Raw genomic sequence first — 57,671 nt, 5'->3', positions numbered from 1 at the left:
CGATCCGAATGCATACTGCTCCGCAGGTTGAGGTGCGTGTGCTGGAAACCAACCGCCACATGGGTGGCGCGGGCGAACCCGGAACGCCGCCGTCAATGCCGGCGCTTGGCAATGCGTTGTTTGATCTGACCGGAGAACGCGCCCGAAAGCTGCCTCTGAATCAGCAGTTTGATCTGTTGATTTGATTGAAATGCGCCGGTCCCCTTTGTGGATCATCGCGACATTCACGCCCGTTGCTGTACCAGACTGGCATCCGAACTGGTGGCCCATGCCCGTACGGCGGCACCGAATGCCTCGAACAAAGGTCGGGAAACGGGATCGTACATTGCATCCCATTCAGGGTGCCATTGCACCGATAGAGTAAAGCCTGGTGCATCCTTGATATAGATCGCCTCGGGCGTACCATCAGGCGCGTGGCCGTCGATGACAACACGGTCACCGACCGTCTTGATACCCTGCCCGTGCAAAGTGTTAGTCATCACTTCGGGCGCGCCGAATAGTTGGTGGAATACGCCACCTTCGTCCAGTGTCACCACATGTCGCAAGGCGAACTTCTCTTCCAAAGTCCCGTCCGGGGGCATGCGGTGGTTCATTCGACCCGGCAAATCGCGTATTTCAGGGTAGAGCGTGCCGCCCATGGCGACGTTGACCTCTTGAAACCCGCGGCAGATGCCCATGAAGGGCTGACCACGCTCGACACAGGCGCGAACCAAAGGCAAAGTGACCGCATCCCGCGCCCGGTCGAACTCACCATGCGCGTCAGTGGCGTCCTCGCCGTATTCTTCGGGATGTACATTCGGGCGCCCACCGGTCAGCAGGAACCCGTCGCAGACCTCAAGCAATTCCTCAACCGTGACAAAGCGCGGGTCGGATGGGATCAGCAGCGGCAGACAATGCGAAACATTAGCCACGGCCTCAGAGTTCATCGTTCCACCCGCATGGGTAGGGTATTCATCGTTCATAAGGTAAGAGTTGCCGATGATACCGACGACAGGTCGAGACATTCCGCATTCCTTGCAGTTTCTGTAACTAACAGGGAAGCTATCCTCAGCAGAAAGAACGTGCAACAGAACACGCCCTGCATGACGGCGCAAGGACGTGTTCAACTGCGCACAAGACATTCGGGCTATACGGCAAATGTTGGAACAGAATTACAAATGATACCAAGTTTTTGAGAGTTTTTCCCTATTCTCTGGAAAAACCAGCACCACAGGCTGATCGAAATCAGGCTTCTCCGGTCAGGCCTGCCCCCTCGACCCCGGTCATACCCGCAACGACATCATTGTCCGATGTGTCGCCTGTCACACCAATGGCCCCGATCACTGCGCCCTTGCGATCACGCAGCAAAATTCCCCCCGGAACCGGCACAACCTGACCACCATAAACGCCGTTCACCGCATTCATGAAATAAGCCTGAGCTTCGGCACGTTGCATTTGCGCAGTGCCCGCCATGCCCAGCATAACCGACCCATAAGCCTTACCATGCGCTATAGCGAAACGGCCGGGCGCTGCGCCATCTTCGCGTTCAAACGCGATGACGTGCCCACCCGCATCCAAGACCACGACCGAGAGCGGCTTCAGCTCCATCTCGCGGCCTTTTTCAAGAGTTTTGCGAATGATCGTGCGGGCTTTGCGCAGAGAAATGGTCATGGTGTGTCCTAACGTTTTTGCGAAGTTAAAGGCTGGCTTTCAGTTCAAGACGGCGCGCATGCAGAACCGGCTCGGTATACCCCGAAGGTTGAATACGTCCCTTGAATACCAGATCACACGCGGCCTGGAAGGCGATCCCGTCGAACCCCGGCGCCATCGGCGAGTATTCAGGATCATTTTCGTTCTGACGGTCCACCACGGCAGCCATTTTTTGCATCGCAGCCATCAATTGTTCTTTACTGACGACACCATGATGCAGCCAGTTGGCTAGTGCTTGCGAGGAAATCCGGCAGGTTGCCCGATCCTCCATCAGACCCACATCGTTGATATCCGGCACTTTCGAGCAGCCCACGCCCTGATCAATCCAGCGCACGACATATCCCAAAATGCCCTGAGCGCTGTTTTCGATCTCACGCGTGATCTCATCTTCGCTGAGGTTGCGGCCATCCAGCAGCGGTATCGTCAGCAAATCCCACAACGTGCCACGGGCGCCACCAGCGGCCAGTTCGTCCTGACGGGCCAGAACGTCGACCTTGTGGTAATGCGTGGCGTGCAGGGTCGCAGCGGTCGGTGACGGCACCCAGGCGCAGGTCGCGCCGGATTGCGGATGGCCGATCTTGGCCTCAAGCATCTCACCCATACGGTCGGGCATCGCCCACATGCCTTTACCGATCTGGGCCTTGCTCTTCAGGCCGCAAGCCAGACCGATATCGACGTTACGGTCTTCGTAAGACGCAATCCAGGGCGTGTTCTTGATGTCGCCTTTGGGCAGCACCGGACCTGCTTCCATCGAGGTATGAATCTCGTCCCCCGTCCGGTCCAAAAAGCCGGTATTGATGAAAGCCACGCGCGATTTCGCAGCTCGGATACATTCCTTGAGGTTGGCCGAGGTGCGGCGTTCCTCATCCATGATGCCCAGTTTTACGGTGTTGCGCGGCAGACCGAGAATGTCTTCGACCAAGTCAAAAATCTCGACCGAGAATGCCACCTCTTCCGGCCCGTGCATCTTGGGTTTCACCACGTAAACCGACCCGTTGACCGAATTGCCGCCTTCGCGCTGCAGATCGTGCATTGCGATCACAGTGGTGCAGAGCGCATCCATTAGACCTTCACCGGTCTCATTGCCGTCGGCATCCAGTACGGCGGGGTTGGTCATCAGGTGACCCACGTTACGCACCAGCATCAGCGAGCGGCCTTTCAGCGTTGCCTGCTCTCCATCTGCGGTGGTGTAATCGACATCCTCTGCCAGCTTGCGGGTGAAGGTATTTCCGCCTTTGGAAACCTCTTGCGTCAAGTCACCTTTCATCAGGCCCAGCCAGTTGCCATAGGCCACAACCTTGTCTTCGGCATCAACACAAGCAACCGAGTCTTCGCAGTCCATGATCGTTGACAAGGCCGCTTCGACGACCACATCGGCGATGCCTGCCGGGTCGGATGCGCCGATCGTGCTGGACGGATCGATCACGATTTTGACGTGCAGACCGTTGTTCTTCAGCAGTACGAATTCGGGGTTTTCAGCGGCGCCGCCATATCCAACAAAACGCGAGGGGTCCGCGAGCGCGGGCACCTGTGCCCCGTTTTCCACACGCAGTCCCGAGACATCCGCCCACGAACCGCTGGCCAGCGGTGCAGCGTCATCCAGAAAACCTTTGGCCCAGGCGATCACCCGTGCGCCGCGTTCAGTGTCATATCCTTTGCCAGTGGGAAGATCACCCATCGCATCAGTGCCATACAGCCCATCATACAAACTGCCCCAACGGGCGTTCGCAGCGTTCAGGGCAAAACGGGCATTGGTAATCGGAACAACTAACTGCGGCCCGGGGATTGCTGCGATTTCGGGATCGACATTTGCCGTTTCAATCTGGAAATCGGGACCTTCTTCTACCAGATACCCGATTTCTCGCAGGAATGCCTCGTATGCGGCGGCATCATGGGCCTGCCCCTTGCGTTCCAGATGCCAACCATCAAGACGGCTTTGAATTTCCGACCGCTTAGCAAGCAGTTCCCGATTTTTTGGGCCAAGCTCATCAACCAAGCGGGCGAAACCGGACCAGAACACCTCGGGCGTGACACCTGTTCCAGGCAATGCCTGATTTTCGATGAAATCCGCCAGCTCCCAGGCAATCTGCAGCCCTTTCCGGGTTTCTCTGCCGCTCATAAGTCAATTCTCCCGCATTGTGTACGTTGGCATGCAGGCGTCAATTAGTGCGAAAGTTTCCGATAGGCAACAGACCCCTCAAGTTTCCGGTGGAATTTGAAGACCAAATTGACCTGCCTGGCGGCTCGGAATACCCAGCATCGGCTTGCGGCTGAAAAGTGATCCCCATAACGTCACGCCAGAACTCAACCGATACGAGGCCCCCGATGCGTGACGCTGCCCCCACCACGATCTATCTGAAAGATTACACGCCTTTTGGCTATCTTGTGGACAGCGTGCATCTGACCTTTGATCTGGCAGATCATGCCACACGCGTTACGTCTCGTATTGCGTTCCGCCCCAACCCCGAGGCAACGGATCGTACGTTTTTTCTGCATGGCGAAGACCTGACCCTGATCCGGGCGGTTGTTGACGGGGTCGAAGTCACCCCCAATGTCACCGACAAGGGCCTGACTGTTGAAGTCCCCAATGCACCCTTCATTTGGGAGGCCGTCGTCGAGATCGACCCCGGTAACAACACCGCGCTTGAGGGCCTGTATATGTCGAACGGCATGTATTGCACCCAGTGCGAGGCTGAAGGTTTCCGCAAGATCACCTATTACCCCGACCGGCCCGACGTGATGTCCGTGTTCACCGTACGCATCAACGGTGACTTGCCGGTCTTGCTGTCCAACGGCAACCCCTCGGGCAAGGGAGAGGGCTGGGCTGAATGGACCGACCCGTGGCCCAAACCCGCCTATCTGTTCGCGTTGGTCGCAGGCGACCTGATCGCCCATCCCGGTCAATTCACCACCATGTCGGGCCGTGACGTGGAACTGAACCTCTGGGTGCGCCCCGGAGACGAAGGCAAATGCGCCTTTGGGATGGAGGCGCTGAAAAAGTCGATGAAATGGGACGAAGACGTCTACGGCCGCGAATACGATCTGGACGTGTTCAACATCGTGGCCGTTGATGACTTCAACATGGGCGCGATGGAGAACAAGGGGTTGAACATCTTCAACTCTTCCGCCGTTCTGGCCAGCCCCGAAACCTCGACCGATGCCAATTTCGAGCGGATAGAGGCAATCATTGCGCATGAGTATTTCCACAACTGGACCGGCAACCGAATTACCTGCCGCGATTGGTTCCAGCTGTGTCTGAAAGAGGGCCTGACGGTGTTTCGCGATGCGCAGTTTACGTCCGATATGCGCTCGGCCCCGGTGAAACGCATCCATGATGCGATCGACCTGCGCGCACGGCAGTTCCCCGAGGATAACGGTCCGTTGTCACACCCGGTTCGCCCTGAAAGCTTTCAGGAAATCAACAACTTCTACACCGCGACTGTTTACGAAAAAGGCGCCGAAGTCATCGCCATGCTCAAGCGGTTGGTGGGGGAAGAGGCCTATGCGCAGGCGCTGAACCTCTATTTCGACCGTCATGACGGGCAGGCCTGCACCATCGAAGACTGGATCAAGGTGTTCGAGGATACGACCGGTCGCGATCTGACCCAGTTCAAGCGTTGGTACAGCCAATCCGGCACGCCGCGCATCTCAGTTGCCGAAGACTGGCAGGATGGCACCTATACCCTGACCCTGTCACAAAGCACCAAGCCAACACCCGGCCAGCCCAAGAAACTGCCGCAGGTGATCCCCGTCGCCGTGGGCCTGTTGGGCCAGAACGGGGACGAAGTGCGCGCCACCGAAGTGTTGGAGCTGACCGAAGCCGAGCAAAGCTTTACTTTCACTGGACTGGCAGCAAAACCTGTGGCCTCGATCCTGCGCGATTTTTCGGCCCCGGTCATTCTGGAACATGACCACACGGATGCCGAACGCGCATTTTTGCTGGCCCACGACACCGATCCGTTCAACCGTTGGCAGGCAGGGCGGTCGCTGGCGCAAGATACGCTGCTGCGCATGATCCGCGAAGATGCAGCGCCGGGAACGAACTATCTGGATGGTATGTTGGCCGTGCTGCGTGACGGCGATCTGGACTCAGCCTATCGCTCTTTGATGTTGGGTCTGCCAACGCAATCCGAACTGGCTGCGGCCTTGTTTGAAAGTGGTAATACCCCTGATCCGATGGCGATATGGACCGCCGTCGAAACCCTGCGCCAAGCGACCGCACAGCATGTGCAGGACCTGCTGCCAAGGCTGCACAGCGAAACACTGATCGACGCGCCGTTCAGCCCCGATGCTGATCAGGCCGGCAAGCGGGCACTTGGTGGCGCAGTACTGTACTTGACTTCGCGGCTGGATGGCGGTGCCAAAGCGGCCGAGGAATACGCAGCAGCCGACAACATGACCCGCCAACTGACCGCCCTGTCTTGCCTTTTGCGGGCGGGCGCGGGCCAAACCGAACTCGCGGACTTTTACAGGCAGTGGCAGCATGACCGGCTGGTTGTCGATAAGTGGTTCGGCCTGCAGGTGACAACGGCCTCTCCTGAAACTACGCCGGATGTTACGCGCACATTGACCGAGCACCCTGATTTCAATTGGAAGAACCCCAACAGGTTCCGGGCAGTCATGGGGGCGTTGGCGATGAACCACGCCGGGTTCCATCGTGCGGACGGGGCAGGATATGCGTTGTTGGCAGACTGGCTGATCAGGCTGGACCCGGTTAACCCCCAGACCACCGCCAGGATGTGTTCTGCCTTCCAGACCTGGAAACGCTATGACACCGACCGTCAGGACCTGATGAAAGCTCAGTTGACGCGTATCGCCGACACACCGAACCTGTCGCGGGATACAACGGAAATGGTGTCTCGCATCCTCGGCGTATGACCCCGTTTACTTTCCAACGCCACAACAGGACCCCACGCGCCGTCGTGATCCTGATGTGCGTCTACGCGGGGCTGATCGCGTTGGTTATTCTGTTCGATGCGGCGTGGTGGCTGGTTGGGTTGCTGAGCTTGCCCACCCTGCCCGCCCTTTGGGACATTGCGCATGGCACAAGTGCCGGACTAACCCTGGATCACCGCGCAATACGATGGTTTTCAGGCAACCGCGAGGCCGAGGTTGCCTTGGCCGATATCGACCATGTCCGGCTCGACACGCGCTGGGACTTTTCCGTGCGCACGTCACTGGTTCTGGCCTCGGGCAAGCGGATTCGGCTGCCGGATGAAGCCACACCACCCCACAAGACCCTTGAAACTGTCCTGCAAGACGCCGGATTACGGGTTGAACGGCACCATTTCACCGTTTTCTGAAACAATCAGTCGGAAAAGGACCAATTCCCCCGGCCTGTCACGCATCACCCCCCAAAAAGCTTGAATTTGAGGCGATTTTCGGTCAAAGTTTCAAGCTAACTTACCAGTTTTTTACGGTTTCGAGTTTTACCATGTTTCGGTTTTTCAGGGCACGAGAGGCCCTTTCTTCTTTATCCAAGGGTCATTCCACACAAAACGTGCGGGCAACCGACTGCGCGGTGACGGCATCACTGCCGGATAAAGGGCAACTGAACATTCCAGTGGCCGATATCAGGGCCGAAGACCTGACAGCCCGTAACACCATTGAAGAAGGGCGCACACTGGCCAGACAGGACCGCTGGGCCAAGCTGTCCAAAATGATGCATGCCGCCGACAAGGACCGCGCAATCGCATCGGACGCAACACCGATTGCCGATCTGTTGGCCTTTGGCGCGCGTTCCGACGTTGTATTGGCAGTGGAACATGCCCTGTCGGATGGCAGCGCGCTGTGCGAATATGACTTGCTGGGCGGTATCTCAGAGCTTGAAGACGAAATGCGTGAGCATCCGGGTGATCCGATGATTACGCTGGTGGTCGCCTTAGCACACATTGACCTGGCCTGGGCATGGCGCGGAACCGCAACGGATGCCACGTTGCCGCCCCTTCACCGGTCGCGTTGCGCGGCCCATTTCGACCGGGCCGCAGACCTTTTGCCGACATGCCGCGCTGCGTTGCCAGACAGCCCCATTGTCGCAGCCGCAAGCTGTGCCCTGTTGGCAGGTCAACGGAAGACCAACCAGCGTGTAGCCGAAGAATACGAACGCCTGATCTCCCTGGATCCGCACAATCAGCGGCCTATGCGGGCGATGGGCACGCATCTGCTGCCGCGTTGGTTTGGCAGCTATGAAAAGCTTGAAGTTCAGGCACTGCGGAACGCCGCGCGGACTGGCGACATCTGGGGCGCTGGCGGCTATACTTGGGTCCAGTTTGACGCCATCGCATTGGACGAAGAGGCCTGCGCTCGTCTGGATGTCGAGTACTTCCTGGAAGGGTTGGATGACATTTTGCATCGCCGCCCCGATCAGCAGACCGTCAACATGCTGTCGGCCTATTGCGCCATCACGATACAGAACGGTCAGGGCCTGAACGAAAAGGCCGACCTTGTGCGCTCGCAAATTCACGAAGCTGCAAACAGGCTGATCCGCGACCACATGACTGAACTGCACCCGCTGATCTGGGCGCATGCCGCGAATGGGTTCAACAACTCGGTTCGCATCAATTCTGCCGAACGGTTTGCAGCCCGCGGCAAGCGCGATGCGTTGCGTGCCATCCGTGATCTGTTCCGCGAGGAACTGCGCAGCGGCACGGACGTGACCTTTACACCGTCTGGTCTGCGCCTGTCTCAACACTGATTCCCCCTTGCCCCTCGCCCCTGCCGGGCCTAATACGCAGGCTTAGACTTCTGCGGAAATGAGGCGCGCCATGCTCGACCTGACATATGAAATGCCCAAACCCAAAACCATTGCCGGGGCCAAGCACGATTGGGAACTGGTGATCGGGATGGAGGTGCATGCGCAGGTCTCGTCCAATGCCAAACTGTTCTCGGGAGCGTCGACCCAATTTGGGGCCGAACCGAACGCGAACGTGGCCTTTGTGGACGCGGCGATGCCGGGCATGCTGCCAGTGATCAACGAATACTGCGTCGAACAGGCCGTCCGCACCGGGCTGGGCCTGAAGGCGGATATCAACTTGAAATCGGCGTTTGACCGCAAGAACTATTTCTATCCTGACCTGCCGCAGGGATACCAGATTTCCCAACTTTATCACCCGATTGTGGGTGAAGGTGAAGTGCTGGTTGAAATGGGTGATGGAACCGCGCGCAACGTGCGGATCGAACGCATCCATATGGAGCAGGATGCGGGCAAATCGATCCACGACATGGACCCGCATATGTCCTTTGTCGATTTGAACCGGACCGGTGTCTGCCTGATGGAGATCGTCAGCCGCCCCGACATTCGCGGACCCGAAGAAGCGGCGGCCTATATCGTCAAGCTGCGTCAGATCCTGCGCTATCTGGGCACCTGTGATGGCAACATGCAAAACGGCAACCTGCGGGCTGATGTGAACGTCTCAATCTGTTTGCCGGGCGCGTATGAGAAATACCAGGAAACGCAGGATTTCTCGCATCTGGGCACCCGCTGCGAAATCAAGAACATGAACTCAATGCGCTTTATCCAGCAAGCGATCGAGGTCGAAGCCCGCCGCCAGATTGCCATTGTCGAAGCTGGCGGCAAGGTCGATCAGGAAACCCGCTTGTACGACCCGGACAAGGGTGAGACCCGCTCGATGCGGTCCAAGGAAGAGGCGCATGACTATCGCTACTTCCCCGACCCCGACCTGCTACCGCTTGAGATCGAGCAGGCATGGGTGGACGACATCGCCGCCAAACTGCCGGAACTGCCCGACGACAAGAAAGCACGCTTCATAAGCGAATTCGGCCTGACCGATTATGACGCGTCCGTGCTGACTGCCGAGGTGGAATCGGCCGCCTATTTCGAAGAAGTTGCCAAGGGCCGCAACGGTAAGCTGGCCGCAAACTGGGTCATCAACGAACTGTTCGGTCGTCTGAAGAAAGAAGACCACGACATAACGGAATCGCCCGTGTCTCCGGCACAATTGGGTGGGATCATCGACCTGATCGCATCGGACGCGATCTCGGGCAAGATCGCCAAGGACTTGTTCGAGATCGTCTATACCGAAGGCGGCGATCCGGCGCAGATCGTGGAAGAGCGCGGCATGAAACAGGTGACCGACACCGGCGCGATTGAATCCGCACTGGATGAGATCATCGCAGCCAACCCGGCGCAGGTTGAAAAGGCCAAGGTGAACCCGAAACTGGCGGGCTGGTTCGTCGGCCAGGTGATGAAAGCCACGGGTGGCAAGGCCAACCCCAAGGCGGTGAACGAACTGGTCAGCAAGAAGCTGGGCTCGTAAAGCCTTCGAGATATCGAACAGTCGCGGCGGGGTTTGAACAAAACCCTGCCGTTTTTCTTTCCGCCACGTCCATGCGATGAAGACTTTCCCAAAATCGCCAACATGTTAGATTGCCGGAACACGGCAACCAGGAAAATCCGATGCAGCGCTACGAATACAAAGTTGTCCCAGCCCCGCAAAAAGGCACCAAGGCCAAGGGCGTCAAAACCGCCGAAGGACGGTTTGCAGCATCCGTGGAACAGCTGCTGAACGAGATGGGGCAAGACGGCTGGGAATATCAGCGGGCCGAATTGCTGCCCAGCGAGGAACGCACTGGCCTGACCGGTTCAGCCGTGAACTGGCGCAATGTGTTGGTCTTTCGGCGCGAGACCGAGGCGTCTTTTGTCTCGACCCGCAACCCGACCGAAACGCCGGACAGCGTGCCGCTGGCGCAACCCGTACCTGGACCCGAAACAGTTGTTGCCCCGGCTCCGATTGCCGAAGAGGTGAATGACCCGCCCCTGTCGCTGAAAGGGTCCGAGGCGAAATCTGAACCTCCAGAAAAGCCCTGATCGCGGCGAGCCTCAAGTCAAGCGCAGCACGTTTTTCCCTGTTGTATCGGAGGGCAAGGCACCGTTGCGTATGAGCAATAGACGCAGCAATCGCCCTCCAAAGGCTTCAGCACTTGGTGGCAGGATTTGCATTCATAGAACCACTGACACGCGTCCGTGGGCATGGTTTCCGTTTCGACGTGCCCACAGGATGGGCAGGTCAGGGTGGACTCGAGCGTAAAGGCCGTCTCCGTTCTGGACATTTGATCCCTCCCCTCAAAGCACTTTGGGCCAGCTACCCCCCAATATCCAGCGCCAGAGCATGGATGCGCGGCACGATATCGCCCAGCGCCTTGTGTACAGCGCGGTGGCTGGCGACGCGGGACTGGCCCTCGAACGCGCTGGCGCGGATGCGGACATTGAAATGGCTCTCGCCTCCGTCCTGATACCCGGCATGGCCGCGGTGGCTTTCGCTGTCGTCGATGACCTCCAGCTCACGCGGATTGAACGCGGCTTCAAGGCGCTGATGGATTTCGTCACTCACGCTCATTTTTTCGCTCAGCGGCAAAAAATTTACCGCTCCCCCTCTTCTACTTTCGGCTGCTTAGACTAAACTGCTGCCTCCGAGTCGAAAAGATGCCTTGTCGAGGATCAGAGCATGGTAAAATCAGACCCCTTCGGATTCGATATGTCCGTTTCCAGCGCAAAGAAAAAGAACCCGCGCGGGCGCCGGGGGATGTCGGGCGCATCTGAAACCTCGACGCGAATCTGCGATCACGAGGGTTGTGAGGAGGCCGGTAAGTTTCGTGCGCCCAAGGCGCCGGATGTGCTGGACGACTTCTACTGGTTCTGCCAGCAGCACGTCCGCGAATATAACAACAAGTGGAACTTCTTCGACGGCACCACCGAGGCCGAGTTGAACGCGCAACGTTCCAAGGACAAAGTGTGGGAGCGTGAGACCAAGCCGATGGGCGACCCCGAGGCACGCGCCTGGGCGCGTCTGGGCATCGAAGACCCGCATCAGGTTTTAGGCGAGAACGCCACCAAGAACCCCGGCCGCGCCAATTCCGGCGGCCGCCGCCTGCCCCCAACCGAACGCCGCGCAATCGAGATTCTTGAAGCGCAGGACAGCTGGTCCAAGGCTGAGGTGCGCAAGGCCTACAAAAAGCTGATCAAGGTATTGCACCCGGACATGAACGGCGGCGACCGCTCCCAAGAGGAACAGCTGCAAGAGGTCGTCTGGGCCTGGGATCAGATCAAGGACAGCCGGAATTTTAAGTAAGCTCTACTACGCTGAAAACGTACCCCGCAGCGCCTGCGCTTCGGGGCGTTTCAAGCAACGAAGTTTGGTTTTTGGCACCTGCGCGCTGTCACTGAGTTCGGGAAATAGCGCGCGCAGTTCGTCAACATCTTCGCGGCTGAAAGAATTCAAAGACTGACCGCCGACATACAGGCTTTCACTTTGCAGGCCATGCGAGGACAGGATGGCATGCTGCTCGCAGGCAATGTGAAAGTAGGTGACGGGCTCATCCGTTCCTATCTGACGGATCGTATCATCGTTGACCAGATGAATCGCGGCCGAGAAGACCATCGGTTCCCCAAATAGCAATTCGGCCCGCCAGCCTTCAATCACAATCCGGTGCTGCGGGGATACGTACAGATCGCGGTTGGGCAGACCTTTGCCTAACGCGTTTCGCTGAATTCTCACTGGGCGAAACCTTGGCTGGAAGCGCAAAGTCTGAGCGCTGAGTGTTCGTTTCCCGATCCAAACAATAGGAAGGGTTTGACCATCAGATACGCAAACCCTGTCGCCCACCGCCAAATCCTCGACCGGTCGCGGGCCTGCGGTTGTTTCGATTAAGGTACCGGCAACAAAACAAGGCGGGTTCGACGGATCGAGATCACTCTGAGTGATCTTCCAATTGCCGGTGCTCATTGGTCCGGTTGGGTCGTTTGTGTCCCAAGCGAAAATCTGTGTGCCGACCTGAATAAATTCGCCGGAGTCGCCGTTGCTCACCCTGGTGCCTTGCCCAAGGTAGGTATAAGGCTGAAACGTAAGGCCCCCGTCGAATGAGATCGTTTGACCATCAACAATCGCTGGCTGAGTCGTGTTTTGAACGACTAAGTCGCCCGGGCCAGTTGTGTTTACGGTGTGCAGTAGGACATCAAAAGCCATCGAATTCGCCCTTTGCGCCAGCAATGGTCAAAACGGGGGCGCCATCATGCGACGGGTGGATGGGCACTCTTTCGCGACTGCTAGTCTCGTTCAATTACGCCTCACAAATTAAGACAATCGGACTATTCCCTTAAGCTCAGTCTACAAGATTCTATTTTAACCCAAATTAAATATTTCGATATTTGTATTTGATTGAGAATATTCTTCCTTACAAGCACCCTCCTTGATCGCTTTAGCTATCTGTGCGCATTCATCCCGATAAGGCCAGTTTCGAAGAAACATCCTCTCAGCCTCCGCGCGGCGCCTCTTTCCCTTGCCCTTCCCGGCAATATGTTGCACCACACACGGGTTCAAACCCGGCAAAACGGGCCAAAGGATAAGGACAAGGCGAATGGCTGACGGATCGATTGATATCAACGCAAAACCCACCGAAGAAATCTCGGTTCGCGATGTTTTTGGCATTGATACCGACATGGCGGTCAAGGGCTTTGCAGATCGCAGCGACCGGGTTCCGGCAATCGACCCGACTTATAAGTTTGATCCTGAAACCACGCTGGCGATTCTGGCAGGCTTTTCGCATAACCGCCGTGTCATGATTCAGGGCTATCACGGCACTGGTAAATCGACCCATATCGAACAGGTTGCCGCCCGTCTGAACTGGCCCGCTGTACGTGTGAACCTGGACAGCCACATTAGCCGGATCGACCTGATCGGTAAGGATGCGATCAAACTGCGTGACGGCAAACAGGTCACTGAATTCCACGAGGGCATCTTGCCCTGGGCGCTGCGCAACCCGGTAGCCATCGTGTTCGACGAATACGATGCAGGCCGCGCCGACGTGATGTTCGTGATCCAGCGCGTACTGGAACATGACGGCAAGCTGACCCTGCTGGATCAGAACGAGATCATCACGCCGAACCCGAATTTCCGCCTGTTCGCCACTGCAAACACCGTGGGTCTGGGTGACACCACTGGCCTCTATCACGGGACGCAGCAGATCAACCAGGCGCAGATGGACCGCTGGTCGCTGGTCTCGACCCTGAACTACCTGAGCCACGACGCCGAGACGATGATCGTCCTGTCGAAAGCGCCGCATTACAATACCGAGAAAGGCCGCAAAACCGTCAGCCAGATGGTGACCGTTGCTGATCTGACCCGGACCGCCTTTATGAATGGCGACCTGTCCACCGTGATGAGCCCGCGAACCGTGATCAACTGGGCCCAGAACGCCGAAATATTCCGCGACGTGGGCTATGCCTTCCGCCTGTCCTTCCTGAACAAATGTGACGAACTGGAACGCCAGACCGTTGCCGAGTTCTATCAGCGTTGCTTTGACGAGGAACTGCCGGAAAGCGCGGCCAGCACAAGCCTGGGATAAGTAGGTGCAATTTGCCGCGCAAAAATGCGTGTTCATCCACGTACCGAAAACCGGAGGAAACTTTTTTACGCGTTGTTTCCTTCGGTTCTCAGACGATGCCATCGTCACCAGCGGCCACCAAGACGGTACAGACCGGTTCGAACTAAGCGGTGACGCAACCAAGTCCAAGCATCAGACACTTGCGGAATACAGCCAACTGATTGGCCCGGCCTTTGCCGAGTATACCGCTTATGCCTTTGCCCGCCCTCCGGTCGAGCGGATGATCTCGCTGTACTATTCGCCCCACCGCTGGATGCGCGCGCAAGAAGGGGGTGGTTTCGGCCTTGATCCCCGCAACGAACCAATAAACCTTGAGGAATTTGAGACACTTGTGTCGGCTAACAAATCCATCTCGGACTTGCTGGATATCAAAAATGTTTCAGGTAGGTTAACTGTCAACAAAAGCGCCCGGCATGCGTCAGGGGCGCGCGTGTCGCTGTTGGATTTTGCCGATTTACGGCACGGGCTTGAGACATTTGGCCGGGAAAACGGCTTTGACCTAACCGACATGCCCGGCAAGAAAGTGAACTCCAGTGCTGTAAACGATCCCATGAAGCTCAACACCGGACAGATGCGTGACTTGACGAATATCGTTATGCGCTCGCACCACGGCAAAGATCAGAAACTGTTCCGGAAAAATGGGCTTAAGGGAGTGCTTGAGGGTCTTGTAGGATGGTTCAGGTAGGAACCGCCAAGTCGTTTTGGGGCGCACAAGGCTGGGCAATCTCCCTGGCCTGTAGTTTATAGTTAGTTTGACGCACGCCACCCATCGAGACACCCCATGATTTTACCATAGGTCCCGCTCTGGTTTCATGCGAAAACGGGGTTGGCCCTATGGTCAAGGCCCTGAATTGGCACTAGGTTGCCGGGACAGAACAAGACCGGACTGCCACCGATGAGCAAACCCAACGACAACCCCGCTGATCCGTTCAAGAAGGCTTTGGCCGAAGCCACCAAAGTTATGGCCGACGACCCTGAATTGAACGTGACCTACACAGTCGACCCTTCTGGTATATCGGGCGAGTCGATGCGTCTGCCGCAAGTCAGCCGCCGGATGACGCGCGAAGAGGTTTTGCTGGCACGCGGTACGGCGGATGCTCTGGCGCTGCAGCGGAAATACCATGACGACGCCACCCATGCGCGCTACGCGCCTCCGGGTGATATGGCGCGGGATTTGTACGAGGCGATGGAAGTCGCGCGATGCGAGGCGATGGGTGCGCGGGATATGCCCGGCACTGCCAGCAATATCGACGTCAAGATTGGGCATGAGGCCCTGCGGCGCGGATACGACCAGTGCAAGCAGCCAGCGGATGCACCGTTAGCGGTTGCTGCGGGCTATCTGATCCGGCACCTGGCCACGGGGCGGGACCTGCCCCCGGCGGCCTCTAACATCATGAACCTGTGGCGTGGATTTATCGAAGAACAGGCCGGTGGCACGCTGGAAAACCTAGACGAACTGCTCTCGGACCAGGCGGAATTCGCCAAGTTTGCCCGCCAGATGATCAAGGATCTGGGTTACGGCGACCAGCTGGGCGATGACCCTGATGAGTTGGACGACGAACAGGAAGATCAGGCTGAAGACGACGCCGAGGAACAGCCCGATCCCGACAGCACCGGCCAGGATGACCAAGAGGAGCAGGACGCCGACGCCACGCCCGAGCAAACGCAGGAAGAACAGCAGGACCAATCTCAGGCGCAGGTCTCGATGGATGAGATGGCCGAAGATGAGATGGGCGATGAGGCAGAGATGCCCGAAGGTGAGGCTCCTCTGGAACCCCCTGCCCCTCCGCCGGCATCCGAAGCTGATCCCGATTACAAGGTCTACCTGAACACCTACGACGAAGAGATCGCAGCCGAGGATCTGGCCGAACCGGCCGAGCTGGAACGACTGCGAGCCTATTTGGATCAACAGTTGGAGCCCCTGAAGGGCGCTGTTAGCCGATTGGCCAACAAGTTGCAGCGTCGCCTGCAGGCACAACAGAACCGCAGCTGGGAATTCGACCGCGAAGAAGGCATTCTGGATGCGGGCCGTCTGGCGCGAGTTGTGGCAAACCCAACTACGCCGCTCAGCTTCAAGGTCGAGAAAGACACCGAATTCCGCGACACGGTGGTAACGCTGTTGTTGGACAACTCGGGCTCCATGCGCGGGCGTCCGATTTCTATTGCGGCGATCTGTGCGGATGTTCTGGCGCGCACGCTGGAACGCTGCAACGTGAAGGTTGAGATTTTGGGCTTTACCACCCGCGCGTGGAAAGGCGGATTGGCACGCGAGGCGTGGCTGAATGATGGCCGGCCGCAACAGCCGGGGCGTCTGAATGATTTGCGCCACATCATCTACAAGGGCGCGGATGCCCCTTGGCGGCGCGCACGGCCCAATCTGGGCCTGATGATGAAAGAGGGGCTGCTGAAAGAGAATATCGACGGCGAGGCGTTGGAATGGGCGCATCGCCGAATGCTGGCCCGGCGCGAAGCACGCAAAATTCTGATGGTGATTTCGGATGGTGCGCCGGTCGACGATTCAACACTCAGCGTCAACCCCGCGAATTATCTGGAAAAACACCTGCGCGACGTGATCGCCATGGTGGAAAAGCGCAAAATGGTGGAACTGCTGGCTATCGGCATCGGTCACGACGTCACCCGCTATTACGACCGCGCGGTGACGATCACTGACGTCGAACAACTGGCAGGCGCAATGACCGAGCAACTGGCAGCCCTGTTCGATAGTGATCCTCGCGCACGTGCGCGGGTGATGGGGATGAAAAGGGCCAGCTGAGGCTGGCCTTGCCCCGGGCCAAAGAATTTTCCAAAAGAATAAGGGGTGAACCCCCGCTTGGGAGAGGTATGTGATGTTTCAGTCCTTTGAGGTGACGGCGCGCCCGGAACAGGGGCCACCCCGGTTGGCGGCTCTGCGGGGTGAAATTGCGAACGAAGGGCTGGACGGATTTCTGATCCCGCGCGCAGACGCGCATCAGGGCGAATACGTGGCCGCTCGAGATGAAAGGTTGGCTTGGCTGACAGGGTTCACGGGATCAGCAGGGTTTTGCGCCGTGTTACCAGATATAGCGGGCGTGTTTGTCGATGGCCGGTATCGAACCCAGGTCAAGGCGCAGGTCGCCGCCGAATTCACTCCGGTTCCGTGGCCCGAGGTCAACCTGAGCACCTGGTTGAAGGAACACCTTCCCGATGGCGGCAAGGTAGGTTTTGATCCGTGGCTGCATGCAGCAGGTCAGATCACAAGCGCAAAGAAAGAGCTGACCGACAGCGGCATCGAACTGGTGCGCTGTGACAATCTGGTGGACCGCGTGTGGTCCGACCAGCCCACCGCCCCGATGAACCCGGTCAAGACCCATCCGATTGAGTTTGCAGGTGAAACCGCGGACAGCAAAATCACCCTTCTGGCCGAAGCCCTGCGCGAGGCAAATTGCACAGCCGCAGTAATCACGTTGCCGGATTCGATCATGTGGCTTTTGAATATTCGCGGCTCGGATATCGGGTACAACCCGGTGGCGCATTGCTTTGCTATTCTACATGCCGGTGGCCGGGTGGATCTGTTCATGGATCAGGAAAAACTGTCCGAGCCGTTGACGGATCAGGTTACCGTCCACGCGCCGGGGGCATTTCTGGACGCCGTTACAGCGCTTGAGGGGAAGATACAGGTCGATTTGGGAACGCTGCCTCAGGCTGTGGCCGATGTGTTGCAGGATCGGATGGTGGATGGCGGAGATCCCTGCGCCTTGCCCAAGGCCTGCAAGAATGCGGCCGAGATCGCGGGCAGCGCCGAAGCGCATCTGCGCGATGCAGCGGCGGTTATTGAAACCCTTTGCTGGTTGGATGCGCAGGCTCCGGGTACCCTGACCGAGACGCAGGTGGTGACCCGCCTTGAAGAGAGCCGGCGCAAGGACAATGCGCTGCAGGATATCTCGTTCGACACGATTGCCGGCACTGGTCCGAACGGCGCGATCATGCATTACCGCGTGACCGAAGAAACCGACAGCCGCCTTGAAGACGGTCATATTCTGGTTCTGGACAGTGGCGGGCAATATCTGGACGGCACCACTGACATCACGCGAACTATCGCCGTCGGTAATGTCGGAGATGAGGAAAAATCCTGCTTTACCCGCGTATTGAAGGGCATGATTAACCTATCCATGCTGCGCTGGCCTGTCGGGCTGGCCGGGCGTGACATCGAATGTATCGCACGGGCCCCGCTTTGGGCCGCGGGTCAGGATTTCAATCACGGTGTCGGACACGGTGTCGGTGCCTACCTCAGCGTTCACGAAGGCCCCCAGCGCCTGTCCAAAGTCAGCCATGTGCCCTTGCAACCCGGCATGATCCTTTCCAACGAACCGGGCTATTACCGCGAGGGCGCCTTTGGTATCCGCATCGAAAACCTCGTAGTTGTTCAAGAAGCCCCAGCCCTGCCCGGTGGTGACGCGGAACGCGCGATGCTGAACTGGCGGACCCTGACATACGTCCCAATTGACAGAAGGCTAATCGTGACTGACATGTTGACGTCGGCAGAGCGTGACTGGCTGAATACCTATCACTACGACGTTGCGAAAAAACTGCGCTCAAGGCTGGGCGACGACGCGCAACTGTGGTTGGATGCCGCAACTGCGCCGATCTGACACTGACCTGTTACATACACAGAGCAGAAGAGAGGCCGAAAATAAGACGAGGGAAGAAAAATGGTTGAGATCACAATCCGCAGAGCTCCGGGCAAATGGAGCGTTCGTTCCGGTGGTGCCGTACTGGGTGAAAGCACTGGCGCGCTGGAACTGATCGAAGGTGATCTGACTCCGGTGATCTATTTCCCCCGTACCGATATCGCGATGGCCTTTCTGGATAGCACCGACAAGATCACCCACTGCCCACACAAGGGGGATGCCTCGCATTTTTCGATCGTCAACAAATCCTCGGTGACCGAAAACGCCGCGTGGAGCTATGAAACCCCCGTTCCCGCCATGGCCGAGATCAAAGGTTATGTGGCCTTTTACCCGGTTGAATCGGTGAAGGTAGAGCAGATCTAGCGAAAGACCTTTCCGACGCTCTACCTACTGTTCAATCGGGTACTCTTCCCAAAAAGCTTATGGTCGGGCCTCATGAATAACTCGACAGGTTGTTTGCGATTTTGGAGTTTTGTCACGTACTTGTTTCTTCATGCTTGCCAACCTCTTGGCCACATTAGATTCGCATGCCAAAATTGCAGCTTCCTGTGCCTCAGTCCGGTCTGAGAACCTCCATGAATACCCAAAAGAGCCGATATCTGAGATCACGAATGCGCCCGATGAAGGTGGAGCGTTTTTCTTTTGGTATTTCCGGAACTCGGTGTTTCCATCCTGGCTAAGTGTGGTGCCCTCAAATGTCGGATCATAGTCTTTTGGCACTATAACAGCGTAAACCGCGCACGTATCCGGGTATTCAGAAAGCAAACGGCAATCTCTTAGGCTTTGCTCTTTCGCGACAGCAAGCGAGTGACGGTTGGCAACCCAACCACTGCTGTTTTGTCCAGAAACAACAAATGCCGCAAAATACTCTTTGGTTTTAAACTCTCTGAACCTGGATTTTTGTCGTTTCGACAGTTTTAGATCCATCAAAACAGAAGTTTTCTTGGAAGATTTGTTAAGCTTTATCTCAGCAGAAACAGCCGGGACTGTGACCGCATTAACCGCACCCAGCAAAGCAGCCAACCTAAAGTAAAATTTCACGCACAGGCCTTTCCGATTCTCACGTAGGAAATTCTAATATTGATGGTTTCGAAGCTTCTTTCCAGAAAGAATGCTTTGTTGCTCGCAAGGTAAGATGAAACGAGATTTTTCTTAAAACGTTGGCACCAATTTAGGTATGCTTCTTTCCCTCACGCACCTGTTGCATGCATGTGAACAGCGGCCGATGCACACTGGACATGGACACCATCGGAGGATGCCATGTCGATCACGCGCCGCAGTTTCACTGGTATGCTGGCCGCAGCCGCATTGCCCAACGCACTTTCAGCACAGCAAGACCCCGTGCTTGAGGCCGTGAGGTCCACCTTGTACGGCAGCAGTTCTGAATTCAAACAGGGCATGGCCTTTCTGGTGCAGCGTGGCAACCCGGATGTAGTCCCGGCCCTGCTGACCGGAATGCGTTACGGAGGGCGACGTACCGACGAAATCGCCGAAGTGATGCAGACCCTGACCGGTCAGAACCTTGGCACTGACTGGTTCGATTGGATGTTGTGGCAGGAAAAGAACCCGCAGGTGGTCCCGCACTCTTCGTTGATTCCGTTCAAGCGTGAGGTTCTTCTGGGGATTGACCCGAATTTTGACGACTTCTTGCGCCCAAAATACCTGCAGCGCGACAAGATGAAGATCCGGCTAGAGGAAATCACCTGGGGCGGCGTTAGCAAGGACGGCATCCCGTCGCTCGACAATCCGGCACTGATCTCGGCCTCAAAAGCCAGCTACATGAAAGACGACGATCTGGTCTTTGGCGTCTCGATCAATGGGGATGAGCGCGCCTATCCGCTGCGGATCATGGGGTGGCACGAGATGTTCAACGAGGTGATCGGTGGCGTCCCCGTAGCGCTGGCTTATTGCACGCTGTGCGGGTCGGGTATCTTGTTCGAAACACAAGTGGCGGGACGGCGGAAACCGTTTGTCTTTGGATCATCTGGTTTCCTGTACCGTTCCAACAAGCTGATGTTTGATCGCGAGACGCATTCGCTGTGGAACCAATACACCGGAAAGCCGGTTGTGGGCCCGCTGGTCGGCAGTGGAATCACGCTCCAGCAGCGCCCGGTAGTGATCACCACATGGGAAAGCTGGAAGTCCTCACACCCTGGCACGCGCGTCCTGTCTCAGAATACCGGCCATCGGCGCAACTATGGCTCCGGCGTGGTCTATCGTGAGTATTTCGCCTCGCCCGAACTGATGTTTCCAGCACTGGTTGACCAATCCGAACATCGGCAGAAAGACTATATCTTCGCTATCCGCCAGTTCGGTGCGGCGCGGGCCTGGCCTTTGGATGCGTTTAGCAAGACGCGCGTGATCAATGACGCGATTGCCAACCGGCCGCTGGTTCTGATCGGCAATCCCGACAAGCGCGCGGTACGGGCGTATGAACGCAGCTCGCACCGGTTCACCGCGTCCAACGGCGGCCTGGTGGATCAGACCGGACAGAAATGGACCATGACCGAAGAGGCGTTGATCGGACCAGACGGAACTCGCTTGCCGCGTGTGGCTGGACATATCTCTTACTGGTTTGCATGGGACAATTATCTGGGCGACGCGGCAACGGTCTACGACGGTTAGGAATGTTCCTCGGCCGCCGTGGCGGCCAGCGCCCGGTTATAGGCCTTGAGCGCGTCGATATGAAAGAGCGCACCAACCGGGGATTCGTTACCCTCGTCGTCAATCACCACAACCGGGATGCAAGGGATGTCGTCGTGGTCGAAATAGGGCATCGCCGCCTCAAGCGTGGCACTGGCCTGTACGCATAGCCCCTGCTCTATCAACTCCTGTGCCTTTTCTTTGGTGATCGAGCGCGGGTCCCCAATCGGGCGCATCACCGCCCCGGTGCGCAACATCGCCAACAAATAGGCCTGTGGTCCTGCGGCCAGATGAACATCGCGGCGCTCCAGCTGAGTCAGGAAGAACGACCGGTCCACAAGACGCGAGGCCAAGGCTGTCGACATCGAAACCGAGACCATCACCGCAATTCCGATCTGCCAATCTCCGGTCAGCTCAAAAACGATCATCGTGGTGGAAATCGGCGCACCCAGCACTGCGGCGGCCACGGCACCCATGCCCGCAAAGGCATAGAGCGTATGGGTCCCGGACACATCCGGCAACAGCCCGGTGGCGATTAACCCAAAGGCCAATCCGGTCAGAGCGCCAACCATCAGCGAAGGAGAAAACACACCACCGCCCATGCGTCCCCCCATGGTGATCGCCAAAGCAACTGTTTTTATCACGGCAAACAAGATCGCGACGGTCAGGGTCAGATCGCCAGTCAGGGCACGGATTGTCGTTTCATATCCGACCCCGATGATATGCGGAAACCAGATCGCTAGCAGTCCCAGCATCGCACCGGACACGGCGGGGCGCAGCCAACGTGGCAGCGACAGGCGATTTTGAACGTGAGTGCCGATGTCCTCGGCAAAGAAGATCGAGCGCATCAACAGCAACGACACCAGCCCGCAGATCAGCCCAAGGATCAAAAAGGCTGGCAGCTCCACATAGAATTGCAGCGAGCCCGGGGTTTCCAGAACGAACTCGGTTACATCTCCGTATTCCAGCCGGTTGATCACCGTACCCGCGACCGAGGCGATAACAATGGGTGCAAAAGCGTGCACAGCAAAGTGGCGTAGCACCACCTCAAGCGCGAATAGCGCCCCAGCGATGGGTGAGTTAAAACTGGCTGAAACCGCCGCCGCCACAGCGCAGCCCAACAGATCGCGGCCGGTGATGCCATCCGCGTGGATACGGTCACTGACCCAGGTCGAGATTACCCCGGCCATATGCACCACCGGGCCTTCCCGCCCGGTTGACCCGCCAGTGCTGAGCGTGATCAGCGAGGCAAAGAACGAGGCGATCCCCGCCTTGCCCTCGACCCGGCCATTGGTCAGCGCCGAACCCTCGATCACGTCTGCGACCGAGCGTACGCGCCCGTCATCGGTGAATCTGTGCAGGATGACACCAACAATAAGACCGCCGATGATCGGCGTAATCAGGATCAGGAACCACGGCAATTTCTCAGCATGGCTGTGCAGCAACAGGATATCGTCTGTGTCGTAGACATAGGCCTGCAGCGACCGGATCGCCTTGCGGAACCCAAGGGCCATAAACCCTGCCGCAATCCCAATTGCCAACGCAATGAACCAGAACTGAATCTGGCTAGGCCCACGTCGCAACATAACCCGCCATGCATCCTTCATCGCGGCCAGAGCCTGATTGAGCTGGTTGCGCAGAACGGTGCGGGTCGTTTGGGTCATTGGCACTCGGGGATCAAGGTATATTCCTTAGTAAGCCACGGAGCCCCCTTATAAAAGTAGGATCGCGACGGTTTGAAAACCGGAAAGCGGCAAATTTAACTCAGGCGTCCAACAATGCGCGGGCGGCGGCGCGCGCCTCGTCCGTGATGGTGTCCCCTGCGACCATCCGGGCGATTTCATCCACACGGTCTGGTTCGGCCAGCGGAATAACGGTGGACAATGTCTGCCCGCCAGTTACCTGTTTTTGAACCCGCCAATGATGCGCCGCGCGGGCGGCAACCTGCGGCGAGTGGGTCACGACCAGAACCTGCCCCCCCTGTGCCAAAGATGCCAGACGGCGACCCACCGCATCAGCAGTCGCCCCACCGACACCCCGGTCGATTTCATCAAAGATCATAGTGCGGGCGCTATCGTCGCCGGTCAGACACACTTTGAGCGCCAGCAAAAACCGGCTGAGTTCCCCGCCCGAAGCGATCTTATTCAGTGGGCCAGACGGAGCGCCGGGATTGGTGGCAACGGTAAAGGCCACCGCATCCACCCCCTCAGGTCCGGGATCGGCGCCCGTGATTTCGGTTTGAAATACCGCACGCTCCATCTTCAACGGTGCAAGCTCGGCCATCACGGCCGCATCCAATTGTCCGGCCGCCTGTTGGCGCGCGGCGCTAAGTGCGGCGGCGGCGTTGTCATAGGTTTCCTGTGCAGCCGCAACCGCAGCACGCCGATCCGCCAAGTCGGCGTCACCTGCATCCAGCCGGGTCAGTCGATCACGCAGCGTGTCGGCAAAAACCCCCAAATCGTCAGGCACCACATCATGCTTACGGGCCAACGCTCGGATGGCGAAAAGACGTTCTTCTGCGGCTTCAAGCTCAGCCGGGTTAAAATCCAAAGCTTGAAGGCAGGCGCTCACCCCGTCCTGCGCTTCACCCAATTCGATCAAGGCGCGCCCCAATGCGGCTATCGGGGCCTCAAGCTGCCCGCCCGCATTGTCGGACACGCCTTCCAACCACCGCACCGCGTCAGACATCGCCACCTCGGCCCCATCTGCGCCCAACAGGTCAAAAGCACGGGCAACGTCATCGCGAATGCGTTCAGCCCCTTGCATCATGCGCCGACGGGCATCCAATTCAGCATCCTCACCGGGCTGAGGGTCCAGCTTGTCCAACTCGGCAACGGCGTGGCGCAGAAACTCCTCCTCGGCGCGCATGGCGGCCAGCGTCGCCTCGGTCTCGGCCAAATCCTTACGCGCGCGGGACATATCCATCCACGCCGCACGCACAGCTGCCAGAAGGTCCTCTACCCCCGCATAGTCATCCAGCATTGCCCTATGCCCGCGCGGGTTCAGCAACCCGCGATCATCATGCTGGCCGTGCAGTTCGATCAACGTCTCGGACAGGGCGCGCAGTACCTCACCGGAACAGCGCCGGTCATTGACCCAAGCGGTCTTGCGTCCCTCGGCTGTATTAACCCGGCGCAGGATCAGTTCCTCACCACCAGGCAAGCCTGCCTCGGCCAGAATCGCATGGGCGGGGTGGCCATCTGGCAACTCAAACTCGGCTACAACCTCCCCCTGCGCGACGCCTTGCCGAACCAATTCAGCCCGCCCTCGCCAGCCCAGCACGAAACCCAGCGAATCCAGCAAGATCGACTTGCCCGCCCCGGTTTCACCGGTCAATGCGTTCAAACCCGGCTGAAACGTCAATTCCAGCCGGTCAATGATCAGCATGTCGCGGATATCAAGGGCGCGCAGCATCGGGTCTTAGCGTCCCACGCCTTTAGCCATGACGATTACAACCACTCACCTTTGATGGTCTGACGGTAGATGGTGCTTAGCCAATTGTTTCCACGGCTCTTCAATTCCAACCCACGCGAGGTCAGCAATGCATAGCCCGCATCGTACCATTCCGACGATTGATAGTTGTAACCCAAGATAGCACCGGCTGACTGCGCCTCATCCACCAAGCCCAGCGACAGATAGGCTTCGATCAGACGATACAGCGCCTCAGCTGTGTGGGTTGTGGTCTGGAAATCTTCGACCACGACACGGAATCGGTTGATTGCAGCGGTATAGTGATCCTGACGCAGATAATAGCGCCCGATCTCCATTTCCTTACCAGCAAGATGGTCGAAGGCCAGATCGAATTTCAGAACCGCCGACGTGGCATATTCGCTATCAGGATAAACCTCGATCACTGTGCGCAGAGATTGCAGCGCCTGAAAAGTCAGCCCTTGGTCGCGGCCAACCTCGTCAATCTGGTCATAGTAGCTCAGCGCCAAAAGATACTGCGCATAGGCTGCATCTTCGTCTGTTGGATAAAAGTCGATATAGCGCTGCGCCGCCGCCCGGCTTTCTTCATAGTTCTTGTCCGTGTGGAACGAGAACGCCTGCATGATCAGCGCGCGCTTGGCCCAATCCGAATAGGGATACAAACGCTCAACTTCCGAGAAGTACCACGCCGCATCATCCGAGCGATTCTGCGACAGCTCAAACTCGCCGCGTGTGTAAATCTGTTCTGGCGTAAAGCCTTCCAGGTTCTGATTGCGGTCTGCGCCTTTTCCGCCGCATGCCGTCAAAACTGCTGTCAGAAGAATCGCGCCTGCGAGCCTGACTGCCGCTTTGGTGCCAACCATTCCGCCTATCCTCGTCGTATTGCTTATCGGGGCACGCCCCTGATTGGCCTTTGGTCTAGCATAGATAATTCCGGGGCAAAACGCCTTAGTACACTCACTAGCGGAATTGTCGGCAGAGTTGATCCAATCAGGCGACTTCGGGGATTTCGTCCCAAACAAGGCCCTGGCCCGGCAGACGCGCGGCCTGTTCGGGGGTACACAGGACCGGACGCACCGCACCAGGTGTTTCAAACAGCTTGCGCAGCAGCGTGTTGGTCATCGCGTGGCCGGATTTGTCGCCAGTGAAGTGACCCAGAATCGGGCCTCCCGCCAGGTAAAGGTCGCCCAGAGCATCCAGCATCTTGTGGCGAACAGCCTCATCCGCATGGCGGAAACCGCCAGGGGTCAGAACTTCGTCACCCTGTACAACGACAGCGTTTTCCAGCGTCCCGCCCAAGGCCAGGCCGTTTTCGCGCATCGCTTCAACGTCTGTGCGGCGGCAGAATGTGCGGCAATCGCTAAGCTCACGCGCGAACGAGCCGTTACGCATGTCCAGCGTTTTGGTCTGATTGCCAATTGCGCCGTCTTCGAAATCAATGTGGAAATCGATGATCAACCCATCCGCAGGCGCGATTGTTGCGCTGGCGCCTTCGCGCGTAGCTGTGACGGGCTTGAGAACTTCGAACGCAAGAACAGGGCTGGCCTGACGACGTACACCCTTGGCCATGATACCGCGCACGAAATCAATCGACGACCCATCCATGATCGGAACTTCGGGTCCGTCAATCTCGATCAGCGCGTTATGCACGCCGCATCCGGCGAGCGCGGCCATGATATGTTCGACGGTCGACACCGAAACATTTGCATCGTTCACCAGACGGGTGCAAAGCGGCGTCCGCTCGACCACGTCATAGATCGCGGGGATCAGCGCATTGCCCAGCTCGATATCCGTCCGTTTGAACCAGATGCCGTGACCGGCGGCTGCCGGTTTCAGGACCATCGTCGCAGGCTTGCCGCTGTGCAGCCCGACGCCTGTAAACGTGATCGGAGATTTGAGCGTATGTTGCAAGGTGAACCTCGGTGAGTGGTGTCCGGCCTTTTCGGTCCGTGTTGGACACTCACCTAAGGAAGCAAGCGTCAACGCTCAACTCACTCTTTGTAACTGAATGAAACATGAATGTAACAGATCGGCAAAAGCCTGCTTACATACAGTTAAAGCCGTGTATTTCAAAAGAAAAGGGCCGCCAAAAGGCGACCCTAAGTCGTTAATTTGTTACCGTGATCAGTTGGCCTGACGACGCAGGAAGGCGGGAATTTCGATCCGATCCTGTTCGGGGTCGGCCTCATCATGCGCAGGTGCCGTAGCGTCAGCTTGGCGCATCGGGGGCTGCTGGCGCACCGGCTGTGCCGGCGTATCAGCGGCGTGGCCGGTCATCCGGTCGATCAGGCGGTTAAAGCCGAACCGGGAACGATCCTGCCCTTCAGCCTGCGGTGCGGGGGCCGGTTGCGGTGCCTGTGGGCGCGGCGCCGCATACCCACGTTCAGAGGCCGGGACATTTTGTACAGCGGCCTGCAAACGCTGCAGCGCTTCGGGCGACGGTGTGCCTGCGGAGTGCTGTGGCTGCGGTGCTACAAAGCTTTCCGGCGCGGGTTCAACCGGTTCAGGTGTCGGCTCGAACTCAGCCACGCGGGGCTGATAGGCCGGGGGTGGCAGACCGTCATCGTCACGCTCCACCTGCGGCTGCGCCGGTTCCTCGGCGGTTTCGAACAGCGAAGGTTCACGGTTCACTTCTGACTGGGGCGCGGGCTCCGCCACTTCGGCCACAGCAGCGGGGGTCTCATCCTGCTGCGCCTCTTCTGCGGAAACGGTGCGGGTCAGCGGCTCGGACATCGAGCGACGCGCAACCGGAACGTCGACGGGCTTTTCACTGGCGTCGATACCAGTGGCCACAACCGACACACGCATACCGCCTTCCATCACGGTATCTAGGGTCGAACCGACGATGATGTTGGCCTCGGGGTCCACTTCCTCGCGGATGCGGTTGGCCGCTTCGTCCAACTCGAACAGGGTCAGGTCGTGCGAGCCGGTGATGTTGATCAGCACGCCCTTGGCACCCTTGAGGCTAATTTCGTCCAGCAGCGGGTTGGCAATCGCCTTCTCAGCCGCCTGAACCGCGCGATCTTCACCGGTGGCCTCGCCAGTGCCCATCATCGCCTTGCCCATCTCGTCCATCACGGCACGAACATCAGCAAAGTCGAGGTTGATCAGACCCGGACGGACCATCAGGTCAGTCACACCTTTAACGCCCTGATACAGAACGTCATCCGCCATCGAGAATGCCTCGGTGAACGTAGTCTTTTCGTTGGCCAGGCGGAACAGGTTCTGGTTCGGAATGATAATCAGCGTGTCGACAACCTTTTGCAGCGCCTCAACGCCGTCTTCGGCCTGACGCATCCGCTTGGCGCCTTCAAACTGGAAGGGTTTTGTGACAACGCCAACAGTGAGAACGCCAAGCTCCCGCGCTGCCTGCGCGATGATCGGCGCCGCACCCGTACCGGTGCCACCGCCCATACCAGCTGTAATAAAGCACATATGTGCGCCAGCCAGATGGTCGACGATCTGCTCGATGCTTTCTTCGGCCGCCGCAGCGCCCACGGTCGGACGGGCCCCTGCCCCCAGACCTTCGGTCACTTTCACGCCCAATTGCACCCGCGCCGAAGACTGGCTTTGCTGCAGCGCCTGCGCATCAGTGTTGGCGACGACAAAATCAACGCCGTCCAGCTGTTTCTCAATCATGTTGTTGACAGCGTTGCCGCCCGCGCCACCAACGCCAAATACTGTAATCCGAGGCTTCAGTTCGTCGTGCCCGGGCATCGAAAGATTCAATGTCATGCTCTGTCCGCCTGTTTTATTGACCCGCCAAAGCGGTGTTTTTCTTACCTATCCGCTTACAATCCTACCGGTCCAAACAGCAAAGGTCACGCCAAAAATCGCCGAATCCCACAAAATATGGAGGAATTAAGGCAGTCGTCAGCGGTATTTTGCATTCATTGCCAGATGTTGCGGATTGAACTCAATCCACCACAAAGCAAGCGACACACGCGCCGCAGTCAACATGCACGCCACTTGAGGGATTCACTGATTTTTAAGATGCGGAAAACTGCTCAGGTCCTGCCGCAGGGCCTCTGACGGGCCTTGTGGATATCTTGCGGGATAAGGCCGCTGGCTGCAACCCATTTCTTTAGCTAATTGGGGTACTTGGGCAATTCAAACCGTCTTCGGTAATGCTGCGCACCTCTTGAATTTCGCGTCGGTTGAAGTTGGCAAGTCGCACCATAAGGCGGCCTTCGTGCTGAAAGGTCCACCAGCACACCGGCACGTCATCCGGGTCATCATCGTACAAAAAGCAGATCTGACCATTGGGTGTAGTGATCTGCCCATAGACACAACCTCGCCCCTCCATCCGCCAGACAGACAGTTTGGGGCTGAGAAATTCCTCGGTCCCCACCAGAAGGCCGCTGGGATAGTCGTGAAACGTAACGGTTTTACCCTGGACAGCAGCCAGAAATGCCTCAGGCGGTATCCGTGTCTGGGCGTGTGCGGCAAGCGGAGTTGCAACGACCAGCGCCGCAACGCCGACCGCTTTACCAATTGTCACGGAACCAGCGCATGGCGCGCTTGAAAGGTCGCGCGGCATAGGTATCGACCGGAATTTCGAAATCCCACCATTCGTCCTGCGGATGCGCAGCGAACAGGCTAAGCCCCACCGCTGACGAAAACCCTGGGCCTGTCGCCGATTGCGGCAGACCGTGAACGCGCAAGGGTCGACCCAAACGTACGCGCTGACCCAGAATGCGGGTCGCGAGGCCATCCAGCCCCATGATCTGACTGCCACCACCTGTCAAAACGATCTGCTGGCTGGGCATATGCTCAAATCCGGCGGCATCCAAACGCACACGCACTTCTTCCAGAATCTCTTCGACGCGAGGGCGCATGATACCGATCAACTCGGCCCGACTAACGGTGCGGCGGTCGTGTTCCCAATCACCGGTATCACCACCAATATCGATCAGGTCGCGGTCGTCAGCGCCAGTCGCGTGGACACCTCCGTTAAAGGTCTTGATCCGTTCGGCCACAGCCGCCGGAACACCCAGTCCCATCGAGATATCGGCGGTCACGTGGTCGCCGCCCATACGCACGCAATCGGCATAGATCATGTGTTTTTTCATGAAAATCGACACGCTGGTTGTACCGCCACCCATATCGATACAGGCGGCCCCCAATTCCTGCTCATCCTCGACTAGGGCCGAAACGCCAGACACGTAGGCCGAGTTCGCGATCCCCGCCAGTTCCAGATCGCAGCGTTTGATGCAGCGCACGATGTTCTGGATCGCGACGGCATCGACGGTCAACATGTGCATGTCGACCGCAAGGCTTTGGCCCATCTGCCCGCGCGGATCGATCAGCCCCGAGCGGTTATCCAAGGCAAAATTCACCGGCTGGGCATGCAACACTTCGCGCCCTGCCCCGTAATCGGGCACGTCGCAAGCGTTCAAAACACGGCCAACCTCGGCCTCGGACACAACCTGACCTTCCAGATCAACCTGAGCGTCCAGACCATAAGAACGCGGGTTCGCGCCCGAAAAACAGGCGATTACGTGATCCACCCGGATATCAGCCATCTTCTGCGCCGCCTGCAACGCGGTACGGATGGCGCGTTCGGTTTCCTGCATGGCAGTGACTTCACCAAACTGCACACCACGCGACCGCGTGGTCGCAGCGCCAATCACCCGAAATCCGGTCTGACCGGCCAGGGACCCGATGCTGTTATCTTCGCTCAAGCGGTTTGCGCCATCGAAGCGCAGCACAAGGCAGGCAATCTTGGAACTGCCAACATCCAGAATGGCGACAACACCGCGTTGCATCGCCTGCCTGCGCATCTGCCGCATGGCCCGTTGGGACTGATAAAGATCGGTCATCATGTTCGTTACTGCCCGTTACCCACTGTCACTTTTGTATTCCACCAGTCTTCGCTGGCAGCTTTGGTCATTCTTATTGTCGGGCGCTGCCCAAGCCGCATGTCCACCACGGCCACGTCACGCTCCAACAGGTCCTGCACTTCGTTCACGGCAAGCACACGTTCCAACGCGCGCACCGGGCGTTCGGTTGGCAACATGATGCGTTGGCCGCGATCCAGAACCAGATCCCAACGTCGCTCGCCAATCCGCACCAGACCGCGAACCCGGCCACCCAAGCTGCGGGCAGTGGTCACCAGTTGCAACGCCTCGGCCACATGGGCATCCGCACCCTTGCCTGCGATCAGCGGCAGGGTGGTGTGTTCCTTACGCGAAGCGATGCGTTCCACATGCGCGCCGGTTTCATCCAACAGTTCGATCCCGCGGCGCGTGCGCCAGACGATGACGGGCTGACGCTCTTCAACATCCACTTGCAAGATACCACCAGGGCGCACCCGGACCGAGGCGGATTTGACCGGGTCCAGCCCGGTGATCGTGTCGCGGATCTGTTCGACATCCAGATCCCAGGAGCTTATCGGGAAGTCCAACGGCACCACTTCGCGGATGTCTTCAGACAGATTGGTACCCGCGCCATCAATCGCCATCAGATTGACCATGAATTCAGGCCGCTGCTGGATCGAGGTCTTGATGTCGGCCACATAGGCCACCACAGCCTCGCGCCGCTCGGCCGAGCCGAAATAGATCCCGGCCGCAGCGCAAAGCGCGAATATGGGCAAGCCAACCCGCAAACCCCGGCGCACACCCGGCGTCAGCATCCAACGCTGCAATCGGTAATTCAGCCGCGACGGAGCCGGATCAAACCGTTGCGATTTGCGACCGAACAGCTTGACCCCACTCAACCGCAGCTTTGGCTCCGCCTCGGACCGCGCGCCCGAGCCAAAATCCGCATCCGGTCCGGCCAGCGGCTTTGATCGGTGGATCACCGGCGCACGAGTGGCCCTTAGCGGTCGCATGAGGCGTCCTCCACCATCCACGCGCAAAGCTGGCCAAAGCTCATGCCGAAATGCTCGGCCTGTTCTGGCACAAGCGACGTTGGCGTCATCCCGGGTTGCGTGTTGGTTTCCAGCAGGAACAACCCATCAGCCCCCATGCCGTCATCCCAACGAAAATCAGTGCGGCTTACCCCCTTGCACCCCAACGCATCATGGGCGCGCAATGCGTAATCCAGACAACGGTCAAAGATGTCTTGCGGGATTTCGGCTGGCAGCACATGCCAGGACCCGCCTGGCTTGTATTTGGCGTCATAGTCGTACCAACCGCCATCGGTCATGATCTCGGTCACGGTCAGCGCGCGGTCCCCCATCACGGTCACTGTCAATTCACGACCTGCGATGTATTTCTCGACCATCACGAATTCAGGCATATCCTCGGACAGTTGCGGCGGGCCGTTTGACCCTTCATGCACGATATAGATACCGACGCTGGAGCCTTCGTTATTGGGCTTGGCGACGTAAGGGGGTTCCATCACGTGAACTTCGATCACCTCGACCTTGGGCACGATCACGCTGGGTACTACGGGCAGACCTACGGCCTGATACACCTCTTTGCTGCGTTGCTTGTCCATCGCCAGCGCCGAAGCCAGCACACCGGAATGCGTGTACGGAATCCGCATCCACTCCAGCAGACCCTGCACGCAACCATCCTCACCCCAGCGGCCATGCAGGGCGTTAAAAACCACATCTGGTTTGATGTCTAAAAGGCGCGCGTAAAGGTCGGGACCTGCGTCCAGCTCTACTACTTCAAAGCCTTCTCCCCGCAGGGCGGCTGCGCATTCGCGCCCAGAGCTGAGAGACACCTCGCGTTCCGCCGAGGGGCCACCCATCAATACCGCCACTTTGGGGTTTGTCCTGCTCGACTTACCCACTTAGCGCCTCAATGTCCCAGGACCTTATGTAGTGGTCCGTACTGCGTTATGCCTTTGATCCGTCGCCTGAATTTGCCTGTTATGGTCTGACGGTTGGGGCTTTATTCTGTCAGCGGATCACCGACCCGCATGATTTCCCACTCTAGCGTGATGCCGCTTGTTTCGTAAACCTTTTTTCGCACCTCTTCGCCCAGACCTTCAAGGTCAGCAGCCGTGGCAGTGCCGGTATTGATCAGGAAGTTCGAGTGTTTGGGGCTCATCTGAGCGCCCCCTCGCAACGCCCCGCGCATACCCGCATCGTCGATGACTTTCCACGCCTTGAGGTCATGCACGTCATCAGCGCGACCCGTGGACGAAAAGCCCGCCGGGTTGCGAAAGGTCGAACCGGCGCTGCGGTCTTTGGTGGGTTGGGTCTCGTCGCGCTTTTGCAGTTGCGCCGCCATGCGAGCGTGCAATTCAGCGGGATCACCTAACGGACCCTCGAATGTAGCGGAAACCAATACCGCCCCGTCGGGCAGATCGGACTGACGGTAGCGAAAGTTCAGATCCTCTGGGCTCAGGTCCAGAACCTCACCCTGTCGCGTGACGATGGTGGCCTTGCGCAGCACATCCGCTGTGTAGCTGCCATAGCATCCCGCATTCATCCGCACAGCCCCCCCGATCGAGCCGGGAATGGTGCGCAGAAACGTCAGGTCCACACCCGCATCCGCCGCCTTGCGCGCCACATGCGCATCCAGCGCTGCCGCGCCAGCGGTGACGGTGTTGCCATCGACCGAAATACCGTTGAACCCGCGCCCAAGCCGGATCACCACCGCGCGCAACCCGCCATCCCGAACAATCAGGTTCGAACCAACACCCATTGGGAAGACGGGAACCTCAGCAGGCAAGTCGCGCAGGAAGTGCTGAAGGTCTTCGATATCTGCAGGCTGGAATAAATAATCCGCAGGCCCACCGACCCGAAGCCAGGTTAAATCATTCAAAGGTCGGTTTTCAGTGAGTTTGCCACGAGGCGCAGGAAGTGTTTGAACCATGGCTCTCTGGTAGTTCGATTCTGTTCGCTTGTCATCTATCTGGACTAAGTTTTGCATACGTTTTGACCGCTGTCGGCTACGCAAACCTGTACTGAATCCCAAAACCAACCCGGTTCCCAAAGGAAAGGCTGTGAACATAACGAAAAGATTATAGAAGTCTTCGGCCCGCCACCACATCGGCTCTAGCAATCCTACGTTGTCCGAAGCCAGAAACCCATAGGCACTGGACAAGACAAGAAACAACAAAAGATAGACGGGCCCACGAAAACGACCCCGTTTAACAAGATTGTGGGATGCCAGCCCGGACAAAAATACCGGAAGCGCCATCGCCAACACGACAGCGGCTACTACTTCAATTATCTCCAATCCGTGTCCTCATCTGAAGGTTTGGTCAAAATGGTTCAGCTGTCCTCAACCAAGCGTTTCTTTGGAGCACAGCATTTTAACCTCTTGGGTTATTACACGGGCGCAATACTGGCATCAGACTTCAACTTCCTGAGCAAAATCCGGTGCAATCCACCAGTCAAAATTCCAAGGGTAAGACCTGGCACGAATTGGACGATCACGCTCGAGGTATAAGCGACTGAAAATAGCACAACGAACCCCTCGGCGCTCTGACTGGCGTACGCGCTAACAGGGGTCCAATACCACACGGCAAACGAAACAAACAAAAATAATAGAAGATAGATCGGTCCTCTGAACTTCCCTTTAATAATAAGAATGTGTGAGGCTATCCAAATCAAAAACAGGGGCAGAAAGAATGCGAGAGTGTAAAAGACGTATTCGATCATGTCAGTGTCCAACAAGCCGTCGCACCCAACGCCCCAGATAAATCACCGGCCAGCGCAGCACCGACATGCCTGCTGCCATTACAATCAACCCGATCCACGGTCCGTTCTGAAGCGTCACGTATCCCAAAATCGGAATCCCCACCGCAATCAGGATATAGGCGCGGGTCCAGTGATTGTCTTTGCTGGGGATCATCGCCAACACATTCGCAGCAATTCCCCAAAGCGCGGCAAGGGCGATGGACAAGTTCATTTCTGAACCTCCGCACCGGTCCAACGGCGCCAGTAAAACCGGATGGGATTGCGGAACAGGGATACAAAGGCAGCGCTAGCCAACAGCCCAAACACCCAGCCATAGTCATGGCCCAGCCAGACAATCAGAGCAGGCGCAGAGATGAATAACACAACTCCAGGCGGGAACTGCAGACGCATCGGCAACATGGCCACAATCGTCGAGGCCACGACCCACAAGGCTGCAAACATTACCGAATATGCCATATGCCCCTCCGAGGACATCCCGTCTGCGATTGCGACGTCACACTTTATAGTTGCAATAGGCGAGAGTCCATTGCCTCAGACCACCTGTTTTTGCTGCAATCGAGCGGGCAATCCGTTGGCCCAGGCACTGATCGTACCAGCCCCCAGGCAGACGACCATATCTCCGGGACGCGCCTGTTCGCGAACCAGACGTTCAAGATCGCCCTCGTCCAGCAATGCGCGGGCGTGTCGATGGCCGTGGCGGATCAGGCCCTGCACAAGATCATCGCGGGATGCACCCTTGATCGGGTCCTCTCCGGCGGCAAATATGTCAGCGATGGCAACGACATCGGCGTCGTTGAAACACGTGCAGAAATCATCAAACAGGTTGGACAGGCGGGAATACCGGTGCGGCTGATGCACGGCGATGACCCGTCCCTCGGTGGCCTGACGGGCAGCTTTCAGCACAGCAGCAATTTCCACAGGGTGATGGCCGTAATCGTCAATGATGGTGACCCCATCAACCTCACCCACCTTGGTAAAGCGGCGGTTCACGCCACCGAAATTGGCCAGCGCATCACGAATTTCCGAGGTCTTCATGCCCAGGTGCCGGGCCACTGCCGCCGCAGACAAGGCATTCGAGACATTGTGATCACCGGGCATCGGCAAGGTACAGCCTTCGATCACCGTGTCTTCGTATTGCAGGTGGATGTCGAAATGCGCGATGCCGCCTTTGTAAGTCAGGTTAACTGCACGTACATCGGCCTGCGCATTGAAGCCATAGGTCCGCACGCGCCGGTCAGTGATGCGGCCAACCAGCGTCTGCACCTCGGCATGATCGGTGCAGCACACGGCCAGACCGTAGAAAGGCAAGTTCGACACGAACTCGTAGAAACCGTCGCGCAATTTGTCGAAGTCGCCCCAGTGTTCCATATGCTCGGGGTCGATATTGGTAACAATGGCAATGGTCGCAGGTAGACGGTTGAACGAGCCGTCGGATTCGTCGGCCTCGACCACCATCCATTCGCCCTGTCCCATCCGCGCGTTGGAGCCATAGGCGTGGATGATCCCACCATTGATCACCGTCGGGTCGAAATCACCGGCCACCATCAACTCGGCCATCATGGTGGTGGTGGTTGTTTTGCCGTGGGTTCCGGCAATCGCGATGTTGGACTTCAGGCGCATCAATTCGGCCAGCATGTCAGCCCGGCGTACAACCGGCAGTCCGCGCGCGCGGGCACCGTCCAATTCCGGGTTGCCCGGTTTGATCGCGGTCGACACCACTACTACGGCGGCGTTTTCCAGGTTCTCGGCGCGTTGGCCGACAAAAATCTCGCCCCCCAAGCTGGCCAGACGGTCAGTGATTTTCGAGGCCTTCAGGTCCGACCCCTGCACCCGGTAGCCAAGGTTCAGCAGCACCTCGGCAATGCCCGACATCCCGATCCCGCCGATCCCTACGAAATGGATCGGCCCTACATCTTGCGGCAGTTTGGTTGCAGGATTCATGCGGTCTCCTTCTGCGCCAGTTGCTCGACAAGGGCCGTCAGACGCTCGGTTGCGTCCGGAGCTCCGGTCGAAAGGGCGGCATGGGCCATTTTTTGCGCGGCTTCAGGGTTAGTCAGAACTGCGGTGATTTGCTCGGTCAGCGAGGAAACGTCAAGGGCGTTTTCAGGAATCATGATCGCCCCACCCGCCTGTACCAGCCCGCGCGCATTGGCGGTCTGGTGGTCGCCAGCGGCAGCCGCAAACGGGATCAGGATCGAGGGTCGCCCGATGACCGAAATATCGGCAACGCTTGACGCCCCCGAGCGCGAGATAACCAACTGTGCATCCGACATGCGGCGGGGAACGTCGTGAAAAAACGGTTTGACCTCGGCACGGATTCCATGGTCGGCGTAGAACGCCGTGACCCGTTCGCCATCTTCGTCACGTGCCTGATGGGCAACGCGGATTTGGCCGCGCAGCAATTCGGGCAAAGCTGCAATCGCGCCGGGCACCACATCGCTGAGGATGCGCGCGCCCTGCGATCCCCCCATCACCAGGATCGACATCGGGTAATCTCCGGGCGGAATGTAACCCGCCGCCGCGCGTTCAAGAACGGCGGCCCGAACCGGATTGCCAGTATGGATGCCCTTTGCCCCCTCGGGCAGATTCGTGGGCCAAATACCGCAAGCTACCTGAGACACGCGGGTCGCAAACAACTGGTTTACCCGTCCCAGAATACCGTTCTGTTCATGGATCATGCGCGGGATTTTCAACATCGTCGCCGCGCCGAGCGCCGGGATCGAGGGGTAACCGCCAAATCCCACAACCACATCCGGCCGGTCGCGCATCATCTGCAATGACATGCTGGTCACGCCACCCGCAATCTTGGGTCCGACCAGCGCCTTTGCGGCCAAACCACCACGCGCGAAAGTGGCCGAGGACGCCTCGACAATTTCGGTCGAGTGCGGGAAGCCACTGGTATACCGTGCGCCGCGCGTATCGGTAGACAGGCGCACGCGCCAACCTTTTTGCAGCATCGCCTCAGCCAGCGCTTGTGCCGGGAACATGTGCCCCCCGGTGCCGCCAGCTGCAATCAGAAGGTAGGGTTTGTTCATTAACCTCGTCCGCGCAGTATATCGCCAAGCTCGCCCTGTGGGCGGGTGCGGGTGAAGGCCAACAACATGCCAACCGCGATGCCGCCCGCAATCAGGGATGAACCACCATAACTGACAAACGGCAGCGTCATGCCTTTGGCGGGCAACAGCCGCACCGCAACGCCCATATTAATCATCGCCTGCACACCGAACATGCAGGCCAGACCGGTGCCTGCCAGACGGATGAACATGTCCCGCTCGCGCATCAACCGCAGCAGCGAGCGTACAACGATGATCGAATAGAGCGCGATGATGATCAGCACCAGGATCAGGCCGTATTCCTCAGCCGCGACAGCGATGATAAAATCGGTATGCGCATCGGGCAGCGACCATTTCACCTGCCCCTCGCCCACGCCAACACCGAACAATCCACCTTCGCGAATGGCGTTGGTGGCATAGCCCAGCTGCGTGGTCGGATCGACCTCTTGGTTCAGGAACCCGTCGATGCGGCGGGCAAAGTGTTCCGAGTTCGAATAGGCCAGCATACCGCCAAGCACGACCGCCCCGGCCATACCCAGCAGAAGCAGCATAGGTGCCCCTGCCACAAAATACATCACGCCCCAGCCAAACAGGATCAGACAGGCTTGACCGAAATCAGGTTGCAACACCAGCATGCCAACGATGGCCATGCACAGCGCAAAGGACCACAACCGCCCCGGAGGACCGTTGATTTCCTGCGACGCGGCCAGCAACCATGCGGCCACGACAATAAAGCCGGGCTTAAGAAACTCGGATGGCTGCATCGAGGCAAAGCCCAGCGAATACCAACGCACCGCCCCCTTGCCGAAATCGGTGCCAAAGACCGGCAGAAACGCCAGCGCCACAAACGACGCAAGAAAGCCCAGCACTGCCAGACGCCGCACCAGTGTCGGGGACATCATCGAGGTCAGCAGCATCGCAACCAGAGCCAGCCCGCCAAAGATCGCCTGCCGTTCGACATAGTGGAACGGGTCAAACCCGTTGCGCCCGGCCAACGGCGGCGACGAGGCCAGCCCCAGCAACAGCCCAATGACAAACAGGATCAGCACACAGGACATGGTCCAGCGATCAATCGTCCGCCACCACTTTGGTAGAATCGGTTCTCCGCGCTGGTCCTGGACCGCGCCATACACCATCTCAGTCATGAGATACCGCCACTTACTGCCTCGTTCACGCCCCGTTTTCGGGATCTGATTGAGAGTCTACAGACATTTTTGCGTTTGGGCTAGCGGAATGAGCGGGTATGCGGAAAACGGCCCGTCAGTGGCGGTGACCTTAGCAATTGGACAAACGGCCCCAATCCCATCGCGGTGTCAAAGGGGCTGAATAATGCCCGCGCAGGACAGCGCAGAATTTACGTCACTCTTTGATTGGATACCGATCCGGCTCTTCAAACACGTCGATCACACGGGTCCCGGCCTTGATCTGCCCACCGTGTTCCACCCCGGCCGGAATCGAATAGCTGTCACCGGGACGGTAGGTTTTGGTAACTCCTCCGATAGTCAGCTCGACCTCACCTTCGATGACCGTTCCCCATTGGGCCCCATGTGAATGCAATGGAAGCTCCATATCCTGAAGAAACGTAAAAAACGCCGCGAGGCCAGCGTCAGATCTTATGACCGCCGTCTGCACGACATCCTCGGGGAAAGGCACGTCCAATTTGGGAAATGCAGTAATAAAGTCCGGAAATCGCATCGATTTATCCTTTTTTGAAAACGCGCGTCAAAAGGGCAGCATGTCAGCGCGTTGGGCAGCTTGCAATCTGTATTTCTACTGACCAAAACGCCTCACGATGCAATGACCCATGAAGTCTTTTGCAGTGCGCCGAAACCGCGCTGGCTCTTGCCTTCCTTCCAATTCCACGCCATGCGCAGCCCATGACATATGACACGATCATCCTCGGTGCCGGTGCAGCCGGTATGATGTGCGCGATCCATTGCGGTGGGCGCGTTCTGGTGATCGATCATGCCAAAGCGGCCGGAGAGAAAATTCGCATCTCAGGTGGCGGGCGTTGCAATTTCACCAACATGTACGCCGGGCCGGGCAATTTTCTGTCGCAAAACCCGCATTTCTGCAAGTCGGCCTTGGCGCGATACACGCAATGGGATTTCGTTGATCTGGTCGGGCGCCACGATATCGCGTGGCATGAAAAAACCCTTGGCCAATTGTTCTGCGACGGGTCCTCGAAACAGATCATTCAGATGCTGTTGACCGAGATGGAGCGCGCCGGGGCCAATCTGTGGGTGCGTACCGAGTTGAAAGATTTGCGCAAGATCGAGGCCGGTTTCGCGCTGGAGGTCGAGCGCGAAGGGCAGCGCCTCAGCCTGACTTGCACCAATCTGGTTCTGGCAACGGGCGGTAAGTCGATCCCCAAGATGGGTGCAACCGGCTTGGCCTATGATATCGCCCGCCAGTTCGGTCTGCGGATCACCGACACACGCGCAGCATTGGTGCCGTTCACCTTCTCGGACGGGAAATTCAAGGACCTTTCCGGCGTGTCCCTGCCGGCACGCCTGTCAAACGAGCGCATCAGCTTTGACGAGGCGCTGCTGTTCACCCATCGCGGCCTCAGCGGGCCATCGGTGCTGCAATTGTCTTCTTATTGGCGCGAGGGTGAGGCGATCCGGGTCAACCTGATACCCGATCTTCCCCTTTTCGACCTGCTGCGCGATCAGCGGCAAAGCGGGGGCCGCAAGGCCCTGACCACTGAACTTGCCCGCCACTTGCCAACGCGGCTGGTGGAGTACCTAAGCCTGCATATTCCGATGCAGGGCAACCTGGCCGACCAATCCGACGCGGCACTGACCGATTTGATTACGGCCCTGTCCAATTGGCCATTGACCCCTTCGGGCACCGAAGGTTATCGCACCGCCGAGGTCACCCTGGGCGGGATCGATACTGATGATCTGTCGTCAAAAACGATGGAGGCCAGGGATGTCCCCGGCCTCTATGCGATTGGCGAAGCGGTGGATGTCACTGGTTGGCTGGGCGGCTACAATTTCCAATGGGCGTGGTCCTCGGGCCACGCTGCTGGAGTTGCAATCGCAACCCGTTAGCCGACGACGTTATAGCCACGTCCGCGCATACAGTTGCGCACGATGACTTCTTTATTCTGGTTCTTGTTGATCACGTCCGCACCGGCACCGACCAGAGCGCCAGCGACCGCTGCACGACCCAGATTGTCGCTGCTGTCCTGAACGATCCCGGTAACCGCAGCCGCACCTGCCGCGCCGATTGCGGCGTTCCCGGCGGTGGAGCCATCAACGCTGGCTTGCGATGCAGCCAGCTGTTGGCATTGCTGCAGATCCACGTTGTAGTTCGGGCCAATCGGGCCATCGACAATCGGCTGATAATTGGCACCAACATTCGTGCAGGCACCAGCTACCAAAACGGCGGGTAGGATCAGAGAAAACTTACGGTATGGCATAGTCATTACCTCGTGTTGAATTTGCCCGGAGCCAAACGTAATTGTCACGGCGCGTCAAGCTGATAGCACTGTAGCTTGGCCCAACTGGCGGTCTATTGCAAATGACTATCCCGCCAACCGCTGCCGAACCTGTTCAGCGAAGTCCTCTCCCCGCTGTTCAAAATTGTCATACTGATCGAAACTTGCCGCTGCAGGGGCCAGCAGCACCGTCTCTCCCGGTTGCGCATCTGACATAGCCTGCGCCACGGCTTCCGCCATTGTGGTGCAGACCTGCGCCTCGGCTTCAAGTTGAAGCGCGAAATTGGCAGCTTCGCGCCCGATCACATAAGCCTTGAGCACCTGATCCGCAGCGCCGTTCAACGCTGAAAGACCACCCTCTTTTTCCAGCCCCCCACAAATCCACCGGATCTTTTTAAACGCGCTCAACGCCTTCAGCGCGCTGTCTACATTAGTGGCCTTGGAATCGTTCACATAGGTCACGCCGTCCACTTCGGCGATAATCTGGCTGCGATGCGGCAAGCCGGGATAGCTGTGCAGCGCATCCTCAATTACGCGCGGCGCCAGCCCCAACGCGCGGCAGGCAGCATAGGCGGCACAAGCGTTCTGATGGTTATGAACGCCGGGCAGGCCCTTGATCTGACGCAGGTCGATTGACCCAGCCTGCCGCCCCTTGCGGTACTCCGACAAGAACCCCTTGCGTGCAAAGACCTGCCACCCCGGCCCGGTCAGTTTGCGCGCCACCGAGACACGGATGACCCGGTCGTCAGTCGGCCCTTCGGACAGCTGGCCCGCCAGAAACGCGCCTTCGTTTTCATCCACACCGATCACTGCGCGATCCGGTCCGCCCTCGGCAAATAACCGGCGTTTGGCTGCGAAATAGCCCCCCATCCCGCCATGCCGATCCAGATGATCAGGCGAGAGGTTGGTGAACACCGCCACATCCGGCGTCAATGCGCGGGCCAGATCGGTCTGATAGCTGGACAACTCCAACACAACCACCGACCCGTCTCCACCCGGATCAATATCCAGCACCCCGCGCCCAATATTCCCTGCCAGCTGTGCCTCGCGCCCGGCTTCGGTCAGAACGTGATGAATCAATGCTGCAGTGGTTGACTTCCCGTTTGACCCGGTCACCGCAATAACGCGAGGCGGGGTGTCATAGTTGTTCCATTCCGACCCGGCAAAGGATCGGAAGAACAGCCCAATATCGTTGTCCACCGGCACTCCGGCGTCCAGCGCAGCAGCCACAATCGGGTTCGGTTCGGGATAGAGATGCGGAATTCCCGGCGACACGATCAGCGACGCGATGTCGTCAAACGCCCCGTGGCGGTGCAAATCGGCGCAAGTGAAACCTTCTGCCTCGGCTGTTTCGCGAGCGGCGGGATTGTCATCCCAACAGACAGGCTCAGCCTTACCTGCCCGCAATGCACGGGCCGTGGCCAGACCCGATCGGCCAAGCCCCAGAACCGCAACCTTTTGCCCTGAAAACCCTTTGACCGGGATCATGCCGCCCACCTTCTTCTGACGTCCAATTGGCCGTCACACTGCACAGAAGAAAACTCTATTGGCAAGGGCAACAAAAGGCTCGCGCGTCAGCGCGAGCCGGGCTCAACAGGTGGCAGGTGGACCGCAGGTCCGCCGAACCTGGCGGGAGCGTTACCGGACTTTCAAAGTCGCCAGACCAATCATCGCCAGGATCAGCGAGATGATCCAGAACCGGATCACAATGGTCGGCTCGGCCCACCCCTTTTTCTCATAGTGGTGATGGATTGGTGCCATCAGAAACACGCGGCGACCGGTGCGTTTGAAGTACAAAACCTGAATAATCACACTTAGCGCTTCCACAACGAAAAGCCCACCGACAACGGCCAGTACCAGCTCGTGCTTAGTGGCCACCGCAATCGCGCCAAGCGCGCCGCCCAAAGCCAGCGATCCGGTATCGCCCATGAATACGGCCGCAGGCGGAGCGTTATACCACAGAAACCCAAGCCCCGCGCCAAACAGTGCCGAGGTAAAGATGAAAATCTCCCCCGTACCCGGCACATAATGCACGTCCAGATATTCGGTAAAGTCGACCCGCCCGACCGCATAAGCAATTACACCCAAGGTCGAGGCTGCAATCATCGCAGGCATGATTGCCAAGCCATCCAAGCCATCAGTCAGGTTCACAGCGTTGGCCGCCCCCACAATCACAACAATTGCAAAGGGGATGTAAAAAACTCCCAAATTGACCAGCGTATCCTTGAAGACCGGCACGGCCAGCTGGTTCTGCAGCGCCTCGGGATGATGCAGGGTGGCCCAAAGCGAAGCCAGAACCGCGATGATCACCCCCAGCGCCATTCTCATCTTTCCAGACACACCCTTAGTGTTCTGCTTGGACACCTTGGCATAGTCATCTGCAAAACCGATTGCCGCATAAGCCAGCGTCACAAACAACACCATCCAGACATAAGGATTGTCCCACCGCGCCCAGACCAGCGTTGAGGTCACCAGCGCACCAACGATCAGCAACCCGCCCATGGTTGGCGTGCCAGCCTTGGAAAAATGCCCCTCAGGACCGTCGTCTCGGATTGGCTGACCTTTACCCTGTTTCCTGCGCAATACGTTGATCAGCGGCTTGCCGAAGATAAAGCCAAAGATCAACGCGGTCAGAAAGGCTCCGCCCGCACGGAAGGTGATATAGCGGAAGAGGTTAAAGAAATCCCCCCCATCCGACAGGGCGGTCAACCAATAGAGCATGTCAAAACCTTTCTCATGCGGAGGTCATGGGTCAAGCGCGCTCCCTTGCCCCATTTTCCGCAAACCGTCAACAATCTGAGCCAGCGCCATGCTCAGCGACCCTTTGGCCAGAACCGTATCGCCTGCCCGGATCAAATCCGGCAGATGCGCGGCCATTTCGGTGCTTGTTTCACTCCACAACCCGCGCTTGCCCTCGGGCAGCGCTGCATGCAGAGCCTTCATCAACGGACCGATACAGTGAACCTGATCGACCTGCGCCATTGCCGCGACATCCGCCATTCCGGAATGCATGGCGATTTCCTGCGAGCCCAACTCTTTCATATCACCCAAAAAAGCGACCCGGCGTGTGCCCTCGGCCGCAGCCAGCACATCCAACGCTGCCTCCATCGAAGTAGGATTGGCATTATAACTGTCATCCAACAGCTCAATCTGCCCGCCCGCCGCCAGCGGCAGCACCTCGCGCACGCCCCGCCCTTTGACCGGAGACCATTGGCGCAGACCTGCGATGGCTTCATCAAGATCAACACCCATTTCAACACAGGCCGCCAATGCACCCAACGCATTCATGGCAAAATGCGTTCCAGCCGATTGCACGTCATAGGTGATGGTGGCATCCCCAACCGCAGCTTCCGCACGCACCGAGTCGCCTCCTTGCGAGACATCATTCAATGCGTAATCTGCAGCCTTACGGCCAAAACCAACGATACCGGCCCCGTAGTCCTGCGCGATCTGACGCAAAATTTCTGCGTGTTCGATATCTGCATTTACGATGGCCACTCCGCCGGGCTCGAGCCCTTCGAAGATCGCGGCTTTTTCCTGAGCGATACCCGCAACCGAATCGAACGCCTCAAGATGGACCGCCGCAACTGTCGTCACCAACGCCACATGCGGGCGTGCCTGACGCGCCAACGGGGCAATCTCTCCGGGGTGGTTCATGCCGATCTCGATCACGGCGAATTCAATGTCGCGCGGCATTCGAGCCAGCGTCAGAGGAACGCCCCAATGGTTGTTATAGCTGGCCACGCTGGCGTGGGTTTTTCCCTGCTTTTCCAATATGGTCGCCAGCATTTCCTTGGTCGAGGTCTTTCCGACGCTGCCGGTAACACCCACTACGCGCGCGTCAGTTCGGGCGCGGCCTGCTTGCCCCAATGCCTCTAACCCGGTCTGAACATCATCGACTATCAACAGCGGGGCGTCTTTCGGAACACCTTCGGGAATGCGCGACACCAATGCAGCACCCGCACCTTTTTCCAACGCCTGCGCCACAAAATCATGCCCGTCACGCTCGGCTTTGAGAGCAACGAACAAGTCGCCCGGCTGAATGGTCCTGGTGTCGATCGATACGCCATTTACCATCCAATCGGTCGTGGCGCGCCCTCCGGTGGCCTCGGCCGCCTCGGCTGCTGTCCAAAGCGTCATGCCACCCTCCCGTCCAGCGCGGCCACACTGATACTGGCCTGTTCCACATCATCAAACGGCAACACCTGATCACCGACGATTTGCCCAGTCTCATGGCCTTTTCCGGCGATCAACAGCGCGTCACCGGGTTGCAGAGCGTCAATGCCGCGCAGGATAGCTTCGGCCCTATCGCCCACTTCGGTGGCCTCCGGCGCACCCAGCAGAACAGCGGCGCGGATCGTGGCCGGGTCCTCGCTGCGTGGGTTGTCGTCGGTGACAAAGACAAGATCCGCATGATCGGCGGCTGCCTTACCCATCAGCGGGCGCTTGGTGGCATCCCGATCCCCACCCGCGCCGACAATGGCGATCAAGCGACCCATGACATGCGGCCGCATCGCCTTGAGCGCCGTTGCCACCGCGTCCGGCGTATGGGCGTAATCGACAAATACCGCCGCGCCGTTGTCACGGGTCGCAGCCAGCTGCATTCGGCCCCGAACGGTTGTCAGGTGCGGCAAGGTTTCGAACACACGCTCGGGCTCTTCCCCGGCAGCGATAACCAACCCGCAGGCCAGCAGGATATTCTCGGCCTGAAACCCTCCGATCAGGTTCAGACGGGTTTGGAGTACCTTCCCTTGCCACGAGAACCGCAAATCCTGCCCCGTCGCGTCAAAGCGCTGACCGATCAGACACAGATCGGCATCGCCCAGCCCGACAGTCAATACACTTTGACCCCGCGCTTCGGCAATTTTGCGAACCTCGACACCTTTTGGGTCGCTCATGTTGATTACCACGGTGCCGTCCTGTGGCAACACACGATCGAACAATCCCGCCTTGGCGGCGAAATAGGCCTCGAAGGTTTCGTGATAGTCCAGGTGATCCTGCGTGAAATTCGAAAAGCCCGCAGCGGCCAGATGCACGCCATCCAGACGGCGTTGTTCGAGCCCGTGCGAAGACGCCTCCATCGCGGCATGGGTCACGCCGTTTTCCGCAGCTTCGGCCAAACAGCGGTGCAAGGTAATCGGCTCGGGCGTGGTATGCGCCAGCGGTGCGGTCCACGCACCCTCAACCCCTGTTGTTCCAAGATTGACGGCGGCCAGTCCAAGCTCCATCCAAATCTGGCGTACAAATGTGGCCACGGACGTTTTTCCGTTTGTCCCAGTGACAGCCACGATGTGCTGCGGCTGGGCCCCAAACCAAAGCGCGGCACATCCGGCCAGCGCTTGACGGGGGTCTTCAACCACGATCAAAGCAGCGTCCGATGCGGCCAGTTCCTCCGCCGCTATTTCAGCGCCTTCGGCATCTGTCAGGATCGCAGCGGCCCCCATACGCAGGGCGAATTGTATGAACTCTCCACCATGTACGCGGGTGCCGGGAAGCGCAGCGAACAGATAGCCATCCTTCACCTCACGGCTGTCAACGGCCAGTCCGGTAATGTCGGGATTCGCCCCGCCCCGCGCAGTCAGGGCCAGTTGGCTAAGTGTTTTCGTCCTTGTGCCCATGACCCACCTCTGCTGGACAGCCTAATTTGAGGTCAGGGTTATAGCAGCGCGCGCCTCAGGCTCAAGCCGGGGACGCAACCCAAGTAGCGGGGCAATCCGTCCGATCAGCTCGGCAGCCACGGGAACTGCCGTCCAACCCGCCGTCCGCCGCTTTTCGCCGTAGGCCACGATGGACGGTTCATCCAGAGTGACGATCAACACATATTTCGGATCATAGGCCGGGAAGATCGTCGCGAACGTCGCGATTACCTTTTCATCATAATACCCACCGCGCGGCTTGGGCTTATCCGCCGTGCCGGTCTTACCCGCCACGTCATAGCCTGCAACATCGCCAAAGCTGGCAGTGCCATCTGTCACCACACGGCGCAGCATGTTCTGCGCCTGTTTCGCGGCGCTTTCGGACATGACTCGCGGCCCGTATTGAGCACCATTTTTGCGCAGAATGGTCGGGCTGACATAATGCCCGCCATTGGCTATCGCTGCATATCCGGCTGCGAGATGCATCGGGCTGGTCGATAGGCCATGACCGTAAGAAATGGTCACCGTACTCAGCTCGCCCCATTTCTTGGGCTTGAGCGGTTCACCGCCTGCGGCCTCGACAATTTCAAAGGGGGTGGGTTCGAACATGCCCAGCGCCTCAAGGAAATCCTGCTGACGACGCGACCCGATCTGCAAGGCCAATCGGCCCGTGCCACGGTTCGAGCTGTGGACGATCACATCCGCAACGCTGATCTTACCATAGTTCTTGCCGTTGAACTCACCAATCGGGAAACGCCCGATCCGCATCGGACCAGAGGTGTCGATGATTGTCTCAGAATTCACTAACCCCAACTGAACAGCCTGCGCGGCAGTAAAGATTTTGAATACCGAGCCCAGCTCATAAACGCCCTGCACATAGCGATTGAACAATGGGCTGTCCGACGGATCAAATCCCGAGGTTGGCGGGCGCGGACGGTCGTTCGGATCGAAGGACGGCAGCGACGCGGCCGAGATGACCTCGCCCGTGTGTACGTTCATCAGCACCGCCGAGGCCCCTTTGGCGTTCATGATCTTCATGCCGCCATACAAAACCTGCTCAACCGCTGCTTGAATGGTCAGGTCCAGCGAAAGTTGCAGCGGTTTGTTGCCGTTGGCCGGGTCACGCAGATAATCGTCGAATTGCTTCTCGACCCCCGCCACGCCGATAACTTCGGCGGCGCTGACGCCTTCGCGGCCAAAGCCCGAACCACCCAGAATATGCGCGGCCAGACGCCCATTCGGATACAACCGCATCTCGCGCGGGCCAAATAAGATGCCGGGATCGCCGATATCATGCACCGCCTGCTTCTGTTCCGGTGAGATACGTTTCTTGATCCACAGGAACTTACGATTACCGGTGAAATCTTTGACCAGACGCTCTTTTTCCAGATCAGGGAAGATCGCCACCAGCTGATCTGCAGCGGCGACTGGGTCGATCATTGCAGGCGGCTGGGCATAGACAGAATAGGTGTCCAGATTTGTCGCCAGAATGCGCCCCTCGCGATCCACGATATTGGCGCGCTGCATCGCAATCGCAGCACCGGGGGCGCTTGCCAGCGGCTCTTGTGCCTCGGACGTCGCAAGCATGCCCATTCGGACCCCGACCACCGAGAAAGCGCAGAAGAAGAACAGGCCCAGCACCAGCAAACGCCCTTCGGCGCGGGCGCGGGCGCGATCTTTCATGTCTTCGTGACGCTGACGGATGTTTTCCCGCTCGATCGCCTTTGGGTTTTCGCCGCGGGCGCGAGCGTCAAGAACACGGGCCAGGGGGCGCAGAGGGGTACGGGTCATGGGATCTGCACCTCGCCCAGCGCCTGAGTACTGGTGATGGCCTGCAACTCGACCGGGTCGACGATAGGCAGGTCCGGGTCCTCGGCGTAAGAAATCTGATCAGCGCGTCCGAATTGTTCGGCGCGCAGCGGCAACAGGCCCAGACGTTCAAAGTTTAGGTCGGCCAATTCGCGCAGCCGGTCGGGACGGTTCAGGTAAGCCCATTCGGCGTTCAAAACGGCCAGCCGCACCTGCGCCATGCCAATCTCGCGCTGTAGATTCTGTGTTTCCTTCACCACTTGCTGGGTGCGGTAGTTCTCTTGATACGCCCAAAGCGCCAGTCCGAACACGGCCAGAGCAGTCAACACATACAAAACACTCTTCATTTTGCCCTTCCCCCCAGTTGCGGCATCCCAATGGCGCGGGCATCAATTTCCCCAGCCGGAGCCTCAGTCCGTACCGCCACACGCAGCTTGGCCGAGCGCGCACGCGGATTTTCCTGCAATTCCTGTTCATCCGGACCCACAGCTTTGCGGGTCTTAAGCGTGAACTGCGGCAGTTCTTGTTCCATTTCAGGTGCATAGCGATTGGCACGCCCGGTCTTGCCTGCGCGGGACTGAAAGAACCTTTTGACCATCCGATCCTCGATGGAATGGAAAGTCACAACAGCCAGTTGCCCGCCTGGCTTCAACGCGCGTTCGGCAGCCATAAGCCCCTGAAACAGCTCTTCATATTCCGCGTTCACTGCAATCCGCAGCCCCTGAAAGCTGCGCGTTGCCGGGTGCGACTGCCCCGGTTTGGGGCGCGGCAAGCAAGATTCGATGATCTGAACCAGACGCAGGGTCGTCGTAATCGGCTCATCCGCCCGCGCTTTCACAATCGCCTTAGCGATCCGTCGGCTGGCGCGTTCTTCACCATAGTGGAACAGAATATCGGCCAGTTGGGCCTCGGTCGCCGTGTTCACCAGATCGGCGGCGCTCTCACCCTCCTGGCTCATTCGCATGTCCAGCGGGCCGTCCTTCATGAAGGAAAAGCCACGCTCGGCCTGATCCAACTGCATGGATGAGACGCCGAGGTCCAGCACCACGCCATCCAGATCTTGCGCGTATTCATCCATGCGGGAAAACACCCCGGGCTGCATAACCAACCGGTCGCCATAGCCACCCGCCCAGTCTGCCGCCATCGCAAAGGCCAACGGATCACGGTCCACGCCAATGACTTTGTCAGCCCCGGCCTCCAGTAGGCCACGTGTATAACCACCCGCCCCAAACGTCCCATCCAGCCAAGCACCGGACACCGGCGCCACAGCGGCCAGCAATGGGCGCAGCAGAACAGGGATATGAGGTTTGTCGGAAGGGGTGTCAGCGCCGGCCATGCCGTCACGCGTCCCCGACGCCATCTAGGAACTCCAGAGGATCGAAATCCTCGGGCTGTTCGTCCAGCCAATCTTCGGCGGCTGCCAGCTCTTCAGACTCATATGTCTCAGGCTTCCAGATCTGGAACGTATCACCCGCGGCAATAAAGAACGCCTCGTTTTCAAGGCCGATCTTGGTGCGCAACTTGGCTGGCAGCACAAGGCGACCCGTCTCATCCACGGTGGTTGGGAAGGACTGACCGTGGAACATGCGCTGCAACATCTTCCGCTGCATCGAACCACGCGGAAGCGCGTCAATCTTGTGATCGACCTCGTCAATCGCCTGCATGGTATAGCATTCAAGGAATTTGCGGCGGTGATCTCCATAGACGATCACCAGTTCGGGGGTATCACCGGGCTGCCAGTTCGGGTCCGAAGCCTCAAGCACACGGCGAAACGAGGCCGGGATCGACACCCTGCCCTTCGTATCCACCTTGTGGTGGCTTTCACCTCTAAACCTGCGCGCCAAGACGACTGTCCCTTTCGCTTGCGCCCCACCCAAAATTCACGTTCCCCCCGGATGAAAAACGGCGGGTTGATCTGCTGCCACTGATCAACCCGCCGCATTGACCCGCTTTGCGGGATGTCCAGCTGCGCGCGCCACCTGGGGGGATGTCTGCTCGCCCGCGCGCCGGATCTCTTGATTGATGAAAGCGAGATGCCTGTATGAAACCTGTTTTTATTGGTTCGGGGTCGTTTGGCGCCCCATGTGCCTCGTCCTCATCGGATAAACAAGGGATGCCATGGGAATTCATGGAAATCAATAGGAAACTTCAATGTACTTAAGCAAGAATCGCAATATAGACGCATGGCAATCAATTGAAAACCACCCGCATTACACCATAATTAGAATTGATATCGAGGCCAAATACCATATATAGCTAAAAACTTGCACTGAACATCATGTCCCATGAATTCCCAAAAATTCTCCAAATTCTTGAAAATTCAATCACCCAGAGGTCAATCTCACAGCTTCCACCGTACGAATCACCTTCCATTTGCGGCTCCCCATGCAAATCGCGAAGGCATTCCCAGGCGTCGCCCATGATTTCCCATGCACACCGGAACACTCTTTTAGTGAGGCAAGAGGCGCACCTTAATTTAAAGATGCTCAACTTAGAAACATCGCGCTTAAAGAAGCGGCAATTTTTACTAACCAGTAAAATTCGGAAGATTGCCACCGTGGGCAAGGCACTCATAAAACTCCTGTTTTTAAGGCCCAAATGACAACAGCACACCAACACGTTGATATCTATGCATTTGCTGCATAGCAGCATTGACAAGTTCACCTATTGTGCATGTGCAGCATTTCCTTATCTTCATCCTCAAGCAAACGCCGAGACACAGCGGCAAAGACAAAACATATCGGGTAACACAGATGGCTGTAGCAACACATCAGACCGCGCTCAAAGGCGCACCGGCAACCGGCCTGGCATCACTGATTGAGGCTTCAAAAACCAGGTTCGTTCGGTACCGGGTCTACCGCCGGACCGTGAATGAACTGTCCGAACTGTCGAACCGAGAGCTGGCCGATCTGGGCCTGCACCGTTCGATGATCCGCCGCGTGGCAATGCAGGCGGCCGAAGAATACGTCGCGCACTAAGCGCGCACTGACATAACCGAGATCAGGTCCTTCCTCCTCCCTTTAGGATCTGTATTTCAGCGGCGATATCTCTCCTCCTCCCTGATATCGCCGCACCTTATACCGGCCCTGAAAGCCGGAAACTGACACACCGGGTACTTCTCCTCCCTTTCCCGGTGTTGAAAGCGCGCGGCGACGTCTTCCTCCTCCCTGACGTCGCCGCGACTTACACATACCGGGATCAAACCCGGATTCGGATACATCGGGGCTCTTCTCCTCCCTGCCTTGATGTTGAAAGCGCGCGGCGACACCTCTCCTCCTCCCTGGTGTCGCCGCGACTTACACATACCGGGATCAAACCCGGGTTCGGATACATCGGGGCTCTTCTCCTCCCTGCCCTGATGTTGAAATGAACGGCGGTTCCCCTCCTCCTCCCTGGGAACCGCCGTTTTTCTTTTTTCACAAATGAAACAAGGCGCCGCAGCAATGGCCGGGCGCCCCAAAAAACCGAGCATATGCCGTCAGGCACATTCCTATTGATTAAAAGGGTATGTCGTCCTTGGCCGACAGGAACCGCGAGACCACCTTTTTGGTGCCCGCCTTTTCGAAATCCACCTCGACCTTGTCGCCTTCGATGCCGATCACCGCGCCATAGCCGAATTTTTGGTGAAACACGCGCTCGCCTAGGGTGAAGCTTGCGACCGCGGTTGCATCGATCACCGTGTTGCGGGTTTCGCGTGGCTGAGACATCCCATACTGCCCCTGCCGCGCTTGCATCCGCTTCCAACCGGGCGAGTTATAAACATTTGCCTCAGCCGCGCGGGTTTCAATTCCCGCCGCAGGCTGACCGCCGCCATAAAGCCCCGGAGGCGTCAGCACCTCAACATGATCCTCGGGCAGTTCGTCGATAAACCGCGACGGCATCGAATTTTGCCACTGGCCGAACACGCGTCGATTGGCGGCGAAGGATATCGTACAAACTTCTTCCGCGCGGGTGATGCCCACATAGGCCAGCCGTCGTTCTTCCTCGAGACCCTTAAGGCCGGATTCGTCCATCGACCTTTGCGACGGGAACAACCCGTCTTCCCACCCGGGCAGGAACACGGCGGGAAACTCCAGCCCCTTGGCCGCGTGTAGGGTCATGATCGAAACCTTGGCCCCGTCACCCTCCTGCTCGTTATCCATAACCAGGCTGACATGTTCCAGAAACCCTTGCAGGTTCTCGAAGTTGCCCAACTGGTTCACCAACTCCTTGAGGTTTTCCAGTCGTCCTGGCGCCTCGGGCGTTTTTTCGTTTTGCCAATGTGCGGTATAGCCGGATTCATCCAGAACGATCTGCGCCAGTTCGATATGTGAAACTTCTGGCTCGCCGAACCGCATGGGCGCAGTGCCGTCATCAATCACCGAATCGTCGTCGACCTCAATCCGCGGCCCGCGGGTCATCGCATTCCAGCGCGCCAAACCATCGATCAACTCGCGCAGCGCCTTACCGCCCTTGCCCTTGATCAACCCATTGTCGACTGCAATCCGCGCGCCTTCGACCAGTGACACACCATGCTCGCGCGCTGTCATCTGAATCGTCTGCTGTGCCTTGTCCCCAAGGCCGCGTTTCGGAGTATTCACAATCCGCTCGAACGCCAGATCGTCACCGGGGCTGACCACCAGCCGGAAATAGGCCATGGCATCGCGGATCTCCATCCGCTCATAGAATCTGGGGCCGCCAATCACCTTGTAAGGCAGGCCAATGGTCAGGAACCGGTCCTCAAACGCCCGCATCTGGTGCGAGGCCCGCACCAGAATCGCGATCTCGTCCAGGTTCATCGGCCGCACACCCCGCGTCCCGCCCTGCATCGCGTCAATTTCCTCGCCGATCCAGCGCGCCTCTTCCTCGCCATCCCAATGGCCGATCAGACGCACCTTTTCGCCCTCTTGCGTGTTAGTCCAAAGCTCTTTGCCCAACCGGCTTTCATTGCCCCGAATGACATTCGACGCCGCCGCCAGAATATGCGGGGTCGAGCGGTAGTTCTGTTCCAGCCGGACGACAAAAGCGCCGGGAAAGTCTTTTTCGAACCGCAGGATGTTGCCCACCTCGGCGCCGCGCCAGCCATAGATCGACTGGTCATCATCGCCCACGCAACAGATGTTCTTATGCGCCCCGGCCAGCAACCGCAGCCAGAGGTACTGGGCAACGTTGGCATCCTGATACTCGTCGACGAGAATATAACGGAAGCGTCGCTGGTACTTCTCCAGCACGTCCGGGTGGGTCTGGAAGATCGTGACCATGTGCAAGAGCAGGTCCCCAAAATCCACCGCGTTCAGCTCACGCAGGCGGGTCTGGTACTGGGCGTAAAGTTCGATACCCTTGTTGTTGTAGGCTCCCGCGTCGGCGGCGGGCACTTTGTCCGGCGTCAGGGCTCGGTTTTTCCAATCGTCGATAATCCCGGCCAGCATCCGAGGAGGCCACCGCTTCTCATCTATATTGTTTACCTTAAGCAGCTGCTTAAGTAGGCGCAGTTGATCGTCCGTATCCAGAATGGTGAAGTTTGAATTTAGCTCGACCAGTTCGGCATGGATGCGCAGCAGCTTGGCACTTAGTGAATGAAAAGTCCCCATCCAACGGACTGGCTCTTCCAAATCAAACGGCGTTTTCCTTAGTCGCTCAGCCATCTCACGCGCGGCCTTATTAGTGAAGGTAACTGCAAGTATCTGATAAGATTTGGCGTGATGCTGAGAAATAAGATGTGCCACTCTGGCCATCAGTGTCTTGGTTTTTCCAGTCCCAGCACCCGCAAGGATTAAAACCGGACCTTCAGTTTGCCTTACCGCTTGTTCCTGTGCTGGATTAAGTCCTTTAAAATAATTCCCGCCCCCGTCTCGCGGACGGGCCATAGCACGTTGGGAAAGCGATGCGCCCTCGAAGGCGTCCATTTCGTCGAAACTGCTCATCCTCACAAACTACGCCGGATGCGCGGCAAGGGAAAGGCTTTGTTCACGGCTTGTTCGCTTAAAAAGAAACAAATCCTTAGCTACAGCTCTGAGCAATTCGAACTTTTTTGTCTGCTCCTATGCCGGTCTCGTTAACTCTCTCTCAAACTCTGGCCTCAATGCTGATGTCAGATTGCGGGAGGACGGGATATGAAACTCACGGCTCGGGGGCGGCTTGCCCATCGGGTAAAATGGGCAGGGATAACCGTTTTGTTGATAGCGCTGGCGGCAGTCGCAGGTTGGGGAGTCTATTCTCTTCCGGCACCGGTTGTGGACGGAATGCTGAAAACTGACATATTGAAACAGTCCGAACTGTGAAAACGCCGCGTTGTTCTGCATCTAAAAGATCCCGAAACGGCGCTGCAAACCGGCAAGATCGACCCGCATGATGCCGAATTTCTTTCTTCGATGCCCGAAGCGTCGGATGTGTATCGGTTCAAAATGTTCGACACGGCCGGGCGCGTTGTCTGGTCAACACGTCCCGAGGAAATCGGATCCTACGAAACGCGTGCCTTTTTCCGCAGTGATGTTGCACGCGGAATGACGCATTATATTCAGGAAGCGCTCCCACTGTCTGAGATCGACGGACTCGACCTGCATTCCGAAAGCACGCGTACCGCCCTGCAACATCAGGTGGCTGAGGTGTTCGTTCCGATCACAAAAAACGGACGCTTCGTCGGCGCGATTGAGTTTTTCACCGATTTCACCGATCTGCGCACAACATTTATTACCCGACTGAGGGTTTCACTTTCGATCCTTTGCGGCATTGCTCTTTTCGCTTTGGCCAGCGTCTCATTGGTGACATATCGCACCAACCGTATGCAGGTACGAGCGCTGCAACTGCAATCAGCCAAAGAACGCAACCTGGTGGATGAACAACTTAGGTTGGCGCGTGAGGTACGCCTGTTGGGCGAATTGAATGAATGGCTACAGTCGAGCCGATCTCTGGATGAACTGTTCGACATGGTTTCACGATTTATGACCCACATCCTGCCCGAGGCAGAGGGCAGCGTGTATGTCTACTCCAACTCGCGCGATGTTCTGGATGGCTGCGCAAGCTGGAACGGCGGCACTCACAAGGCGCATATCCACCCTGAAGGATGCTGGGGTCTGCGTCGCGGTCGCACATACCAATACGGCGCGTCTGAGATTGATTTTGTCTGCGAACATGCCGAACCCCATGATGGCCGCCCCTATTTCTGTTTTCCCATTCTGGCGCATGGCGAAACAGTTGGCCTGCTCCATCTGCGGGCGCATGAAGGCAGCCAAAAAGTGTTTCATTCCAATAGAAAACTGGCCCAACTGTGTGCAGAACAAATCAGCATGGCGATTGCAAACGTGCGGATGCGGGACCAATTGCATGACCAATCGGTCCGTGATCCGCTGACCTGCTTGTTCAATCGTCGGCATATGACCGACACGTTGCGCAAATCCATTAGCCGCAGCCAACAGACAGGCGCACCGCTGAGCCTGATAGCTGTGGATGTGGATCACTTCAAGAAATTCAACGACACCTATGGTCATGATGCGGGCGACATGGTGCTGCGCTCGGTGGGCTCGGCCTTGGAACAGGGCTGTGACCGGGACGAGGTTGCCTGCCGCATCGGAGGTGAGGAATTCATGCTGATCCTGCCCGACAACACCCCCGAAGACGCCATGACCCGGGCCGAACAATTGCGGCAGGCGGTCGAGGCTGTCTCGGTCCGCTATGGTGAGAAATCACTGCCGCGCATCACGATTTCCGTTGGCGTTGCCCATTATCCTGCGCACGGTTCTATGCCGCAGGATTTGATGCGTGCATCAGATGACGCCCTGTATGTGGCCAAAGACAAGGGTCGAAATCAGGTGCAGGTCGCCAATGGCGCTGATCCGGCACAGGGTAATAAAAGCAAGCCCGAGCAACCGACCAAATCGACAACTCAGGCATCAGCGGCCTGAAAACCTTGCAGAATCACTGTGTAGGTCGGATCAATTCGTATGGACCTGTACAGCTCATTCCCCAGCATTGGCGATCTGAAACGCCACGCACGGCGCAAGGTTCCGCATTTCGTCTGGGAATATCTGGATAGCGGTACAGGGTCCGAGGTCACGCTGCACAAAAACAGGGCCGCACTGGATGATGTGGAGTTTTTACCCTCAATCCTGCACGGTCCTATCGAATGTGACACCAGAACACAGTTTTTGGGCCAAGACTTTCCCTTGCCCTTCGGTATTGCGCCGATTGGAATGTCGGGGCTGATCTGGCCGGATGCTGAGAAACTGCTGGCCCTCGCCGGTGCCAAGGCAGGGTTGCCGTATACATTGTCGACCGTCGCCAGCCAAAGCCCCGAGGATCTGGCTCCTCATCTTGGTCAAAACGCCTGGTTTCAACTTTACCCTCCAAAGGACCCGGACATTCGCGCGGACATGTTAGGTCGCATCAAAGCCGCCGGGTTTTCAACGCTTGTGCTGACAGTTGACGTCCCGGTTGCATCGCGGCGCGAACGGCAGGTGCGATCTGGCCTGACCCATCCACCCAGACTGACGCCACGTTTGCTGGCGCAGATCGCCCAACGCCCGACTTGGGCCTTGGGCATGGCGCGACATGGTATGCCGCGAATGAGGACGCTCGACAAATACATCGATGGCAATAGCGCGCTGTCCCCCACGGCGCATATCGGATACCTGCTGCGCACATCGCCAGATATGGACTATGTCAAATGGTTGCGCGATGCATGGGATGGGCCGTTCGTTGTGAAAGGCGTGATGCGCGCCGAAGACGCGGCTCGCCTGAAACAAGCCGGTGTTGATGCGCTCTGGGTCTCGAATCACGGTGGGCGGCAGTTCGATGGCGCCCCGGCTAGCATTCGCGCGCTTCCCGCCATACGAGCGGCCACAGACTTGCCGCTAATCTTTGACAGTGGCGTTGAAGGCGGGCTTGATGTTCTGCGAGCTTTGGCGCTTGGGGCGGATTTCGTCATGCTGGGGCGGGGTTTTCTTTATGGGTTGGCTGCCCTTGGGTCACGCGGCCCGGCCCATGTCATCGACATTCTGCGACAGGACATGCTGGCGAATATGGGCCAGATGGGTTTGGCAAAGTTGGATCAACTTACGCTACGTCAATACAGCAATTGATGCTGCAGCGCAGAATTGCTAGTAAGTTTGCGCCACCAAGCGGCGTTTGCGAGCGTTAACATGCCGGTTCTACCCAGAACGACTGATATACGAGCGCGTATTGTCCGCCTATGAATACGGCCAAACCACCAAGACCGGGACCTGATATGACCAACTTCAACAAGATCCTGATCGCCAATCGCGGCGAGATAGCCATTCGCGTGATGCGCGCAGCAAACGAGATGGGCAAACGCACCGTCGC

The 57,671-nt window shown here is 58.1% G+C and carries 52 protein-coding genes (2 of these 52 only partly in view); 19 read left to right on the top strand and 33 right to left on the bottom strand.

Going from position 1 to position 57,671, the window contains the following annotated elements; all coding sequences use genetic code 11:
- Positions 1-185, top strand: partial view of a xanthine dehydrogenase family protein molybdopterin-binding subunit gene (locus ACR0B0_RS01665; protein ID WP_480646137.1) — the 3' portion only. 2,056 nt of this gene lie to the left of the window's left edge; 185 of the gene's 2,241 nt are visible here — the last part of the coding sequence; the start codon falls outside the window, past its left edge; the stop codon is at positions 183-185.
- 39 nt (positions 186-224) lie between these two features.
- Here ACR0B0_RS01665 and ACR0B0_RS01660 read toward each other — a convergent pair whose 3' ends face one another.
- From ACR0B0_RS01660 to ACR0B0_RS01650, 3 genes are all read right to left on the bottom strand, one after another.
- Positions 225-1,004, bottom strand: a complete 780-nt coding sequence (locus tag ACR0B0_RS01660; protein WP_170409172.1) for a gamma-glutamyl-gamma-aminobutyrate hydrolase family protein — start codon at positions 1,002-1,004, stop codon at positions 225-227.
- A 220-nt stretch (positions 1,005-1,224) separates the two neighbouring features.
- Positions 1,225-1,650 (bottom strand): GlcG/HbpS family heme-binding protein, encoded by a 426-nt coding sequence (locus ACR0B0_RS01655; protein ID WP_170348089.1) that lies wholly within the window; start codon positions 1,648-1,650, stop codon positions 1,225-1,227.
- A gap of 25 nt (positions 1,651-1,675) precedes the next feature.
- Positions 1,676-3,808, bottom strand: coding sequence for a malate synthase G (locus ACR0B0_RS01650; protein ID WP_480646134.1), 2,133 nt, complete (start codon positions 3,806-3,808; stop codon positions 1,676-1,678).
- Positions 3,809-4,014: 206 nt separating this feature from the next.
- Here ACR0B0_RS01650 and pepN point away from each other — a divergent pair, with 206 nt between their 5' ends.
- The 5 genes from pepN to ACR0B0_RS01625 all read left to right on the top strand — a co-directional run bounded on the left by pepN (position 4,015) and on the right by ACR0B0_RS01625 (position 10,516).
- Positions 4,015-6,567 (top strand): aminopeptidase N, encoded by a 2,553-nt coding sequence (pepN, locus tag ACR0B0_RS01645; protein ID WP_480646132.1) that lies wholly within the window; start codon positions 4,015-4,017, stop codon positions 6,565-6,567.
- Complete coding sequence (locus tag ACR0B0_RS01640; protein WP_170374568.1) at positions 6,564-6,992, top strand: hypothetical protein; 429 nt, start codon at positions 6,564-6,566, stop codon at positions 6,990-6,992. The genes pepN and ACR0B0_RS01640 overlap by 4 nt, the downstream gene beginning before the upstream one ends.
- A gap of 218 nt (positions 6,993-7,210) precedes the next feature.
- On the top strand, positions 7,211-8,383 hold the full coding sequence (locus ACR0B0_RS01635) for a hypothetical protein (RefSeq protein WP_367647900.1): 1,173 nt from the start codon (positions 7,211-7,213) through the stop codon (positions 8,381-8,383).
- Between the two features lie 70 nt (positions 8,384-8,453).
- A complete protein-coding gene (gene gatB / locus ACR0B0_RS01630) occupies positions 8,454-9,965 on the top strand; it encodes an Asp-tRNA(Asn)/Glu-tRNA(Gln) amidotransferase subunit GatB (protein WP_170360228.1) in 1,512 nt (503 codons plus the stop codon).
- A gap of 140 nt (positions 9,966-10,105) precedes the next feature.
- Positions 10,106-10,516, top strand: coding sequence for a DUF4177 domain-containing protein (locus ACR0B0_RS01625; RefSeq protein WP_480646130.1), 411 nt, complete (start codon positions 10,106-10,108; stop codon positions 10,514-10,516).
- A 17-nt stretch (positions 10,517-10,533) separates the two neighbouring features.
- Here the strand turns inward: ACR0B0_RS01625 and ACR0B0_RS01620 are convergent, their stop codons facing one another.
- Together ACR0B0_RS01620 and ACR0B0_RS01615 are read right to left on the bottom strand one after the other, a co-directional pair.
- Complete coding sequence (locus tag ACR0B0_RS01620; protein ID WP_226688691.1) at positions 10,534-10,758, bottom strand: GDCCVxC domain-containing (seleno)protein; 225 nt, start codon at positions 10,756-10,758, stop codon at positions 10,534-10,536.
- A gap of 32 nt (positions 10,759-10,790) precedes the next feature.
- Positions 10,791-11,045, bottom strand: coding sequence for a BolA family protein (locus ACR0B0_RS01615; protein WP_170360232.1), 255 nt, complete (start codon positions 11,043-11,045; stop codon positions 10,791-10,793).
- 108 nt (positions 11,046-11,153) lie between these two features.
- On the opposite strand from ACR0B0_RS01615, the gene ACR0B0_RS01610 reads away from it, so the two are divergent.
- Positions 11,154-11,777 (top strand): J domain-containing protein, encoded by a 624-nt coding sequence (locus ACR0B0_RS01610; protein WP_170348074.1) that lies wholly within the window; start codon positions 11,154-11,156, stop codon positions 11,775-11,777.
- 6 nt (positions 11,778-11,783) lie between these two features.
- Here the strand turns inward: ACR0B0_RS01610 and ACR0B0_RS01605 are convergent, their stop codons facing one another.
- Positions 11,784-12,512, bottom strand: coding sequence for a Hint domain-containing protein (locus ACR0B0_RS01605; protein ID WP_480646128.1), 729 nt, complete (start codon positions 12,510-12,512; stop codon positions 11,784-11,786).
- A 550-nt stretch (positions 12,513-13,062) separates the two neighbouring features.
- Between ACR0B0_RS01605 and cobS the strand changes: the two genes are divergently transcribed.
- From cobS to ACR0B0_RS01580, 5 genes are all read left to right on the top strand, one after another.
- Positions 13,063-14,049: a cobaltochelatase subunit CobS gene (gene cobS, locus ACR0B0_RS01600; protein ID WP_170348070.1), complete on the top strand. Its 987-nt coding sequence runs from the start codon at positions 13,063-13,065 to the stop codon at positions 14,047-14,049.
- A gap of 4 nt (positions 14,050-14,053) precedes the next feature.
- Positions 14,054-14,773 carry a sulfotransferase family 2 domain-containing protein gene (locus ACR0B0_RS01595; protein ID WP_170360238.1) on the top strand — a complete coding sequence of 240 codons (720 nt, stop codon included), beginning with the start codon at positions 14,054-14,056 and terminating at the stop codon, positions 14,771-14,773.
- Between the two features lie 210 nt (positions 14,774-14,983).
- Positions 14,984-16,861: a cobaltochelatase subunit CobT gene (gene cobT / locus ACR0B0_RS01590; RefSeq protein ID WP_170348067.1), complete on the top strand. Its 1,878-nt coding sequence runs from the start codon at positions 14,984-14,986 to the stop codon at positions 16,859-16,861.
- Positions 16,862-16,934: 73 nt separating this feature from the next.
- Positions 16,935-18,716 (top strand): aminopeptidase P family protein, encoded by a 1,782-nt coding sequence (locus ACR0B0_RS01585; protein WP_170548066.1) that lies wholly within the window; start codon positions 16,935-16,937, stop codon positions 18,714-18,716.
- A 60-nt stretch (positions 18,717-18,776) separates the two neighbouring features.
- Complete coding sequence (locus tag ACR0B0_RS01580) at positions 18,777-19,118, top strand: DUF427 domain-containing protein (RefSeq protein ID WP_170348062.1); 342 nt, start codon at positions 18,777-18,779, stop codon at positions 19,116-19,118.
- A gap of 57 nt (positions 19,119-19,175) precedes the next feature.
- Here ACR0B0_RS01580 and ACR0B0_RS01575 read toward each other — a convergent pair whose 3' ends face one another.
- The gene (locus tag ACR0B0_RS01575; protein ID WP_170348060.1) at positions 19,176-19,796 is read right to left on the bottom strand and encodes a hypothetical protein; all 621 of its coding nucleotides are present in this window, start codon (positions 19,794-19,796) and stop codon (positions 19,176-19,178) included.
- A gap of 219 nt (positions 19,797-20,015) precedes the next feature.
- Between ACR0B0_RS01575 and ACR0B0_RS01570 the strand changes: the two genes are divergently transcribed.
- Entirely contained in the window at positions 20,016-21,380 is a 1,365-nt protein-coding gene (locus ACR0B0_RS01570; RefSeq protein ID WP_170348058.1) for a DUF3179 domain-containing protein, read from the top strand.
- Here the strand turns inward: ACR0B0_RS01570 and ACR0B0_RS01565 are convergent.
- From ACR0B0_RS01565 to ACR0B0_RS01490, 16 genes are all read right to left on the bottom strand, one after another.
- Complete coding sequence (locus ACR0B0_RS01565; RefSeq protein ID WP_170360248.1) at positions 21,377-23,062, bottom strand: chloride channel protein; 1,686 nt, start codon at positions 23,060-23,062, stop codon at positions 21,377-21,379. The two genes, ACR0B0_RS01570 and ACR0B0_RS01565, sit on opposite strands and share 4 nt — an antisense overlap.
- Before the next feature lie 100 nt (positions 23,063-23,162).
- Positions 23,163-24,812, bottom strand: a complete 1,650-nt coding sequence (recN, locus tag ACR0B0_RS01560) for a DNA repair protein RecN (protein ID WP_480646126.1) — start codon at positions 24,810-24,812, stop codon at positions 23,163-23,165.
- A gap of 35 nt (positions 24,813-24,847) precedes the next feature.
- On the bottom strand, positions 24,848-25,690 hold the full coding sequence (locus ACR0B0_RS01555) for an outer membrane protein assembly factor BamD (protein ID WP_170348054.1): 843 nt from the start codon (positions 25,688-25,690) through the stop codon (positions 24,848-24,850).
- A gap of 127 nt (positions 25,691-25,817) precedes the next feature.
- Complete coding sequence (gene lpxC, locus ACR0B0_RS01550; protein WP_170409144.1) at positions 25,818-26,738, bottom strand: UDP-3-O-acyl-N-acetylglucosamine deacetylase; 921 nt, start codon at positions 26,736-26,738, stop codon at positions 25,818-25,820.
- Between the two features lie 213 nt (positions 26,739-26,951).
- Positions 26,952-28,562 carry a cell division protein FtsZ gene (gene ftsZ, locus ACR0B0_RS01545; RefSeq protein ID WP_170548061.1) on the bottom strand — a complete coding sequence of 537 codons (1,611 nt, stop codon included), beginning with the start codon at positions 28,560-28,562 and terminating at the stop codon, positions 26,952-26,954.
- 349 nt (positions 28,563-28,911) lie between these two features.
- Complete coding sequence (locus tag ACR0B0_RS01540; protein WP_367647898.1) at positions 28,912-29,328, bottom strand: hypothetical protein; 417 nt, start codon at positions 29,326-29,328, stop codon at positions 28,912-28,914.
- Positions 29,315-30,649, bottom strand: a complete 1,335-nt coding sequence (ftsA, locus tag ACR0B0_RS01535) for a cell division protein FtsA (protein ID WP_170360645.1) — start codon at positions 30,647-30,649, stop codon at positions 29,315-29,317. The genes ACR0B0_RS01540 and ftsA overlap by 14 nt, the downstream gene beginning before the upstream one ends.
- 8 nt (positions 30,650-30,657) lie before the next feature.
- A complete protein-coding gene (locus ACR0B0_RS01530) occupies positions 30,658-31,659 on the bottom strand; it encodes a cell division protein FtsQ/DivIB (protein ID WP_480646123.1) in 1,002 nt (333 codons plus the stop codon).
- Positions 31,647-32,570 carry a D-alanine--D-alanine ligase gene (locus ACR0B0_RS01525; protein ID WP_480646121.1) on the bottom strand — a complete coding sequence of 308 codons (924 nt, stop codon included), beginning with the start codon at positions 32,568-32,570 and terminating at the stop codon, positions 31,647-31,649. Before ACR0B0_RS01525 ends, ACR0B0_RS01530 begins: the two co-directional genes overlap by 13 nt.
- A 101-nt stretch (positions 32,571-32,671) precedes the next feature.
- The gene (murB, locus tag ACR0B0_RS01520) at positions 32,672-33,601 is read right to left on the bottom strand and encodes a UDP-N-acetylmuramate dehydrogenase (protein WP_170348046.1); all 930 of its coding nucleotides are present in this window, start codon (positions 33,599-33,601) and stop codon (positions 32,672-32,674) included.
- Between the two features lie 792 nt (positions 33,602-34,393).
- Entirely contained in the window at positions 34,394-34,642 is a 249-nt protein-coding gene (locus ACR0B0_RS01515; protein ID WP_170348045.1) for a DUF2484 family protein, read from the bottom strand.
- A complete protein-coding gene (locus tag ACR0B0_RS01510) occupies positions 34,639-34,887 on the bottom strand; it encodes a DUF2484 family protein (RefSeq protein ID WP_170348044.1) in 249 nt (82 codons plus the stop codon). The genes ACR0B0_RS01515 and ACR0B0_RS01510 overlap by 4 nt, the downstream gene beginning before the upstream one ends.
- 75 nt (positions 34,888-34,962) lie before the next feature.
- Positions 34,963-36,372: a UDP-N-acetylmuramate--L-alanine ligase gene (gene murC, locus ACR0B0_RS01505; RefSeq protein WP_170348043.1), complete on the bottom strand. Its 1,410-nt coding sequence runs from the start codon at positions 36,370-36,372 to the stop codon at positions 34,963-34,965.
- The gene (locus ACR0B0_RS01500; RefSeq protein ID WP_480646119.1) at positions 36,369-37,466 is read right to left on the bottom strand and encodes a UDP-N-acetylglucosamine--N-acetylmuramyl-(pentapeptide) pyrophosphoryl-undecaprenol N-acetylglucosamine transferase; all 1,098 of its coding nucleotides are present in this window, start codon (positions 37,464-37,466) and stop codon (positions 36,369-36,371) included. The genes murC and ACR0B0_RS01500 overlap by 4 nt, the downstream gene beginning before the upstream one ends.
- Entirely contained in the window at positions 37,466-38,629 is a 1,164-nt protein-coding gene (gene ftsW, locus ACR0B0_RS01495; RefSeq protein WP_170348041.1) for a putative lipid II flippase FtsW, read from the bottom strand. Before ftsW ends, ACR0B0_RS01500 begins: the two co-directional genes overlap by 1 nt.
- Before the next feature lie 214 nt (positions 38,630-38,843).
- Positions 38,844-39,179: a cupin domain-containing protein gene (locus ACR0B0_RS01490; RefSeq protein ID WP_170374536.1), complete on the bottom strand. Its 336-nt coding sequence runs from the start codon at positions 39,177-39,179 to the stop codon at positions 38,844-38,846.
- Between the two features lie 182 nt (positions 39,180-39,361).
- Here ACR0B0_RS01490 and ACR0B0_RS01485 point away from each other — a divergent pair, with 182 nt between their 5' ends.
- A complete protein-coding gene (locus ACR0B0_RS01485) occupies positions 39,362-40,540 on the top strand; it encodes a BaiN/RdsA family NAD(P)/FAD-dependent oxidoreductase (RefSeq protein ID WP_170577362.1) in 1,179 nt (392 codons plus the stop codon).
- Here the strand turns inward: ACR0B0_RS01485 and ACR0B0_RS01480 are convergent.
- The 9 genes from ACR0B0_RS01480 to mraZ form a co-directional block, all read right to left on the bottom strand.
- A complete protein-coding gene (locus tag ACR0B0_RS01480; RefSeq protein WP_254428516.1) occupies positions 40,537-40,911 on the bottom strand; it encodes a glycine zipper family protein in 375 nt (124 codons plus the stop codon). The two genes, ACR0B0_RS01485 and ACR0B0_RS01480, sit on opposite strands and share 4 nt — an antisense overlap.
- A gap of 105 nt (positions 40,912-41,016) precedes the next feature.
- Positions 41,017-42,417, bottom strand: a complete 1,401-nt coding sequence (murD, locus tag ACR0B0_RS01475; RefSeq protein WP_170348034.1) for a UDP-N-acetylmuramoyl-L-alanine--D-glutamate ligase — start codon at positions 42,415-42,417, stop codon at positions 41,017-41,019.
- A gap of 150 nt (positions 42,418-42,567) precedes the next feature.
- On the bottom strand, positions 42,568-43,650 hold the full coding sequence (gene mraY, locus ACR0B0_RS01470; protein WP_170348033.1) for a phospho-N-acetylmuramoyl-pentapeptide-transferase: 1,083 nt from the start codon (positions 43,648-43,650) through the stop codon (positions 42,568-42,570).
- A gap of 24 nt (positions 43,651-43,674) precedes the next feature.
- Positions 43,675-45,069, bottom strand: coding sequence for a UDP-N-acetylmuramoyl-tripeptide--D-alanyl-D-alanine ligase (locus ACR0B0_RS01465; RefSeq protein WP_480646117.1), 1,395 nt, complete (start codon positions 45,067-45,069; stop codon positions 43,675-43,677).
- Positions 45,066-46,547 carry a UDP-N-acetylmuramoyl-L-alanyl-D-glutamate--2,6-diaminopimelate ligase gene (locus ACR0B0_RS01460; RefSeq protein WP_170348031.1) on the bottom strand — a complete coding sequence of 494 codons (1,482 nt, stop codon included), beginning with the start codon at positions 46,545-46,547 and terminating at the stop codon, positions 45,066-45,068. The genes ACR0B0_RS01465 and ACR0B0_RS01460 overlap by 4 nt, the downstream gene beginning before the upstream one ends.
- A 21-nt stretch (positions 46,548-46,568) precedes the next feature.
- Complete coding sequence (locus tag ACR0B0_RS01455; RefSeq protein WP_170577360.1) at positions 46,569-48,356, bottom strand: peptidoglycan D,D-transpeptidase FtsI family protein; 1,788 nt, start codon at positions 48,354-48,356, stop codon at positions 46,569-46,571.
- Positions 48,353-48,721 carry a cell division protein FtsL gene (ftsL, locus tag ACR0B0_RS01450; RefSeq protein ID WP_170577358.1) on the bottom strand — a complete coding sequence of 123 codons (369 nt, stop codon included), beginning with the start codon at positions 48,719-48,721 and terminating at the stop codon, positions 48,353-48,355. The genes ACR0B0_RS01455 and ftsL overlap by 4 nt, the downstream gene beginning before the upstream one ends.
- Positions 48,718-49,710, bottom strand: a complete 993-nt coding sequence (gene rsmH / locus ACR0B0_RS01445; RefSeq protein WP_170349349.1) for a 16S rRNA (cytosine(1402)-N(4))-methyltransferase RsmH — start codon at positions 49,708-49,710, stop codon at positions 48,718-48,720. Before rsmH ends, ftsL begins: the two co-directional genes overlap by 4 nt.
- A gap of 4 nt (positions 49,711-49,714) precedes the next feature.
- Complete coding sequence (gene mraZ, locus ACR0B0_RS01440) at positions 49,715-50,218, bottom strand: division/cell wall cluster transcriptional repressor MraZ (protein ID WP_170348028.1); 504 nt, start codon at positions 50,216-50,218, stop codon at positions 49,715-49,717.
- A gap of 909 nt (positions 50,219-51,127) precedes the next feature.
- Here mraZ and ACR0B0_RS01435 point away from each other — a divergent pair.
- Positions 51,128-51,352, top strand: coding sequence for a DUF1127 domain-containing protein (locus tag ACR0B0_RS01435; RefSeq protein WP_170348027.1), 225 nt, complete (start codon positions 51,128-51,130; stop codon positions 51,350-51,352).
- A 519-nt stretch (positions 51,353-51,871) separates the two neighbouring features.
- Here the strand turns inward: ACR0B0_RS01435 and ACR0B0_RS01430 are convergent.
- Positions 51,872-54,277 (bottom strand): ATP-dependent helicase, encoded by a 2,406-nt coding sequence (locus tag ACR0B0_RS01430; RefSeq protein ID WP_480646115.1) that lies wholly within the window; start codon positions 54,275-54,277, stop codon positions 51,872-51,874.
- Between the two features lie 189 nt (positions 54,278-54,466).
- Here ACR0B0_RS01430 and ACR0B0_RS01425 point away from each other — a divergent pair, with 189 nt between their 5' ends.
- From ACR0B0_RS01425 to ACR0B0_RS01410, 4 genes are all read left to right on the top strand, one after another.
- Positions 54,467-54,634, top strand: coding sequence for a hypothetical protein (locus ACR0B0_RS01425; RefSeq protein WP_480646112.1), 168 nt, complete (start codon positions 54,467-54,469; stop codon positions 54,632-54,634).
- Between the two features lie 15 nt (positions 54,635-54,649).
- The gene (locus ACR0B0_RS01420; RefSeq protein ID WP_480646750.1) at positions 54,650-56,254 is read left to right on the top strand and encodes a sensor domain-containing diguanylate cyclase; all 1,605 of its coding nucleotides are present in this window, start codon (positions 54,650-54,652) and stop codon (positions 56,252-56,254) included.
- Between the two features lie 39 nt (positions 56,255-56,293).
- A complete protein-coding gene (locus ACR0B0_RS01415; protein WP_170348024.1) occupies positions 56,294-57,430 on the top strand; it encodes an alpha-hydroxy acid oxidase in 1,137 nt (378 codons plus the stop codon).
- Positions 57,431-57,576: 146 nt separating this feature from the next.
- Positions 57,577-57,671, top strand: partial view of a pyruvate carboxylase gene (locus tag ACR0B0_RS01410; protein WP_170348023.1) — the 5' end (the start) only. Its footprint extends 3,343 nt past the window's final position; only the first 95 of its 3,438 coding nucleotides appear in the window; its start codon is at positions 57,577-57,579; its stop codon lies beyond the right edge, outside the window.

This window comes from Ruegeria sp. BA12, from assembly GCF_056539625.1.
Note: the sequence above shows the minus strand (reverse complement) of the source record. Positions and strands in the feature narration are given on the sequence as shown.

Bases quoted from the DNA above. Each gene is read 5' to 3' on its own strand.
- ACR0B0_RS01660 (WP_170409172.1), bottom strand. From the start codon at position 1,004: ATGTCTCGACCTGTCGTCGGTATCATCGGCAACTCTTACCTTATGAAC.
- ACR0B0_RS01655 (WP_170348089.1), bottom strand. From the start codon at position 1,650: ATGACCATTTCTCTGCGCAAAGCCCGCACGATCATTCGCAAAACTCTT.
- ACR0B0_RS01650 (WP_480646134.1), bottom strand. From the start codon at position 3,808: ATGAGCGGCAGAGAAACCCGGAAAGGGCTGCAGATTGCCTGGGAGCTG.
- pepN (WP_480646132.1), top strand. From the start codon at position 4,015: ATGCGTGACGCTGCCCCCACCACGATCTATCTGAAAGATTACACGCCT.
- ACR0B0_RS01640 (WP_170374568.1), top strand. From the start codon at position 6,564: ATGACCCCGTTTACTTTCCAACGCCACAACAGGACCCCACGCGCCGTC.
- gatB (WP_170360228.1), top strand. From the start codon at position 8,454: ATGCTCGACCTGACATATGAAATGCCCAAACCCAAAACCATTGCCGGG.
- ACR0B0_RS01625 (WP_480646130.1), top strand. From the start codon at position 10,106: ATGCAGCGCTACGAATACAAAGTTGTCCCAGCCCCGCAAAAAGGCACC.
- ACR0B0_RS01620 (WP_226688691.1), bottom strand. From the start codon at position 10,758: ATGTCCAGAACGGAGACGGCCTTTACGCTCGAGTCCACCCTGACCTGC.
- ACR0B0_RS01615 (WP_170360232.1), bottom strand. From the start codon at position 11,045: ATGAGCGTGAGTGACGAAATCCATCAGCGCCTTGAAGCCGCGTTCAAT.
- ACR0B0_RS01610 (WP_170348074.1), top strand. From the start codon at position 11,154: ATGGTAAAATCAGACCCCTTCGGATTCGATATGTCCGTTTCCAGCGCA.
- cobS (WP_170348070.1), top strand. From the start codon at position 13,063: ATGGCTGACGGATCGATTGATATCAACGCAAAACCCACCGAAGAAATC.
- cobT (WP_170348067.1), top strand. From the start codon at position 14,984: ATGAGCAAACCCAACGACAACCCCGCTGATCCGTTCAAGAAGGCTTTG.
- ACR0B0_RS01585 (WP_170548066.1), top strand. From the start codon at position 16,935: ATGTTTCAGTCCTTTGAGGTGACGGCGCGCCCGGAACAGGGGCCACCC.
- ACR0B0_RS01580 (WP_170348062.1), top strand. From the start codon at position 18,777: ATGGTTGAGATCACAATCCGCAGAGCTCCGGGCAAATGGAGCGTTCGT.
- ACR0B0_RS01570 (WP_170348058.1), top strand. From the start codon at position 20,016: ATGTCGATCACGCGCCGCAGTTTCACTGGTATGCTGGCCGCAGCCGCA.
- ACR0B0_RS01565 (WP_170360248.1), bottom strand. From the start codon at position 23,062: ATGACCCAAACGACCCGCACCGTTCTGCGCAACCAGCTCAATCAGGCT.
- recN (WP_480646126.1), bottom strand. From the start codon at position 24,812: ATGCTGCGCGCCCTTGATATCCGCGACATGCTGATCATTGACCGGCTG.
- ACR0B0_RS01555 (WP_170348054.1), bottom strand. From the start codon at position 25,690: ATGGTTGGCACCAAAGCGGCAGTCAGGCTCGCAGGCGCGATTCTTCTG.
- ftsZ (WP_170548061.1), bottom strand. From the start codon at position 28,562: ATGACATTGAATCTTTCGATGCCCGGGCACGACGAACTGAAGCCTCGG.
- ftsA (WP_170360645.1), bottom strand. From the start codon at position 30,649: ATGACCGATCTTTATCAGTCCCAACGGGCCATGCGGCAGATGCGCAGG.
- ACR0B0_RS01530 (WP_480646123.1), bottom strand. From the start codon at position 31,659: ATGCGACCGCTAAGGGCCACTCGTGCGCCGGTGATCCACCGATCAAAG.
- murB (WP_170348046.1), bottom strand. From the start codon at position 33,601: ATGGTTCAAACACTTCCTGCGCCTCGTGGCAAACTCACTGAAAACCGA.
- ACR0B0_RS01515 (WP_170348045.1), bottom strand. From the start codon at position 34,642: ATGAACTTGTCCATCGCCCTTGCCGCGCTTTGGGGAATTGCTGCGAAT.
- ACR0B0_RS01510 (WP_170348044.1), bottom strand. From the start codon at position 34,887: ATGGCATATTCGGTAATGTTTGCAGCCTTGTGGGTCGTGGCCTCGACG.
- murC (WP_170348043.1), bottom strand. From the start codon at position 36,372: ATGAATCCTGCAACCAAACTGCCGCAAGATGTAGGGCCGATCCATTTC.
- ACR0B0_RS01500 (WP_480646119.1), bottom strand. From the start codon at position 37,466: ATGAACAAACCCTACCTTCTGATTGCAGCTGGCGGCACCGGGGGGCAC.
- ftsW (WP_170348041.1), bottom strand. From the start codon at position 38,629: ATGACTGAGATGGTGTATGGCGCGGTCCAGGACCAGCGCGGAGAACCG.
- ACR0B0_RS01490 (WP_170374536.1), bottom strand. From the start codon at position 39,179: ATGCGATTTCCGGACTTTATTACTGCATTTCCCAAATTGGACGTGCCT.
- ACR0B0_RS01485 (WP_170577362.1), top strand. From the start codon at position 39,362: ATGACATATGACACGATCATCCTCGGTGCCGGTGCAGCCGGTATGATG.
- ACR0B0_RS01480 (WP_254428516.1), bottom strand. From the start codon at position 40,911: ATGCCATACCGTAAGTTTTCTCTGATCCTACCCGCCGTTTTGGTAGCT.
- murD (WP_170348034.1), bottom strand. From the start codon at position 42,417: ATGATCCCGGTCAAAGGGTTTTCAGGGCAAAAGGTTGCGGTTCTGGGG.
- mraY (WP_170348033.1), bottom strand. From the start codon at position 43,650: ATGCTCTATTGGTTGACCGCCCTGTCGGATGGGGGGGATTTCTTTAAC.
- ACR0B0_RS01465 (WP_480646117.1), bottom strand. From the start codon at position 45,069: ATGACGCTTTGGACAGCAGCCGAGGCGGCCGAGGCCACCGGAGGGCGC.
- ACR0B0_RS01460 (WP_170348031.1), bottom strand. From the start codon at position 46,547: ATGGGCACAAGGACGAAAACACTTAGCCAACTGGCCCTGACTGCGCGG.
- ACR0B0_RS01455 (WP_170577360.1), bottom strand. From the start codon at position 48,356: ATGACCCGTACCCCTCTGCGCCCCCTGGCCCGTGTTCTTGACGCTCGC.
- ftsL (WP_170577358.1), bottom strand. From the start codon at position 48,721: ATGAAGAGTGTTTTGTATGTGTTGACTGCTCTGGCCGTGTTCGGACTG.
- rsmH (WP_170349349.1), bottom strand. From the start codon at position 49,710: ATGGCCGGCGCTGACACCCCTTCCGACAAACCTCATATCCCTGTTCTG.
- ACR0B0_RS01435 (WP_170348027.1), top strand. From the start codon at position 51,128: ATGGCTGTAGCAACACATCAGACCGCGCTCAAAGGCGCACCGGCAACC.
- ACR0B0_RS01430 (WP_480646115.1), bottom strand. From the start codon at position 54,277: ATGAGCAGTTTCGACGAAATGGACGCCTTCGAGGGCGCATCGCTTTCC.
- ACR0B0_RS01425 (WP_480646112.1), top strand. From the start codon at position 54,467: ATGAAACTCACGGCTCGGGGGCGGCTTGCCCATCGGGTAAAATGGGCA.
- ACR0B0_RS01415 (WP_170348024.1), top strand. From the start codon at position 56,294: ATGGACCTGTACAGCTCATTCCCCAGCATTGGCGATCTGAAACGCCAC.